63 protein-coding genes, 2 tRNA genes and 1 riboswitch are annotated in these 50,928 nt (G+C 68.6%); of the genes, 23 read left to right on the top strand and 42 right to left on the bottom strand.

The genetic code is table 11. The features are described 5' to 3' along the window. Positions 1-168: 168 nt before the first annotated feature. The 18 genes from J2Y69_RS17745 to J2Y69_RS17660 all read right to left on the bottom strand — a co-directional run bounded on the left by J2Y69_RS17745 (position 169) and on the right by J2Y69_RS17660 (position 9,532). Positions 169-507 (bottom strand): hypothetical protein, encoded by a 339-nt coding sequence (locus J2Y69_RS17745; RefSeq protein WP_310023256.1) that lies wholly within the window; start codon positions 505-507, stop codon positions 169-171. A gap of 145 nt (positions 508-652) precedes the next feature. Then, a complete protein-coding gene (locus tag J2Y69_RS17740; RefSeq protein WP_310023254.1) occupies positions 653-1,672 on the bottom strand; it encodes a hypothetical protein in 1,020 nt (339 codons plus the stop codon). Next, complete coding sequence (locus J2Y69_RS17735) at positions 1,669-2,211, bottom strand: hypothetical protein (RefSeq protein WP_310023251.1); 543 nt, start codon at positions 2,209-2,211, stop codon at positions 1,669-1,671. Before J2Y69_RS17735 ends, J2Y69_RS17740 begins: the two co-directional genes overlap by 4 nt. 62 nt (positions 2,212-2,273) lie before the next feature. Next, positions 2,274-2,621: a DUF4326 domain-containing protein gene (locus tag J2Y69_RS17730; RefSeq protein WP_396653133.1), complete on the bottom strand. Its 348-nt coding sequence runs from the start codon at positions 2,619-2,621 to the stop codon at positions 2,274-2,276. A gap of 40 nt (positions 2,622-2,661) precedes the next feature. Then, positions 2,662-3,153, bottom strand: coding sequence for a single-stranded DNA-binding protein (gene ssb / locus J2Y69_RS17725; protein WP_310023247.1), 492 nt, complete (start codon positions 3,151-3,153; stop codon positions 2,662-2,664). Positions 3,154-3,297: 144 nt separating this feature from the next. Then, positions 3,298-3,495, bottom strand: coding sequence for a hypothetical protein (locus J2Y69_RS17720; RefSeq protein ID WP_310023246.1), 198 nt, complete (start codon positions 3,493-3,495; stop codon positions 3,298-3,300). A 154-nt stretch (positions 3,496-3,649) separates the two neighbouring features. After that, positions 3,650-4,210, bottom strand: coding sequence for a hypothetical protein (locus tag J2Y69_RS17715; RefSeq protein WP_310023244.1), 561 nt, complete (start codon positions 4,208-4,210; stop codon positions 3,650-3,652). Positions 4,211-4,218: 8 nt separating this feature from the next. Continuing rightward, positions 4,219-4,605, bottom strand: coding sequence for a hypothetical protein (locus J2Y69_RS17710; protein ID WP_310023242.1), 387 nt, complete (start codon positions 4,603-4,605; stop codon positions 4,219-4,221). A 154-nt stretch (positions 4,606-4,759) separates the two neighbouring features. Continuing rightward, entirely contained in the window at positions 4,760-5,122 is a 363-nt protein-coding gene (locus J2Y69_RS17705; protein WP_310023240.1) for a hypothetical protein, read from the bottom strand. Continuing rightward, positions 5,122-5,667, bottom strand: coding sequence for a hypothetical protein (locus tag J2Y69_RS17700; RefSeq protein WP_310023238.1), 546 nt, complete (start codon positions 5,665-5,667; stop codon positions 5,122-5,124). Before J2Y69_RS17700 ends, J2Y69_RS17705 begins: the two co-directional genes overlap by 1 nt. Continuing rightward, positions 5,642-6,253, bottom strand: coding sequence for a YqaJ viral recombinase family protein (locus J2Y69_RS17695; protein WP_310023236.1), 612 nt, complete (start codon positions 6,251-6,253; stop codon positions 5,642-5,644). Before J2Y69_RS17695 ends, J2Y69_RS17700 begins: the two co-directional genes overlap by 26 nt. Beyond that, a complete protein-coding gene (locus J2Y69_RS17690; protein WP_310023234.1) occupies positions 6,250-6,696 on the bottom strand; it encodes a hypothetical protein in 447 nt (148 codons plus the stop codon). The genes J2Y69_RS17695 and J2Y69_RS17690 overlap by 4 nt, the downstream gene beginning before the upstream one ends. Positions 6,697-6,800: 104 nt before the next feature. After that, entirely contained in the window at positions 6,801-6,953 is a 153-nt protein-coding gene (locus J2Y69_RS17685; RefSeq protein WP_310023232.1) for a hypothetical protein, read from the bottom strand. Between the two features lie 160 nt (positions 6,954-7,113). Next, positions 7,114-7,239 carry a hypothetical protein gene (locus J2Y69_RS17680; RefSeq protein WP_310020640.1) on the bottom strand — a complete coding sequence of 42 codons (126 nt, stop codon included), beginning with the start codon at positions 7,237-7,239 and terminating at the stop codon, positions 7,114-7,116. A gap of 40 nt (positions 7,240-7,279) precedes the next feature. Further along, a complete protein-coding gene (locus J2Y69_RS17675) occupies positions 7,280-7,774 on the bottom strand; it encodes a hypothetical protein (RefSeq protein ID WP_310023230.1) in 495 nt (164 codons plus the stop codon). 453 nt (positions 7,775-8,227) lie between these two features. Then, complete coding sequence (locus tag J2Y69_RS17670; protein ID WP_310023228.1) at positions 8,228-8,608, bottom strand: hypothetical protein; 381 nt, start codon at positions 8,606-8,608, stop codon at positions 8,228-8,230. 56 nt (positions 8,609-8,664) lie between these two features. After that, on the bottom strand, positions 8,665-8,865 hold the full coding sequence (locus tag J2Y69_RS17665; RefSeq protein ID WP_310023226.1) for a helix-turn-helix transcriptional regulator: 201 nt from the start codon (positions 8,863-8,865) through the stop codon (positions 8,665-8,667). Positions 8,866-9,292: 427 nt separating this feature from the next. Further along, positions 9,293-9,532 (bottom strand): hypothetical protein, encoded by a 240-nt coding sequence (locus J2Y69_RS17660; RefSeq protein ID WP_310023224.1) that lies wholly within the window; start codon positions 9,530-9,532, stop codon positions 9,293-9,295. A 95-nt stretch (positions 9,533-9,627) separates the two neighbouring features. Between J2Y69_RS17660 and J2Y69_RS17655 the strand changes: the two genes are divergently transcribed. The 4 genes from J2Y69_RS17655 to J2Y69_RS17640 all read left to right on the top strand — a co-directional run bounded on the left by J2Y69_RS17655 (position 9,628) and on the right by J2Y69_RS17640 (position 12,235). Further along, positions 9,628-9,873 carry a helix-turn-helix domain-containing protein gene (locus J2Y69_RS17655; RefSeq protein WP_310023222.1) on the top strand — a complete coding sequence of 82 codons (246 nt, stop codon included), beginning with the start codon at positions 9,628-9,630 and terminating at the stop codon, positions 9,871-9,873. 195 nt (positions 9,874-10,068) lie between these two features. Next, positions 10,069-10,578, top strand: a complete 510-nt coding sequence (locus J2Y69_RS17650) for a hypothetical protein (RefSeq protein WP_310023220.1) — start codon at positions 10,069-10,071, stop codon at positions 10,576-10,578. 24 nt (positions 10,579-10,602) lie between these two features. Then, positions 10,603-11,778 (top strand): site-specific integrase, encoded by a 1,176-nt coding sequence (locus J2Y69_RS17645; protein ID WP_310023218.1) that lies wholly within the window; start codon positions 10,603-10,605, stop codon positions 11,776-11,778. A 205-nt stretch (positions 11,779-11,983) separates the two neighbouring features. Beyond that, positions 11,984-12,235, top strand: a complete 252-nt coding sequence (locus J2Y69_RS17640) for a hypothetical protein (protein WP_310023216.1) — start codon at positions 11,984-11,986, stop codon at positions 12,233-12,235. Between the two features lie 3 nt (positions 12,236-12,238). On the opposite strand, the gene J2Y69_RS17635 is transcribed toward J2Y69_RS17640, so the two are convergent. Next, positions 12,239-12,682: a hypothetical protein gene (locus tag J2Y69_RS17635; RefSeq protein ID WP_310023214.1), complete on the bottom strand. Its 444-nt coding sequence runs from the start codon at positions 12,680-12,682 to the stop codon at positions 12,239-12,241. A gap of 200 nt (positions 12,683-12,882) precedes the next feature. Here J2Y69_RS17635 and J2Y69_RS17630 point away from each other — a divergent pair, with 200 nt between their 5' ends. After that, positions 12,883-14,184 carry an MFS transporter gene (locus J2Y69_RS17630; protein ID WP_310023212.1) on the top strand — a complete coding sequence of 434 codons (1,302 nt, stop codon included), beginning with the start codon at positions 12,883-12,885 and terminating at the stop codon, positions 14,182-14,184. Continuing rightward, positions 14,162-14,596, top strand: coding sequence for a MarR family winged helix-turn-helix transcriptional regulator (locus J2Y69_RS17625; protein ID WP_310023210.1), 435 nt, complete (start codon positions 14,162-14,164; stop codon positions 14,594-14,596). The genes J2Y69_RS17630 and J2Y69_RS17625 overlap by 23 nt, the downstream gene beginning before the upstream one ends. Before the next feature lie 46 nt (positions 14,597-14,642). Here the strand turns inward: J2Y69_RS17625 and J2Y69_RS17620 are convergent, their stop codons facing one another. The 4 genes from J2Y69_RS17620 to J2Y69_RS17605 all read right to left on the bottom strand — a co-directional run bounded on the left by J2Y69_RS17620 (position 14,643) and on the right by J2Y69_RS17605 (position 17,362). Next, positions 14,643-15,149 (bottom strand): hypothetical protein, encoded by a 507-nt coding sequence (locus J2Y69_RS17620; protein ID WP_310023208.1) that lies wholly within the window; start codon positions 15,147-15,149, stop codon positions 14,643-14,645. Between the two features lie 75 nt (positions 15,150-15,224). Continuing rightward, positions 15,225-15,593, bottom strand: coding sequence for a hypothetical protein (locus tag J2Y69_RS17615; RefSeq protein WP_310023206.1), 369 nt, complete (start codon positions 15,591-15,593; stop codon positions 15,225-15,227). Positions 15,594-15,798: 205 nt separating this feature from the next. Beyond that, complete coding sequence (locus J2Y69_RS17610) at positions 15,799-16,257, bottom strand: hypothetical protein (RefSeq protein ID WP_310023204.1); 459 nt, start codon at positions 16,255-16,257, stop codon at positions 15,799-15,801. A 142-nt stretch (positions 16,258-16,399) separates the two neighbouring features. Further along, a complete protein-coding gene (locus J2Y69_RS17605) occupies positions 16,400-17,362 on the bottom strand; it encodes an alpha/beta fold hydrolase (protein ID WP_310023203.1) in 963 nt (320 codons plus the stop codon). 62 nt (positions 17,363-17,424) lie between these two features. Here J2Y69_RS17605 and J2Y69_RS17600 point away from each other — a divergent pair, with 62 nt between their 5' ends. Continuing rightward, entirely contained in the window at positions 17,425-18,387 is a 963-nt protein-coding gene (locus J2Y69_RS17600; protein ID WP_310023201.1) for a helix-turn-helix transcriptional regulator, read from the top strand. Here J2Y69_RS17600 and J2Y69_RS17595 read toward each other — a convergent pair. Then, positions 18,384-19,049: an SOS response-associated peptidase family protein gene (locus tag J2Y69_RS17595; protein WP_310023199.1), complete on the bottom strand. Its 666-nt coding sequence runs from the start codon at positions 19,047-19,049 to the stop codon at positions 18,384-18,386. The two genes, J2Y69_RS17600 and J2Y69_RS17595, sit on opposite strands and share 4 nt — an antisense overlap. Positions 19,050-19,144: 95 nt before the next feature. Here J2Y69_RS17595 and J2Y69_RS17590 point away from each other — a divergent pair, with 95 nt between their 5' ends. Next, positions 19,145-20,065: a DMT family transporter gene (locus J2Y69_RS17590; protein ID WP_396653134.1), complete on the top strand. Its 921-nt coding sequence runs from the start codon at positions 19,145-19,147 to the stop codon at positions 20,063-20,065. A gap of 7 nt (positions 20,066-20,072) precedes the next feature. Here J2Y69_RS17590 and J2Y69_RS17585 read toward each other — a convergent pair whose 3' ends face one another. After that, on the bottom strand, positions 20,073-20,816 hold the full coding sequence (locus J2Y69_RS17585) for a nitroreductase family protein (RefSeq protein ID WP_396653131.1): 744 nt from the start codon (positions 20,814-20,816) through the stop codon (positions 20,073-20,075). Then, complete coding sequence (gene msrB / locus J2Y69_RS17580) at positions 20,813-21,241, bottom strand: peptide-methionine (R)-S-oxide reductase MsrB (protein WP_310023197.1); 429 nt, start codon at positions 21,239-21,241, stop codon at positions 20,813-20,815. The genes J2Y69_RS17585 and msrB overlap by 4 nt, the downstream gene beginning before the upstream one ends. Positions 21,242-21,377: 136 nt before the next feature. On the opposite strand from msrB, the gene J2Y69_RS17575 reads away from it, so the two are divergent. The 3 genes from J2Y69_RS17575 to groL all read left to right on the top strand — a co-directional run bounded on the left by J2Y69_RS17575 (position 21,378) and on the right by groL (position 24,088). After that, positions 21,378-21,635, top strand: a complete 258-nt coding sequence (locus J2Y69_RS17575; protein ID WP_310023195.1) for a DUF3263 domain-containing protein — start codon at positions 21,378-21,380, stop codon at positions 21,633-21,635. Between the two features lie 89 nt (positions 21,636-21,724). After that, positions 21,725-22,342, top strand: a complete 618-nt coding sequence (locus J2Y69_RS17570; protein ID WP_310023193.1) for a LytR C-terminal domain-containing protein — start codon at positions 21,725-21,727, stop codon at positions 22,340-22,342. Positions 22,343-22,468: 126 nt separating this feature from the next. Further along, positions 22,469-24,088: a chaperonin GroEL gene (gene groL / locus J2Y69_RS17565; RefSeq protein WP_310023191.1), complete on the top strand. Its 1,620-nt coding sequence runs from the start codon at positions 22,469-22,471 to the stop codon at positions 24,086-24,088. 132 nt (positions 24,089-24,220) lie between these two features. Here groL and J2Y69_RS17560 read toward each other — a convergent pair whose 3' ends face one another. The 6 genes from J2Y69_RS17560 to J2Y69_RS17535 form a co-directional block, all read right to left on the bottom strand. Next, the gene (locus J2Y69_RS17560) at positions 24,221-24,508 is read right to left on the bottom strand and encodes a WXG100 family type VII secretion target (RefSeq protein ID WP_310023189.1); all 288 of its coding nucleotides are present in this window, start codon (positions 24,506-24,508) and stop codon (positions 24,221-24,223) included. A gap of 192 nt (positions 24,509-24,700) precedes the next feature. Next, positions 24,701-26,443 carry a sensor histidine kinase gene (locus tag J2Y69_RS17555; protein ID WP_310023187.1) on the bottom strand — a complete coding sequence of 581 codons (1,743 nt, stop codon included), beginning with the start codon at positions 26,441-26,443 and terminating at the stop codon, positions 24,701-24,703. 1 nt (position 26,444) lies between these two features. After that, a complete protein-coding gene (locus J2Y69_RS17550) occupies positions 26,445-27,137 on the bottom strand; it encodes a response regulator transcription factor (protein ID WP_310023185.1) in 693 nt (230 codons plus the stop codon). A gap of 94 nt (positions 27,138-27,231) precedes the next feature. Then, the gene (locus J2Y69_RS17545) at positions 27,232-28,875 is read right to left on the bottom strand and encodes a DNA repair helicase XPB (RefSeq protein ID WP_310023183.1); all 1,644 of its coding nucleotides are present in this window, start codon (positions 28,873-28,875) and stop codon (positions 27,232-27,234) included. Positions 28,876-28,919: 44 nt separating this feature from the next. Further along, on the bottom strand, positions 28,920-30,659 hold the full coding sequence (locus J2Y69_RS17540; RefSeq protein ID WP_310023181.1) for a helicase-associated domain-containing protein: 1,740 nt from the start codon (positions 30,657-30,659) through the stop codon (positions 28,920-28,922). A gap of 19 nt (positions 30,660-30,678) precedes the next feature. Further along, a complete protein-coding gene (locus tag J2Y69_RS17535) occupies positions 30,679-30,954 on the bottom strand; it encodes a multidrug ABC transporter ATPase (RefSeq protein ID WP_310023179.1) in 276 nt (91 codons plus the stop codon). A 115-nt stretch (positions 30,955-31,069) separates the two neighbouring features. Between J2Y69_RS17535 and J2Y69_RS17530 the strand changes: the two genes are divergently transcribed. Together J2Y69_RS17530 and J2Y69_RS17525 are read left to right on the top strand one after the other, a co-directional pair. After that, positions 31,070-31,450, top strand: a complete 381-nt coding sequence (locus J2Y69_RS17530; RefSeq protein ID WP_310023177.1) for a cold-shock protein — start codon at positions 31,070-31,072, stop codon at positions 31,448-31,450. Beyond that, on the top strand, positions 31,443-32,006 hold the full coding sequence (locus J2Y69_RS17525; RefSeq protein WP_310023175.1) for a DUF3027 domain-containing protein: 564 nt from the start codon (positions 31,443-31,445) through the stop codon (positions 32,004-32,006). Before J2Y69_RS17530 ends, J2Y69_RS17525 begins: the two co-directional genes overlap by 8 nt. A 165-nt stretch (positions 32,007-32,171) precedes the next feature. Here J2Y69_RS17525 and serC read toward each other — a convergent pair whose 3' ends face one another. Then, on the bottom strand, positions 32,172-33,284 hold the full coding sequence (serC, locus tag J2Y69_RS17520) for a phosphoserine transaminase (RefSeq protein WP_310023173.1): 1,113 nt from the start codon (positions 33,282-33,284) through the stop codon (positions 32,172-32,174). A gap of 122 nt (positions 33,285-33,406) precedes the next feature. On the opposite strand from serC, the gene J2Y69_RS17515 reads away from it, so the two are divergent. The 3 genes from J2Y69_RS17515 to J2Y69_RS17505 all read left to right on the top strand — a co-directional run bounded on the left by J2Y69_RS17515 (position 33,407) and on the right by J2Y69_RS17505 (position 36,034). Then, on the top strand, positions 33,407-34,099 hold the full coding sequence (locus J2Y69_RS17515) for a metal-dependent transcriptional regulator (protein ID WP_310023171.1): 693 nt from the start codon (positions 33,407-33,409) through the stop codon (positions 34,097-34,099). A gap of 370 nt (positions 34,100-34,469) precedes the next feature. Beyond that, a complete protein-coding gene (locus J2Y69_RS17510) occupies positions 34,470-35,243 on the top strand; it encodes a M23 family metallopeptidase (protein ID WP_310023169.1) in 774 nt (257 codons plus the stop codon). A 293-nt stretch (positions 35,244-35,536) separates the two neighbouring features. Then, on the top strand, positions 35,537-36,034 hold the full coding sequence (locus J2Y69_RS17505) for an HNH endonuclease (RefSeq protein ID WP_310023167.1): 498 nt from the start codon (positions 35,537-35,539) through the stop codon (positions 36,032-36,034). A gap of 278 nt (positions 36,035-36,312) precedes the next feature. Here J2Y69_RS17505 and J2Y69_RS17500 read toward each other — a convergent pair. From J2Y69_RS17500 to J2Y69_RS17485, 4 genes are all read right to left on the bottom strand, one after another. Next, positions 36,313-36,386: transfer RNA gene (locus J2Y69_RS17500), tRNA-Arg, on the bottom strand. A gap of 68 nt (positions 36,387-36,454) precedes the next feature. Next, complete coding sequence (locus J2Y69_RS17495; protein WP_310023165.1) at positions 36,455-36,808, bottom strand: histone-like nucleoid-structuring protein Lsr2; 354 nt, start codon at positions 36,806-36,808, stop codon at positions 36,455-36,457. A gap of 103 nt (positions 36,809-36,911) precedes the next feature. Further along, on the bottom strand, positions 36,912-37,235 hold the full coding sequence (locus J2Y69_RS17490; RefSeq protein WP_310023162.1) for a DMT family transporter: 324 nt from the start codon (positions 37,233-37,235) through the stop codon (positions 36,912-36,914). Between the two features lie 11 nt (positions 37,236-37,246). Next, positions 37,247-37,313: riboswitch (guanidine-III (ykkC-III) riboswitch) on the bottom strand. A 72-nt stretch (positions 37,314-37,385) separates the two neighbouring features. Beyond that, complete coding sequence (locus J2Y69_RS17485; protein ID WP_310023160.1) at positions 37,386-38,249, bottom strand: LuxR C-terminal-related transcriptional regulator; 864 nt, start codon at positions 38,247-38,249, stop codon at positions 37,386-37,388. 112 nt (positions 38,250-38,361) lie between these two features. Between J2Y69_RS17485 and J2Y69_RS17480 the strand changes: the two genes are divergently transcribed. Together J2Y69_RS17480 and J2Y69_RS17475 are read left to right on the top strand one after the other, a co-directional pair. Then, positions 38,362-38,709 carry a DUF485 domain-containing protein gene (locus tag J2Y69_RS17480; RefSeq protein ID WP_310023158.1) on the top strand — a complete coding sequence of 116 codons (348 nt, stop codon included), beginning with the start codon at positions 38,362-38,364 and terminating at the stop codon, positions 38,707-38,709. Continuing rightward, on the top strand, positions 38,706-40,334 hold the full coding sequence (locus tag J2Y69_RS17475; protein ID WP_310023156.1) for a solute symporter family protein: 1,629 nt from the start codon (positions 38,706-38,708) through the stop codon (positions 40,332-40,334). Before J2Y69_RS17480 ends, J2Y69_RS17475 begins: the two co-directional genes overlap by 4 nt. A 93-nt stretch (positions 40,335-40,427) precedes the next feature. Here J2Y69_RS17475 and J2Y69_RS17470 read toward each other — a convergent pair whose 3' ends face one another. Next, positions 40,428-40,958 (bottom strand): methylated-DNA--[protein]-cysteine S-methyltransferase, encoded by a 531-nt coding sequence (locus J2Y69_RS17470; RefSeq protein WP_310023154.1) that lies wholly within the window; start codon positions 40,956-40,958, stop codon positions 40,428-40,430. Positions 40,959-41,117: 159 nt separating this feature from the next. On the opposite strand from J2Y69_RS17470, the gene J2Y69_RS17465 reads away from it, so the two are divergent. Continuing rightward, complete coding sequence (locus tag J2Y69_RS17465; protein ID WP_310023151.1) at positions 41,118-44,828, top strand: AAA family ATPase; 3,711 nt, start codon at positions 41,118-41,120, stop codon at positions 44,826-44,828. Positions 44,829-45,274: 446 nt separating this feature from the next. Here J2Y69_RS17465 and mscL read toward each other — a convergent pair whose 3' ends face one another. From mscL to J2Y69_RS17450, 3 genes are read right to left on the bottom strand one after another with little or no spacing between them, the layout of a single operon-like run. Next, positions 45,275-45,670: a large conductance mechanosensitive channel protein MscL gene (gene mscL, locus J2Y69_RS17460; RefSeq protein ID WP_310023149.1), complete on the bottom strand. Its 396-nt coding sequence runs from the start codon at positions 45,668-45,670 to the stop codon at positions 45,275-45,277. A 22-nt stretch (positions 45,671-45,692) separates the two neighbouring features. Then, positions 45,693-45,968 carry an FmdB family zinc ribbon protein gene (locus tag J2Y69_RS17455; RefSeq protein WP_310023148.1) on the bottom strand — a complete coding sequence of 92 codons (276 nt, stop codon included), beginning with the start codon at positions 45,966-45,968 and terminating at the stop codon, positions 45,693-45,695. Between the two features lie 31 nt (positions 45,969-45,999). After that, a complete protein-coding gene (locus J2Y69_RS17450) occupies positions 46,000-46,596 on the bottom strand; it encodes a 5-formyltetrahydrofolate cyclo-ligase (protein ID WP_310023146.1) in 597 nt (198 codons plus the stop codon). Positions 46,597-46,636: 40 nt separating this feature from the next. Between J2Y69_RS17450 and galU the strand changes: the two genes are divergently transcribed. Both galU and J2Y69_RS17440 read left to right on the top strand, forming a co-directional pair. Further along, positions 46,637-47,524 (top strand): UTP--glucose-1-phosphate uridylyltransferase GalU, encoded by an 888-nt coding sequence (gene galU, locus J2Y69_RS17445; protein ID WP_310023144.1) that lies wholly within the window; start codon positions 46,637-46,639, stop codon positions 47,522-47,524. 16 nt (positions 47,525-47,540) lie between these two features. Beyond that, positions 47,541-48,182: a GNAT family N-acetyltransferase gene (locus J2Y69_RS17440; RefSeq protein ID WP_310023258.1), complete on the top strand. Its 642-nt coding sequence runs from the start codon at positions 47,541-47,543 to the stop codon at positions 48,180-48,182. Between the two features lies 1 nt (position 48,183). Here the strand turns inward: J2Y69_RS17440 and J2Y69_RS17435 are convergent, their stop codons facing one another. Then, complete coding sequence (locus J2Y69_RS17435; protein WP_310023142.1) at positions 48,184-49,575, bottom strand: MFS transporter; 1,392 nt, start codon at positions 49,573-49,575, stop codon at positions 48,184-48,186. Between the two features lie 126 nt (positions 49,576-49,701). On the opposite strand from J2Y69_RS17435, the gene J2Y69_RS17430 reads away from it, so the two are divergent. Together J2Y69_RS17430 and J2Y69_RS17425 are read left to right on the top strand one after the other, a co-directional pair. Next, the gene (locus tag J2Y69_RS17430; RefSeq protein ID WP_310023140.1) at positions 49,702-50,706 is read left to right on the top strand and encodes a hypothetical protein; all 1,005 of its coding nucleotides are present in this window, start codon (positions 49,702-49,704) and stop codon (positions 50,704-50,706) included. Positions 50,707-50,757: 51 nt separating this feature from the next. Then, positions 50,758-50,830 (top strand) — tRNA-Ala (locus J2Y69_RS17425). Positions 50,831-50,928: the final 98 nt, after the last annotated feature.

Genomic DNA, 50,928 nt, shown 5'->3' with positions numbered 1-50,928 from the left:
TTGCTCGGGGTGTGCGCCTCCTCGAACACGGCTAGAGCAGCACGAGCCTGCACGATCAGCTCCTCTCGGACCTCGTCGTACTGGGCCGACCACGCGTACTCCTCGTTCACGCCAACCTGCGTGACCATCAGCATCGCCTTCGCGGCCTTCTCGATCAATCGCTCACGATCAGTCATCGCTGTCCCCCTTCTGCTCGTATCGACGCCAGTTCTCCCTCGAGAAGTCAGAGGAGAACTCCGTCACCTCATCGCGCAGACGATAGAACCGGGCCAGCAGGTCCTCGTCGCTGCGGAACAGGCTGGGATTGATCGACCGCAACAGGCCGGAAACCTCACTTAGTGCCCCTTCGGCGATGAGGCGCGGCATCCCGACCCGGTTGCGCCACTTTGGCGCGTAAACCTTGAGCCAGTGCTCTTCGCTGGCCCGGATCGCACCATCGCTCGGCTTGTATTGCTCCCACGTCTCGTCGTGGATGCGGTCGTACGCTTTGCTTCGATTGATGGTCATCGTCCCCACTCCTCTCGGTTCTCTCCCGGGGTGGCGGGGAAGATGAGCTTGCACCAGTACGTTGTGCCGCCCAACGCCTCGTATGGCTGAGAGCACGTACCCCCGCTGCTGCACGCTTCGCACGCGCGGTTGTAGTCAGGGACGCTCATCGGTTCTCTCCCTGCTCGGTGACGGCGACAGCAGCACGCAGAGCGGCACGCATGCGGCGAATCGATGCCAACTGTGTCCGAATCGCGTGCGACTTTGCCTTCTCGACTCCGGACTGCCCTGCGACCGAGAGAAGATCCTCAACGTCCGCATTGAGCCCGTCGAGCGCTGCACGCAGGCGTTCGCATTCCGCGGCGCGCTCCTGGTATTTCGTATGCAGCGTCTTCCAACGCCGCTCCCACGTCTTCGCGCTCACCGCCGCGTCGGACGGTTCGCCCTGCGGCTCCGGGTCGATCCCGTGGTGGTCACGCTCACGAGTCAGCTCGTCATGCACCTCCGGATCGAACCGCTCCCCGCACCCGAGCTTGTGCCGCCCATCCGTACGGCGGCACTGAGGACACGCCCCCTGCGGCTCCGGGGCCTTCTCGTCCATCTTCCGGGCGTCACAGCCCTCGTCGTGCTGGACGAGGTGGAAGGGCACTCCGCACGCTGAACAGATCGCCGGCGCGGTGCTTGGCTCTGGTACCTCGGAGGACAGCTCGCTCTGCGCGTTCGCGATGCGACGCTGGAGGAACCGCGAAAGCTTGCCCACCGGGGCATGCCCGTTCGGCAGATCCGGCTCTTCTGGCTCGCCCTGCACGGTGCGGTGGAAGCCGTGATCGCGAAGCCAGCCCAGCAAGGCGTCCACGCTCTCATTCACCTTCCGGCGATCACCAGGACGCCAAGGCTGGTTCCACGCCCGGAAGTCGCAACCACCTTCTGTGACCCACGGGCCGTGAAGCTCATCCAGGAAATCCGCGAGCGCTTCCCGCTCGTCGTCGGTCGGGGTGTTCGCCTCCTCGAACACGGCCAGAGCAGCACGAGCCTCTTCCAGAGCGTCGAGCGCCTCCTGGCTCCAGTCGTCCGGGCTTGTGATTTCCGCCCAGGCCATCTCCCCCCAGCCGATCTCATCTCCGGCGTTGCGCTGGATCCAAATCGCCTTCGCGGTTTCCTTGATCAGTCGCTCATGGTCGGTCATGATGCGTTCTCCAGTTCTTCGAATTCGTTTTGGTCGAGCACGTGTCGGCACTCGTCGTTGGAGCACTTCACGGTCACGTCGCCCTCGAACCAGGCCGGCGGGTTCCAGATCAACTGCTGCTGACATTCCGGACACCGGATCCGGCGGATGCGGTGGGGGTGTTCCGCGATCTCGTGCGCCCGGTACGCCCGTTCCGCGGCGGCAGCGAACTGGATTGCATCCTTCGCGCCTTCCTCGGTCGAGATCCACATGTCGATCGACCCGAACGCGGTCAGTGACAGTAGGTGCCGGTGGCACTCGTCGACCGCGAGGAACGCCCCGGTCAGGTTCACGTGCCCGTCCGCAGTCGTACGGATGCCGGCGGTATCCCGCTGCACCGCCTTCGACAGACCAAGTGCGGACACGCGGCGTTCGAACTCGTCCCACCGGGTGTACGCGTGCTCGAACCGGTCGTGGTGCGACTGGCACAGAAAGCCCCGGTCAGCGTTCCGTGGGAAGCAGCCACGGCAGTCGTCATTCGTGCAGGTCTCCAGGTGCACACCCACCTGGCGGCAAGGGGCGACCGACGGAACACCAGGCCAAGAAGCCACACAGAAGATCGTCATCGCGTGCCCCCGTTCGCGAGCTCCAACAGCACATCGGCGTGACAGGGCACGCGGATGCCGTCAGCATCCGTAAGCGGGCACCAGCAGGCGAGGTTCTTCCCCCGCAGTTCGGCGATGTCGCCGGGCCCGGGGCGCGGGACGTCCGCGTCGCCGACATTCCAGTTCGTCAGCCACAGCAGCCGGTACATTGCCACGGCTGTCTCCGCGGTCATCGACTCGACCCGCTGGATGCGGTCGATGAAATAGGCCCCACCGTCTCCGGTGGACAGTAAGAGCGTCTTCCCGACGACATAGGGGTTTCCCCACTTCGTCGGCCGGGCGACGCTGACCGTGTTCGACGGCATCCGCCAGCCCTTCCGGCGCGACAGCTGTACACGGATCGGGTCAGAATGGGGTGTCGTCTCCAAAGTCCCCACCTCCCCACGCGTCCGTCTGGGCGCCCGCCAGGGGTGTGGTGGCCCATCCGGTGTCGGTTGCGGTTTCCGTGCGTCCACGGTCCGCCTGGCCGCCCTCTGCGCGCGCGGCGCGGGTGACCTGCGCCGTCGCGTAGCGGAGCGAGGGGCCGATCTCGTCAAGGATCACTTCGACGCTCGATCGCTTCTGCCCGTCGCGGTCCTCCCAGTCGCGCTGAACGATCCGCCCGAAGCCGATCACCCGCGTGCCCTTGTGGATCGACGCTGCCGCATGTTCGGCGAGCTCGTTCCACATCGTGCAGCGGGCGAACCAGACGTCCCCATCGACCCACTCGTTGCGCTGCTTGTCGAACTTCCGGTCAGAGACCGCGACAGTCACGTTCGCCACAGGCTTCCCGTTGCTCGTGTATCGCAGCTCGACGTCGGCCGTCGTGTTGCCGATCACCGTTGTCTGTGCGCTCATCTTCATCTCCTTGTCTTGCGCCAGTACCAGCGCAGCAAAAAGGCCCCGGATCGTTTGATCCAGGGCCGTACGATCTCCCACCCGATGAGAGTCAGGAACGTCCTCATGTCCGGGTCGATCCGAACAGGGAACCGATGCGTAGCGTCATCCCGCCGCGTTCCTTTCGACGGCGAGCATCCGACGCAACTGCTCGGTCTTCTCCTCGAACGCGCGGGCCAGGGTTTCGGCTGCCGGGATCGGTGTGCGTCCTTCGCGCCACAACCGCCGCCTGCGGACGGTCGACGATTCGAGCCCCTTGAGGTACTCCGCGAACCACTCGTCGGCTGCTGTCCAATCGGTCATCTGTCCTCCTGAGCAATGGAAAAGGCCACTACCCGTTCTGCTGGGTCAGTGGCCTGTGGATAACTCTTCGCTCTCCGCGAGTGAGAATCTTTAGATTCGTTGCGGGTTGCTTGTTGCTGTTGCACGTTGCTAGTTGTAGGCGGCTGGTAAACAGCTACCCTGCCGTGCTCGATTCGCTAGGTAACGCACTGGGTAAACCGCTGAGGAAATACGCCTGTCCGGCAAGCGGAAGATCGGTCTCCATGGTCTTCGCACTCACCGCGTTCTGTCTCAGGATCGTCTTCACCTGAGGCTTCTCCCAGGCGGGCCAATCGCCGTGCGCTTTCTGTAGGCGCTGGAGCTCGTAGACGAGCGCTGCCCGAATCTTCCGTGACCCGATGACCCCGTACTCTTTCGCCATGGTCACCGACAGTCGCGGGTTCTTGAGGATCGGATCGTGTCTCAGATATGACCGGATCATGGCTTCCTCGGTCGACTCGTCGATCACAATGAAGTGGGCGTCGGAGAGCTCAGAGGCGGCGAGCAGCGTATCTCGGGCGGTGTTCTCGGCGGCGCGTTGCGCCATCCTGCCGACATGCCAGTTGACGACCCCGCAGTAGTTCAACGTCGGGTCCGCCAACAACGTCATGTACAGGTGTTGTGCCGGGACGGTCAGGTTCAACCAGTCGTCATCCGACCAGATGTCATGCCGTAGCTGGCCGTACTCCTTAGCCATCTCGCACCTCACGCGCCATCTTCTGGCCTCCCTTCGCTGACGTGTCTTCGCATGGTGGCGGAGACGAGGTAGTACCACTCGCCGTCGATCGCCTGGACCAGTGTTGCCTTCGAACGGTGCAGGGTGGCGGCGTTCGTTGCGGCCTTCTCGACACGCAGGCCGCGCTCGATCAGGTCCGCCCGGACGATCGCCCCGGCATCCTCCGCCGCCCCGTTGCAGGGCACGCAGACGGCGCAGAGGTTCGCAGGGTGGTCGAGGATCGTGGACCCTCCGGACCCACGGTTCGCCCGATGGTGGGTGGTCTGCGCCTCACCGGAACAGCCAGGGAGCATCATCAGACAGAACCCGCCGTCACGTTCTATGACGCGCTTCTTCACCGTGACTGAGACCGTCATCGCTCTTCCTTTCCGTGACAGGCGCACGCGTACCTGCGGGCGCAGAAGTACGGGGTTTTGCAGCACGAGGGCCGACACCGGCCGGCCGGGTCTTCATGGGGACGGGTCGGTGGCACCGTCCCGGGGATCACGCGAGTCATCCGACGCCCCTTTCTCAGTCGGTGGTGTCGGCGTAGAGCTTGGCTTCTGCGCGCTCAGTGGAGACCTCGGAGCGGAGGGCATCAGCGACAGCAGCACACCATCGCAGCCGGGCCTTCTTCGCCTCGATGGACGACTCGGCGGCCCGGTACTCCCTATGGAGCCGGTACGCTTCCTGGTCGGCGTCAGCGACCCGTTCGGCAGCAGCCTGAGAGAGCTTCTCGTCGGAGTTCTTCGCGTTCTCCATGACGACCGCACGCCGATACTCGAGGTCGGCCTTCTTCTGCCCGTACTCGGAGATCACCGCATCGAACGCCTTGATCTCCGAGTCCCAGCGGACAAGATGCTGGTTGAGTCGCGCTTGCGTGGGGAGAGGCATCAGGAGGCCTCAAGCTGCTTGCGACGCGCGGTGAACGCCGTCTTGACGTCATCGGTGAACCATCGGTGCGCCTGACCGTCGTAGAGCGCCTGGAGCGCCTCCATGCTGTCGGCCGTCGCGAGGAGTCCCCGCCATCCTTCTGGTGGGGACTCCTGCTTCGGCTTCGACCCTGCGTCGGCCTGCCGGTTCCGGACCTCCTCAGAGGACGCGATACCCTGCTTCGTGTCGACGGCGAGGGCGGCGACCATCGCACGGCCCCAGGCCGCCGTCTCAGCGTTCTGCACCTCACTGTCACGGGTGAACTGGGTGGGCCCGGGAACAGGCTCCCAGGCGGTGCCGACTCCGGGGAGCCGGTCATCGACGGACCGGTAGGCGAACGCCGTGTACACGACCCACGTCTTGCCGCCGAACTCCCGGAACTCCACATCGACCAGATGCCCGTCGGGGGCGACCCTGGACAGGGACCCGTCGGGGAACTTGCCACGGAACTCGACGATGCGGCTGGCGACATCGATGTAGTCAAGCGGCCCTTTGTACTGCGCCATCGCGCGCCTCCAACATCTCGGTTGCGACCTCGATGAGGTCGGCGATCATCTCTTCGTCCCGGCTGATCCATACCGACCGCGGTTCGAACCAGGCCAGACGGAACCATGCCCCGTCCTCGACGCGGCGGTTCCAGAGGAACAAGCACCGCTCCGCGCCCGTGACATGCAGCTGCCACTGCACCTGGCGGCGGTACCGGATCGGGATGCCGGTCATCTTGACCAGTGCGGAGTCCCACGGGTCACCGGGGGCTTTGCACTCTGCGATCAGCCGGTGATCCAGGGACAGCCCGTCCGGAGACGCCAGGTGCCGGCCGTCCCTGTCCGACGCGATCACCCAATCGATGGGGAGTATCCCGTGCTCGGAGTGGGCGTACCGCATCATCTGTGGTTCTGCCTCGACCCCGAACTGCATGTAGACGTTCTGCTCCACCGGGTCGGGGTTCAGCCACGCCTCGATCGCGGCCTGGCGGTCTCGCTTCGCGGCGACCTCGGCCACAGCAGTCGCGGTCACCCCTAAGCTGCGTGCAGCGAACCATGCAGGTTCATCGCTGCCTCGTGAGACGAGGAACCGGGTTGCGTCAATCACTGCGCCGCATCCTCCGGCCAGATCCGACGGGCGCTCTCGATGGACACGGAAAGCACCCAGTAGATCGAGCCATCAGTCAGCGACTTGAAGAAGAGACGCAACGACGGCTCTTCGAAGACCTCGTAGGCGTCCTCGCCCGGGAACTGCTTGATGTGGAGCGCCCAGACCTCGCCCGGCTTCGCGTCTTCCCAGGGCTTCCGCTCCGGGTGATCCTCGAAGTAGCGGAACGCCGCACCATAAGCGCCCGTGTCCGTCGACTCCACGTTGCGGTTCAGCCACCGATGCGTTCCATCGCGTTCATCCACGATGCGGACGGTCTCGCCCCCATCCACCGGATAAGCGACGTAGTACGGCTCCAGGGCGTCACGCCACCGCCCCAGCTCCTCGTCGCGCTCATGCTGGAAGAACTCGCGGAGAGTCTGCCACCACTCCGAATGAGGCATGACCTGGAGAATCCCGCACGACTCATCCCGAGTTCCATGCTGGAACTGCACCGTTCCTCCATCCCGGACATAGATGGTGATCCCGTTGCTTGCGGTGAAATTGCTCATGCTGCACCTCCGAGGTCTTCCTCTTCGGCGCGGTACAGGTCTTCCTCCGCCTCGTCGCGGCGGCGGATCGCGGCGGCCAGCTCTCCCTCAGCGCGGATCACCGCGGAACGGGCAGCAGACAGGCGGTCACGTGCAGTGTCAACAGTCATCGGGTGTCCTTTCGGAAAGCGCCGCACGCCCAACAGACAGTCAGGAACGCACCGGCGAAGAGGATCGCGACGGCAAGAGAGCCGACGCTCGGAGGGATGAAGAACAGGACGGCGGCGCACTCCAACGCGAGAACGACCCCCATCCACAAGAACGCGGCCATCAGCCGACCCGCTCCGTGAAGTGGTGCGCGCACATCGGGCAACGCACCTCCACCCAGGGGTGATCGTCATCAAGGACGACCATCTGCCCGGTCCAATCACAGGACGGGCACTCGAGCTCGATCATGCCGTCTCCTCCGAAGCGAGCGGTGCGACAGTGGGGTCGATCATGTGGTCGAGGAGGTCAAGCGCAGAGGCCTGCAACAGCTCGACGGTGGGACGCAGCGCATCCCCAGCGGCAGCCCAAGCGGCATCCCGAGCGGCATCCCAAGCGGCAGCCCCAGCGGCAGCCCCAGCGGCATCCCGAGCGGCAGCCCAAGCGGCATCCCAAGCGGCAGCCCGAGCGGCAGCCCCAGCGGCATCCCGAGCGGCATCCCCAGCGGCAGCCCAAGCGGCATCCCAAGCGGCAGCCCCAGCGGCATCCCCAGCGGCATCCCGAGCGGCATCCCCAGCGGCAGCCCAAGCGGCATCCCAAGCGGCAGCCCCAGCGGCATCCCCAGCGGCATCCCCAGCGGCATCCCCAGCGGCATCCCCAGCGGCAGCCCCAGCGGCATCCCCAGCGGCAGCCCCAGCGGCAGCCCAAGCGGCAGCCCAAGCGGCATCCCAAGCGGCAGCCCCAGCGGCATCCCCAGCGGCAGCCCCAGCGGCAGCCCCAGCGGCATCCCCAGCGGCAGCCGCCTTCTCACGCGCCTTCCACACCACGGGGCCGGCGCTCTCCGCAGCGACCATGTCCACGATGCGACGGAGGCCACGCAGTTCCGTAGCCTCGACGGTGAGCCCAGCGAGATCGAGCCATGCCGGGGTGTAGGTCCGGATCAGCCAATCCAGCGCCAGGTACGACCGCGCCTCGTCCTGCCCGTCATCGGCGGTGCCGACCATGCGGGGCAGGAACGGGACCAGCTTCTGCCGCTGCTCCGCGTCCCACTGATCGTTGAGTTCGATGGTGAACGCCCTCAGCACGGGCGACGCACATTCCGGGGCGTCCGTGTGCCCCAGGCCGGCGAGCCAGGACACCACCTCCATCGCGCAGTGCCCTGACTCGAACGTGTGGTGAGAGCCGCTGTCGAGCCGTACCTTGCCGTTGGTGAGCGCATCCAAACGCTCCTGAATGATGGTCATGCTGCCTCCTTCAAGGCCCATAGGTGGGAGGGATTGCCGTATTCGGATTCCCCGCACTCGTCGAGGCGGACCCAGGGTCCGCCGTTCTCCTCGGACAGCACCGTCCGCACCCGCTGAGGGGTGCAGTAGAAGCCGAGACTGTTCCGGGCGATCCGGTACACCTCGTCAGCGGTGATCGGATGCCCCGCAGCAGACAGCGCCCGCTCAACCGCCAGGACGGTGGGGACCCGTTTCACGGCGACGTCCGCCGCACGGTGGGACGTGAGCGGGTCCGACGGTCGGACCCGCGGGGAATCGTTGTACACGGTCGGCCGGGCGATCCCGGTCCCACCGCACGCGAAGCAATCCACGTCGGTGTCGGGGTCGCGGGCGGTCATGAAAAAGCCCCAACCTGAGCAGTTGGGGCAAGGGTTCTTCACACCAGGGTTGGTTCTCATTTGGCCGCTCCAACCGTGCTGCGGGAGCGCTCGGCCTCCTGGCGAACCCATTCGAAGACGTCCTCCTCGTAGTACCTGACCCGCCCTCGGATCGTGAAGGACGGTGGGCCGTCGTCGTTCGACCGCATGTTGTAGAGCGTCTGCACGGCGAGGCCGGTGATCACATGGGTCTGCTTGATGTCGATGATCTTGGTCATCTCACTCACCTCCGTGCGCGGCCGGGATTCGAACCCGGACAACCCCTGACGGCCCCGCGCGGACCAGGCCGTTCCTGACAGGTCGTAGGCACGCCTCTACGTGCCTCACTGTCGTGTGCAGACTCACCCCGCGAATGCATGAGGAAGGATGAACGCATAGCTCCTGGCTACTTCTGTTGAACTCCCGCACACGACGTCGGGCACTCGCTCGTTCCTGAGGGGCCTAGGCTGCCTGCCGTCCGGTCCATTCGTCCTCGTCTACGTCACCCCCATTGGCGTGCCTGCGTTCGGTGCCGGGACCTACCGGGCCGTGACGCTGGGGTGACGCGTATCCGCGTGTCTCACATGTGGAGTTGTCGATGTTCGAGCGCTCAAGGGCGCAACGATTACCTCCCCATGTGGGGCGGAGGACTGCGACCTGCCAGCGTTATGCGGCGGCTTCCCGTGCGGGGTCTTCGACAAAGAAGTTCGTCACGGGGACGCCGAACGCTGCCGCGAGGGCGATCGCTTCGCGGACGGTGTATCCGCCGCCGACGCGAAACCGCCGATCGAGAGTCGCGTATGGGATCCCAGTGGACTCCGCGAGCTTCTTCTTGGAGACCCCCGACCGGGAGAAGGCGATTGCGATGCGGTTCGCCGTCTCTTCAGATGCTCGGTTGATATCCATACGGATACTCTGTCACCCCATGCGGGTACTGTCAACCCCGACGCGACCCCTGTTTGGGGTTGCCTAGTATCCAAATCGGGTCGTAGGATATCCATATGGTTACGGATGGAAAGAGAGAGTCGCAGGCGGTCGCGGCGCAGATTCGCGCCGAGCGGGCGGCGGGTCGGATGACGATCGACGAGCTCTCACAAGCGTCGGGAGTCCCGAGGCAGACACTCGTGCGCTACCTCAAGGGCTCAAGGGATATACCGATCCCGACGTTCTATGCGATCGCTGAGGGGCTCGGCGTGGCTGCTGATGTCCTACTTGACCGTGCGCAGCATCGGGATGCACAGAGCTGACCAGGGAACATCGAGGCAATCGGCGGCCACGATGAGGTCTCGAATCGTCAGCGGCTCGTCTCGGTGCAGAACCTCTCGGACCGACTCGACAACGTCCGTAGGCATCATCGCCACCACCTCTCTCGAATCTTTGTTCGAGACTATGGGTAGCATCCGACGTTCACAAGATCCACCTCGGCAACAGGAGTGCAATCCATGTCCACAGTCTTCTTCTTCATCTCGATCTTCGCGTTCATCGCGATCGTCGTCCTGGCGTTCGTTGGGATGGCTCGCTCGAAACCCAGCCCAGACACGCGCCCATGGCAAGCCAAGACGCGCTTCTGGGTCCTCGGCGCAGCATGTGTGTGGGCCGTCGCGCTGATCGCTGCTGCCGCGATCCCTCACTCGGTATCGACGGCCTCGGATGAAGCCGAAGGCGTCGCTCAGAGCAGCTCTGATCGATACGAACAGACCTGGAACAAGGGTTACTCGGACACCAACTGTGGAGACTGGAGCGTACGGATGACGGAACAGCAGCGCTTCGCCGCGGCGGCCGACATGCTGGCCGCCACGTGGGGGAAGGTTGAGAAGAGCTCCCGATTCCCGTCGGATGCGTTGATACGAGAGTTCCAAGACGGTATCGACACATCATGCGTTGCGGACAGTCTTGACATCGCGGGCGTTGCGGTCATGCTCTATCAGAGCGAGCCGAGGTTCAGGCCGTGAGCGGCGGCGGGGGTTGGGGCCTCAATGGCTAGGCCACCGCTCGTAATTGGCACGTGGGGGAAGATCGCGCGCGTGCAGCATGCCGGCTCATGGGTGGCCTTCGCCCGGTTTCGTGACTACGACGGGGTGACCCGACAAGTCGAGCGTGGCGGCAAGACGGGTGCAGCAGCCGAGCGGGAACTCCTCGCCGCGCTCCGTGACCGCGCGAGGCTTCCGAACGAAGACATCACGCCCGAGACCCGGATGAACCGCGTCATCGACGACTGGGACAAGCAACTAGACGACCGCGACCTGTCCGACGGTAGCCGAACCACCTACCGTCGGCAGCTGAAGCACATCCGGAAGGCAATGGGGGCGCTGCAACTTCGCGAGGTGACCGTTCAAGCCGTTGATCGATTCCTCGTCGCCCTCCAAGCATCTTCTGGCCCCGAGACTGCACGCATCTCGCGAGTCGTACTGTCGGGCGTATGTCAGCGCGCCGTGCGGAAGGGAGCGATGTCCGCGAACCCCGTCCGTGACGCCGACACCATCCCGCGGAAGAAACCCGTCGTCGAAACGCTGGATGTCGCTGCGGTCGGCATTGTCCGATCGCAGTTGCGGGCGTGGGACGCAGGCCGGGACAAGCGAAATCGTCCCAGGGTGACCGATCTGGCCGATCCGGTCGACATGATTCTCGGAACCGGCATCCGGACGGGCGAGGTGTTCGCGCTGAGGTGGGAAGATCTTGACCTCGACGCGAAGGTGCCGCTCGTGCACATCACTGGCACTGCGATTCACAAGCCGAAGGTTGGCCTAGATCGTCAGGAGCACCCGAAGACCGAGGAGTCGAACAGGACTCTCAAGCTTCCGAAGTTTGTGGTCGACATGCTTCGCCGTCGTCGAGAGTCCAGGAACGGTCTGTACGTCTTCGGATCGACGGCCGGAACGATGCGCAGCCCGAACAACTTCCGCACCCAGTGGCGGGCGTTCAGAGAGAACAACGGTTACGCCGACTGGGTGGTCCCGAAAACGTTCCGTAAGGCTGTCGCGACGCTCGTCGCGACAATCTCCGACGACGCCACGGCGGGGGACCAGCTGGGTCATGTGAAGGGTTCGACCATCACGAGGAAGAACTACATCAAGCGACTGCATGTCGGCCCAGATGTGCGGGCGATCCTCGAGCAGTTCGCTGCTGACCCAGCGCTTACCCAGCGGAAATGACAGTATTCAGCGGGAACTGGTCGTAATCGTCGGTAAGGATGAGGGAGGAAAAGACCAGATCAGGGGAGAAAGTAGTAAACCCACGGAGAGATCATCTGAGATACGGGGGTTACGGGTTCGAGTCCCGTAGTCGGCTCTGAAAAAACCCTGTTCAGGGTATGAAAGCGAACTCCCTATCGGCTGGAGTGCGCGGGGTGGGGGGCGTATGGCTGAGCGGCGGAAGTCTCTGGTCTGGATCATCGGACTGCTCATGGCAGGTCCCGTGATCGCGCTGCTCTGCCTGTTGCCGCTCCTGTTCGTGCGGTTCGACTCCCTGGACGGCACCCAGTACCTCCTGGCGTTCGCGACGTTGCTCGCCATCCCGGTCTGCTGGCTCGCGGCGCTCGTGCTTGCGGCCGTGGTGCTCCTGAGAAGGCTCATTGCCCGGCGTCGCGTCCCGTTCAGCTCGCGGGCATGATCGTCACCTCGTGGTCGTGCGGGCGTTGACGATGACGATGAGCCAGAGGAGCGCGATGCCTGCCAGGGGGATGAAGACGACGATCCGACTCCGCCTGCGATAGGCGGCGATGGTGAGGGCCGTCGCGATGATCGTGGCGGCAGCGCCGATCAGGGTCGGGGTCCATCCGGTCTGCACGGAGACGGTCCCTCCGCCCTCGGCCTTGTAGACGCAGAGCCGTCCGGCGGGGAACGCCGTGACCGCGGAGGAGACGAGGTTGTCTTCGCCGATGGCCGCCCCTTCGGGGAGGTCTGCATCGACGGTGCACCGGTAGGAGACGTTCTCCCGCCCGTCCAGGTACTGGACTCCTGCCGTGACGAGGATGGGCAGGATGCACAGCGCCGCGAGCACGATGAACGGCCATACCCGGCGACGACTCTCTTCCGGCCGCGGCGACGCGTCAGTCATCAGTCCCTCCAGCGCGGTCTCTCAGCACGGATTCGCTGTCCGGTCCGTCTCTTTGGAATACAGGGTAGTCCGTATCTCATCTCCTCCCCGAGGGTGGCGCGGAGCCTCTTGTGGCGCCCAGATTCTCAGCAACTCATTCTCTGAATATATACAGGATTCCTGTATAGTTTCGAGGAGCTGATCCGAGAAGAGGAGCCGGGATGACGTCGGTGGAGAGCACGCGAACGCGGTACGGATTCTGGGTGTCGTTAGTGGCGTCGGTCGTCTTTGTCGCACAGACGGCAGCGCCCTCGCCGCTGTACCCGACGTATAGGGAGGAGTGGGGCCTGTCGGCGGTGACGTTGGCGGTCGTGTTCGCCGTGTACGTCGTCGGGCTGCTGCTCGTCCTGCTGACGGGAGGGGCGCTGTCCGACTTCGTCGGGCGCAAGCCGGTGGTCGCGGTCGCGGGGGTGCTCGCGATCGCGGGGCTCATCGTGCTCGCCGTGGCCGACAACGTGTGGATGCTCGTCGTCGCTCGGATTCTGCAGGGCGCGTGTGTCGGGCTGATCGGGGGTGCGCTGGGGGCGGCGCTCATGGACTTCCATCTGCCGGGTCGAGTTCAGCTCTCCGTGGTGCTGAACGGCGCGGTGCCGCCTCTGGCGCTGGGAGTGGGGGCGATGGCCGCGGCGATTCTGGCCAACGTGCTGCCGGCCCCCACGCAGAGCGTGTACTTCGTGTTCGCCGGGGCTGTGCTCGTGTGCACCGTGCTGTGGTTGTTCGTCGAAGAACGAGGGCCGAAGCGGCCCGGCGCACTGCGATCCCTCGTCCCGTCGTTGTCGATTCCCGAGCGCACGCGGCCCGTGTTCATGGCCGTTGTCGGCTCGCTGTGCGCGGCGTGGGCGCTGGCCGGTCTGTACGTGGGCTCCGCCGGGCAGATCACGGGCGGGATACTCGGAATCCCGGGCCCCCTCAGCGCCGGCTTCGCGATCCTCGCGCTGCAGATCCCCGGCACGCTGACCGGCGTGCTGACAGCGAGAGCGCATGCACGTCCGGTGATCCTGTCCGGCCTCGGCGCGCTCATCCTCGGCGCGGCGCTGACGGCGTGGGCGCTGGCGGCGGGCTCTGTGTGGGGGTTCTTCGTCAGCACCGTGATCGCCGGGGCGGGGTTCGGCGCAGGATTCCAGGGCGGGCTGCGGTTGATCCTGGCGCAGACCGATGCGCTCAGCACGTCAGGGGTGCTCTCGGCCGTCTACGCCACCAGCTACCTGGCGTTCGGGATCCCGAGCGTGATCGCCGGTTTCCTCATCCCGCAGCTCGGGCTCTCCGTCACGACATACTGGTATCTCGGGCTGGTCGCCGCTGTCGCCGCTGTCGCGTTCGTGTTCCAACTGCGCACGATTCCTGCGACCCAGGCGGAAGAGGCGGCTGAAGTGCAAGAGGCCATCGAGATGCTCGACGACAGAGACGCGGTCGCGGGGATGAGGGAGGACGATGTCGAGGGTGGACGACAACCAGCTCGCTAGTCGAGTGCGCCAGGTCGTGCACGACCTGAAGCGCAGGTTCCGGGAGGCGGGCCGCGGTCCGCAGTTCGACGCCTACGGGCCTCAGCAGCAGGACGTCCTCTACCGGATCTCGTACTCGGGCCCCTCCTCGATCACCGAGCTGGCCACCGCCGAGCGCGTCCGGCACCAGAGCATGGCCGAGACCGTTGCCTCGCTGCGGGACAAGGGGCTCATCACCGTCGCCCGGCCTCCGCACGACCGTCGACAGGTTCACGCGAGCATTACTCCCGAAGGGCAAGCGTTGATCGACGCGAACTTCACTCAGCGCGATCAGTGGTTCCAATCGGCTGTCGCTGCAAACCTCACGGACGAAGAGCAGGCATTGCTCGAACGTGCCGTGCCGTTGCTCGAACGCATCGCGCGCTCGCAATAGTCAGCCCACCGGGCGCCCGGCGAGCTGACCGCCCGTGAGGTCCGAATCAGGTCCTGGGCCCGGACATCCAGGCGTCGATCTGTTCTTTGGCCTCGGCCGGGCCGAGGCCGGTGTGACGGCGGAGCACCGAGATCGCGATGGGCTTCGCGCCGCCGGCGAGCAGCTTGTCGATGTCGGATGCGACGGTGGCCGGGAGCGCGGAACGGACGGATCCGGCGGAGTACGCGACCGGCACGGCGGAGCGGGTCGGCGTCGTGTAGGAGATCGCGGCGGCGTGCGGGCCCACGGTGCTGGCGGACCAGTGCTCGATCCGATCCTTCGCGTCGCTGGGTCCGAGGCCCGTGTGCCTACGAAGGAGCCTGGTCGCCGCCGCGCGGTGTCCTCCGGCGACGAGTCGATCGACCTCCGCGGTCACCTGTGGCGGGACGGAGACGGAGGTCTCCAGCCGCATAGGCATCGGTGCTCTCGGACGGACGGACCTGACCACCGCGCCGAGGAAGAGGCCGAGTACGACGACTCCCGCGACGATGCCGATGATCCAGAGGATCTCCATCGGGTCAGTCTACGGCCGGAACGGGTTCCGCCCCAGGGTGGTGCCGTGATCCGAGGCGGTCGGGCTCCCGACGGGTCAGTGGTGGACGATGTCCGAGACCGCTGCGAGCGGGCGGACGGCACCGATGCCGGCGATCGTGGGGCGGATGTACTCGCCCTCGCGCTGCACGAAGCGCATGGCGATGAGGCGGTTGATGCGGTTGCGGTTGCGGACGCGTCGGAAGGGGTCGAGGGTGTGGCCGGCGTCGATGATGCTCTCTTCGCGGACGAGCTCGGGGACGACGAGGGAGTCCAGGAGGTCGCGCATGGGCTGGGTGAGGGTGCGCCCGAAGGTCGACCCGCGCCGCAGCTCGGAGAGGACGGCGGAGTCGATGTCGACGGCGTCGGTCTCTCGGATGAGCCGACTCGCGTCGGCGGACCCCAGGATCTGGTTCTCAAGTGTCATTTGTTCCCTCCCCAGAGAAACGCGACGAAGCCCTGTGCGCACCCCCATAGGGATGGGCACTCAAATCTCTTCCGCTGTCGAAGTCCCCGCAACGGATCCGGTGTCGTGACGTCGGGCGCGTCTGACCCTACAAAAGGATAAGCGCTGGTCGTCTAGCCTGTCGAGAAGCGACGAGAATCTCTCGTTGGATGTCGGATTCGGCGCGTTATGCCGCGTGGAGCAGGGGCTCGACCGTCCGCGGACGAAGGACCTGCTCACGACGTCGACGGATGGCCACCGGGTGGACGCTCGGCACCGTCTGCGGCTGAGCGGAGGCGACGACGAGCGGGCGGATCGCGCCGATGCCGGCGATGGTCGGACGCAGGAAGCCGCCGTCGCGGCGGACGAAGCGCATGGCGATGAGGCGGTTGATGCGGTTGCGGTTGCGGACGCGTCGGAAGGGGTCGAGGGTGTGGCCGGCGTCGATGATGCTCTCTTCGCGGACGAGCTCGGGGACGACGAGGGAGTCCAGGAGGTCGCGCATGGGCTGGGTGAGGGTGCGCCCGAAGGTCGACCCGCGCCGCAGCTCGGAGACGAGTCGCGTGTCGAAGCCGAGTCCGTTCGGATGGCGGTCGACGGCGGTGCTCTGCGCGGTCGCGGCCGCGTTCTCCATGTTGATGCTCACGAAGGAAGAGACGGAGGAGGTCGCATTTCGTTACGCGAACTTCGCCGGTGATTCGAACAATCCGCCCATGACGAACCGCCCGCCGGTGCGACGGGGTGAGGCGGGAAGGGAGCTCTGGCTGCACTGGTTCTCGAAGCGGGGATCAGAGTGCCGCCGGGGCAGTTCCGGCCCTCAGCCACTCCAGGATCGCTCGGGTGGTCTCCTCGGGTCGCTCCTGGTGGATCCAGTGCCCGCTGTCGAGGCTGACTTCTTCGACATTGGGCACGAACGTCGCGAGGTGCTCGGCCCGGGCGACGGCGTCACGTTCGCCGTAGATCATGAGCGCAGGCTGGTGGATGATCGGGTCCGCATCGGCGAGCTGATGCCAGGCGCGGTTGAGGTTTCGGTACCAGTTGATGCCGCCGGTGAATCCCGATCTCGCGAACGCGGCGGTGTAGACCGACAGCTCGCTCTCACTGAGCAGCGGGTCGCCGAGGGGCCTCTCGGTGCGGGCCGTCTCGATCAACACCATGCCGGGCTGAGGCGGCATGAGCGGCTCGTTCCTGCGATACAGATTGTTGAGGAAGCGTGCCGGGTCGGCATCGAACACGGCGTCGGCGACCCCGGGCTGCCGGTTGAAGTGGACGAAGTAGTAGTCGCTGCCGAGCACCGCCTCCATGAAGTCCAGCCAGGGCACGTCGCCCCGCACCAGGTACGGCAGGCTCAGCGCGATCACCCCGTTCACGCGCTCCGGATGGAGCAGCGTGAGGCTCCACACCACGAACGCGCCCCAGTCGTGGCCGATGAAGGTCGCGTCGGCGTAGCCGAAGTGGTCGAGGAGGGCGACAAGATCGCCGGTCAGGTGCTCGATGTCGTAGGCGACCACCTCCGCAGGGCGCGAGGAGTTGCCATAGCCGCGCTGGTTGGGGGCGATCACGTGGTACCCGGCCGCGACCAGGGCCGGCACCTGGTTGCGCCAGGTGTAAGCGATATCAGGGAAGCCGTGGCAGAGCACGATGGGCCTTCCGGCATTGTGCCGGCCGGCCTCGAACACCTCCAGCTCGACGCCGTTGACGGCGATGATCGTCGGTTCGGGAAAGGAGGTCGGATGCGTTGCTGAGCTCATGATTCCACGCTAGGGAGGTAAACCGGTCACCCTGCGACCGGTTTACCTGAGAATGTTGTGGAATGCGATCTGATCGGCTCGTGGCCATCCTCCTCATGCTGCAGCGGCGCGAGCAGGTCACAGCCGCGGAAGTCGCCGAAGAACTCGAGGTTTCCGAGCGCACCGCACGGCGGGACCTCGATGCCCTGGGCATGGCGGGAATCCCGGTGTACTCGATGCAGGGTCGAGGTGGCGGATGGCGCCTTCTCGGCGGCGCTCGAACCGACCTTTCCGGTCTCACCGCCAGTGAAGCCCGAGCCCTGTTCCTGGTCGCGGGGCCGGCTGCGGCGGCGACCCCCGAGGTCAAGGCCGCGCTCCGCAAGCTCGTCCGCGCGCTGCCGGAGACCTTCCGCGCGCAGGCCGAGGCGGCGGCGGCATCGCTGATCGTGGACTCGCGGGACTGGAACTCGGCCGGCACCGCCGACGCTCGCCCGCCTCGCTTCCTCGATGTGCTGCAGGACGCCGTGATCCGGGGAATCCAGGTCCGGTTCGCCTACATCGACGCGGCGGGGAACGAGACCGAGAGGGTCGTTCATCCGTTGGGGGTCGTGGCGAAAGGCCCCGCCTGGTACCTGGTCGCCCACACCGAAGCCGGCCAGCGGACGTTCCGGATCGACAGGGTCCTGGCTGTTGCGGCCACCGACGAGCCTGTCGCGCGCCCGGACGGATTCGACCTCGCCCGGAGCTGGCGTCAGATCACCGACGGCGCCGAGCGTCGACGCACGCCGGTGGAGGTCCACGCGACCTGCGCACCCGAGGGGCTCGAATACCTGCGCGCCGCGTTGGGCGACAACCTCGACATCGGCGCAGCCGGCACAGACGGCCGCATCGCAGTGGTGCTCCGCGGGCCCAGCGAGTACGGGCTCCCCGGCCACCTCGCCGGGCTCGTCGAATGGCTCGAGATCTCCAGCCCACAGGGAGTCATCGATCACCTCGCGACCATTGGCGCTGCGCTCACCGACCGGTACGGCCCGCCACAACGCTAGAAGAGCCGGGCGGGATCCTCCGGCGATTCCTCGACTCTGGCAGGAGCCACCCTGACCATCTCGTTGATCGGCGCCGCCGCCGCGACCGCCGCATCGATCAGATCGCCGCCGGCTCCTGGCGCCCTGAGCCATTCCTCGGCGAATCCGGGGTTGATCAGCAGGGGCATCCGATCGTGGATGTGCGCCACTTGCGGCGCCGCGGGCCGCATCACGATGCTGTAGCAGGTGTAGGCGGTCCCGTCGGCGGTGCGCCCGGGGCGCGTCACTGCGGCGAGCCCGAGCAGTCCGTCCTCCGGCGCGGTGAAGTGGTGCCAGACGCGTGAGGGCTTCGTCATCTCACGCCAGTACGAGACCGGGACGATCGCGCGAGCCGGAAGCGGGCCCCTGCTGCGGGCGAGTCGCTCGGACCGTGTGTTGATCGTCGCGAAGCCGGCAGGCGCACCGTTCTCGAGGAAGCCCCACCAGCCGAGCTCCAGCGCCGTGGTGCCCTCATGGTCGACGATGAGCGGATTGAGGTTGCGTCGATTCCTACCGGTCGGGCGGAGGATCTCGCCCGCGTTCCGCTCGGCCCACGTCCGCAGTGCGGCCACGAGCTCCTCGTCGGGTTCTTCTTGGAAAGTCACGGCGTCGAATCGCGGGTCGATGCCGTAGCTCGCGCACATGGGGGCCAGCGTACCGGGACGGTCCGACACGGCACGTCTGCTCGGGTAGGGTCGCTCGGGTGATGGACCAGTCGCGGCGACCGCTTCCCGCGGGGATGGCCGTCGGCGGCGCCGTCGCGATCGGCGCCATGACCGCGATCCAGGCGCGCGTCAACGGCGTGCTCGGCGTGCGCCTCTCGGACGGCATCGTCGCCGGGTTCGTCTCGTTCGCCGTCGGCCTGCTGATCCTGATCGTGCTCGTGCCCTTCGTGCCGGCCGGACGCCGCGGCGCCGCTCGCCTGTGGCAGGGGGTGCGCGATCGCAGCATCCCGCCGTGGATGCTGTTCGGCGGGGCGTGCGGCGCGCTCACCGTGTCCACGCAGGGGCTGGTGGCCGGGGTGCTGGGCGTCGCCCTGTTCACGGTCGGCGTGGTCGCGGGGCAGACGCTGCACGGCCTGGTCCTGGACAGGATCGGGTTCGGGCCGGCGGGAGTCGTCGCCGTGACCCCGGGGCGCGTGGCCGGCGGAGCGCTCGCGCTCGTCGCGGTCGGGATCTCGCTCGGCGGCGGCGTGCTGGACCGCGCGCCGCTGTGGATGCTCGTGCTGCCGTTCGCCACCGGAGTCGGGATCGCCTGGCAGGCCGCGACGAACGGTCGTCTGGGGCGACAGGTCGCATCGCCTCTTGCGGCGACGCTGATGAGCTTCATCGCCGGGACCGCGGTGCTGGCGGTCGCGGCAGCCCTGAGCATCCTGCTCACCGGCGCCCCGGAGCCGCTGCCCGTCGAGCCGTGGCTGTACCTGGGCGGCCTCCTCGGCTTCGCCTACATCCTGTTGGGCGTGGTGGTCGTCGCTCGCATCGGCGTGCTCCTGATGGGCCTCGGATCGGTTCTCGGCCAGCTCACCACGTCCGTGCTGATCGACCTGTTCTGGCCGCCGCAGGCGGGGCCCGCGCTCTGGCAGGTCCTCGCGATGGTCGCCGCCGCGGCCTGCTCGGTGGTGGTGGCGGTGCCCTGGCGCAGACGCAGACGTCGGGGCTGATCCGCGGTCAGGCCCTCGCCGAGCCCTTCCCCTTCTTCCCGTCCTTCGCGGACTTTTTCTTCCCCGGCTTCTTCTTGTCGGACGTCTTCCTGGCCGAGTCCGTCGAGGTCTTGCCCGCGGCCTTCTTCTTCTTCTTCTTCGCGTTCTTCTTCGCGTTCTTCGCGGATGCGCCCGGGTCGTCGCCTGCCCCGGCCCCTGTCTCAGCACCGGTCTCGTCAGCCGATGGCATCCGCGTCAGCAGCGACCGTGCGGGGACCGCCTTGCGCCGACCGGGCGTGCGCCCTGGCTTGCCGCCGACGTAGAGCCATCCGAGCAGCGTCTCGTCATCGCCCAGACCGTGCGCGGCGGCGACCTCGGGCGTGCGGGTGAGCTCGCCGGTGCGCCAGATCACGCCCCAGCCCGCCTCGTCCAGCAGCAGGCTCAGCACGTGCGCGACGCCGGAGGCAACCGCCTCCTGCTCCCAACGCGGCACCTTGCCGCTGGGGCGGAAGCTGGCGACGACCGCGATGAGGAGCGGGGCGCGGAGCGGCTTGGTCGACGGCGACGACGCCCCCTGCGCCGCCGCGAGCGCCGTGCCGAGGGTCAGTCGGTCATCGCCCCGCAGCTCGATGAGCCGCCAGGGGCGGAGCGAGGAATGGTCGGCGACCCGGCCGGCGGCCGCGACCAGGGGGACGAGCTCGGTCCGCGTCGGCGCCTCGTCGGTGACCTTCGACCACGACTGCCGCGCCTGGACGGCCTCGAGCGCCGTCATCGGGCGTCCGCCGTGCTCTCGTCCCCGCCGTCGGCCTGGAAGGACAGGGCGATGGAGTTCATGCAGTAACGGTCGCCGGTCGGCGTGCCGAAGCCGTCGGGGAAGACGTGGCCGAGGTGCGAGCCGCAGTTCGCGCAGCGGACCTCCGTGCGCACCATCCCGAGGGTCGTGTCCTCGATCAGCTCCACGGCGTCGGGGCGGATCGACTCGTAGAAGCTGGGCCATCCGCATCCGGAGTCGAACTTCGTGCCGCTGCGGAAAAGCTCGGCACCGCACGCGCCGCAGGTGTAGAGGCCTGCGCGCTCCTCGTCCAGGAGCTCCCCGGTCCAGGGGCGCTCTGTCGCCGCCTGCCGAAGCACGGCGTACCCCTGGTCGCCGAGCTCGGATCGCCACTGCTCGTCGGTCTTGCTCACGCGGTAGTCCATCGGTCCTCCTCGGGATCAGGAAACTCCTCCTATTCTCGCCGCTCCGGGACCCCCGAGGGCGCGACCGGACGCGGATCGGGGGGAACGCGGACCGTGATCCCGGGGAGGCCTGGCGGCGGGACGTAGTCTGAAGCCGATGACCGAGCAGCTGACCGACCGGGAGCGGAGCATCCTCGCCCTGGAGGCGCGGTGGCCGCGACACGGCGGCGCCAAGGAGGAGGCGATCCGCGTCGAGCTGTCGCTGACGCCCGTGCGCTACTACCTCCTGCTCGACCGCCTGATCGACACGGAGGCGGCCCTCGGACACGATCCGCTGCTGGTCCGTCGCCTCCGTCGCCTCCGCGAGGAGGGGGAGCGTCGCCGCGCGGCCCGTACGGGGGGCGCGGTCGGCTGATCCCGGACGCGGGCGGGCGGGGAGGAGCCCGCGATCCCGCCGGATGCGTGCGCCCAGGTTCCATGGAGGCGTGCCGCTAACATCGAGTGGTGCCTACACCCGTCCGCGATCGCTTCGACGACGTCCCCCGCACCGAGGGCCGTGTCGGCGCCCACAGGGCGGAGAGCCCCGGGATGAACGGATGGGTCGTGCTCCTGTGGTCGGTCGTCGCCGCGCTGATCCTCGCCGCCGGCGGCATCTTCGGGGCGATGGTGTCGATGGGCCAGATCTCCTTCGGGCCGGAGCCGTCGATGTCGGCGCCCACGCCGACGCCGACCGTGACGGGCGTCCTGGATCCGTCCTACGGCGTGCTGGTGCTCAACGCGACCTCCGGTGAAGGACTTGCCACCGGGATGCGCGAGACCCTCATCGGTGCAGGGTGGCCCGCCAGCTCGGTCCTCGCCGGCGACGCGGATGCGCAGGACTTCCCCGAGACGACGGTGTTCTACCTGACGGAGGCCGACAAGCCCGCGGCGCTGGGTCTCGCCGACCGCATCGGCGGCGCGAAGGTCCAGTTGAGCGACGTCTACCACGACGACTTCGGCGAGGGGGCGAAGCAGCTCACGATCGTGATCGGCCTCGACCGCCTGCCGCAGCAGCCCGCCCCCGTGGAGTCTCCGGCGGGAGAGACCCCGGGCACCGGGTCCGACGGCTCCTCCACGCAATAGCCGCCGGCGTTCCCTCCCGCCCGGCGCGGCTTGCACTCGATGGGGTCGAGTGCCAGAATGGCATTAGCACTCGCTCTCGCTGAGTGCTAAATCCAACGCCTACGTCCAGGAGGGACGAGAGAACTCATGGCAAAGATCATCGCTTTCGATGAGGAGGCCCGTCGCGGCCTCGAGCGCGGCCTGAACATCCTGGCCGACGCCGTCAAGGTGACGCTCGGCCCGCGTGGTCGCAACGTCGTGCTCGAGAAGAAGTGGGGCGCCCCCACGATCACGAACGACGGCGTCTCGATCGCCAAGGAGATCGAGCTCGACGACCCGTACGAGAAGATCGGCGCCGAGCTGGTCAAGGAGGTCGCCAAGAAGACCGACGACGTCGCGGGTGACGGTACCACCACCGCGACCGTGCTCGCCCAGGCGCTCGTCCGCGAGGGCCTGCGCAACGTCGCCGCCGGCGCCGACCCGATCTCGCTCAAGCGCGGCATCGAGAAGGCCGTCGCCGCCATCACCGCGGAGCTGCTCAACAGCGCCAAGGAGATCGAGTCCAAGGAGGAGATCGCCGCCACTGCATCGATCTCGGCCGCGGACCCGGCGATCGGTGCGCTCATCGCCGAGGCGATCGACAAGGTCGGCAAGGAGGGTGTCGTCACCGTCGAGGAGTCGCAGACCTTCGGCACCGAGCTCGAGCTCACCGAGGGCATGCGCTTCGACAAGGGCTACCTCAACCCGTACTTCGTCACGGACCCCGACCGCCAGGAGGCGGTCTTCGAGGACGCCTACATCCTCATCGCGAACCAGAAGATCTCGAACATCAAGGATCTCCTGCCCGTCGTCGACAAGGTGATCCAGGACGGCAAGGAGCTCGTCATCATCGCCGAGGACGTCGAGGGCGAAGCCCTTGCGACCCTGGTGCTGAACAAGATCCGCGGCATCTTCAAGTCGGTCGCCGTCAAGGCCCCCGGCTTCGGCGACCGCCGTAAGGCTCAGCTGCAGGACATCGCGATCCTCACGGGCGGCACGGTCATCACCGAGGAGGTCGGTCTCAAGCTCGAGAACGCCACCCTCGACCTGCTCGGCCGCGCACGCAAGGTCATCGTCACCAAGGACGAGACGACCATCGTCGAGGGTGCGGGCGACGCCGAGCAGATCGCCGGCCGCGTGACCCAGATCCGTCGCGAGATCGAGAACACCGACAGCGACTACGACCGCGAGAAGCTGCAGGAGCGCCTCGCCAAGCTCGCCGGCGGCGTGGCCGTCATCAAGGCGGGCGCGGCCACCGAGGTCGAGCTCAAGGAGCGCAAGCACCGCATCGAGGACGCCGTCCGCAACGCGAAGGCGGCCGTCGAGGAGGGCATCGTCCCCGGTGGTGGCGTCGCGCTCATCCAGGCGGGCACCAAGGCTCTCGCGACGCTCGACGTCACGGGCGACGAGGCGACCGGGGCGAACATCGTCCGCGTCGCCATCGAGGCTCCGCTCAAGCAGATCGCGCTCAACGCCGGTCTCGAGCCCGGCGTCGTGGCGAACAAGGTCTCCGAGCTCCCCACGGGCCAGGGCCTGAACGCCGCCACGGGCGAGTACGGCGACATGTTCGCACAGGGCATCATCGACCCGGCCAAGGTCACCCGCTCGGCGCTGCAGAACGCCGCGTCGATCGCGGGCCTGTTCCTCACCACCGAGGTCGTCGTGGCCGACAAGCCGGAGAAGGCTGCCGGCGCGCCGGCCGACCCGACCGGCGGGATGGACTTCTGATCCTCCGCTGATCCCGCATCACCAGGAAGGCCCTCGACTTCGGTCGGGGGCCTTCCTCGTTTCTCGGTTCCGAGACCGGCAGACCGGCCAGCAAGAGCAGCATCGGACGGCGCGTCAGAGAGGCACCCCGGTCTATCGGAAGAGCGAGGCGGAGTAGTCCTCCGCCTGGGCGTACTGCTGTCCTGCGTGGTCGAGGGCTGCGCCGATGGCCCCCAGCACCTGCTCGACGTGCGTCTGCGCGCCTCGCCACTGCTCCGCCGTGCCCTGGAACGCGGCGGCGGCCTGCCCCGTCCAGGACGACTGGAGCGCGGTCAGCTGGGACATCATCGTGGCGGACTCGGCTTGCAGACGCTCCGCGGTGCCGCGGAGGGCGGTGGTGGCGGCGAAGACGGCATCGGTGTCGACGGTGAAGACGGTCATGCGGGGCTCCCTTCGAGAGCAACGTGGTGATGCCTCGACGGTAGGCGCGCGGACACCGCGTCCGAGCAGGGCTTCCACGATCGGTGGACAGATCAGGGGAATCGGGCGGCGTGCAGGACGAGTGCGACGGTGCCAGCCAGCCAGCCAGCCAGCCAGCCAGCCAGAGAATCCCCGTGGTGCGGGGAGCGCCGCTCAGAGGTCGAGCGGCTCGATGGGCTGCGTGTCCTGGAGCAGGTGCTCCGGGGTGGCGCGGGAGGGGGCGAGGGGCAGGGCGATCGTGAACGTCGCGCCCCCTCCCGGCGTCTCCCGCACGTCCACGGATCCGTTGAGCGCCTGCACGATCGAGGCGACGATCGCCAGGCCGAGACCGGATCCGCCGGTCTCCCGGGTGCGGGACGAGTCGGCGCGCCAGAAGCGCTGGAAGATCTGCTCGCGGATCTGCTCGGGCACGCCCTCGCCGTGGTCGACGATCGAGAACCAGCCGATGCCCTTCTTGCGATTCGCGCCCACGACGATCTCGATCGGGGAGTCCTCGGGGGAGAACCGCTGCGCGTTGCCGAGCAGGTTCGCGATCACCTGGCGCACCTTGTTCTCCTCGCCCAGCACGATCGGCGGGGTGGAGACCGGGACCACCACGGCCTCGGAGAAGTCGATCTCCGGGACGCTCGGCGTCTCCCGCGAACGCCAGCGCAGGCGGGAGAGCGAGATCGCGCCCCGTGCCCGCGCGGGTGACGGGCGAGTGATCGCCGACTTCTCCGACGCCGACGCCGACGCCGACGCCGACGTCGTGGGTGCGGGGGCGGCCTGGACGTGACGCGTCTCCTCGGCCGTCTTGTCGATGACGGTGATCGTGCGCAGCGGTGCGGCGGCGCGGACGTCGAGGGCGGCGTCCTGGGCGAGCGGACGGAGGTCGAGGGGGCCGATCGTCAGCTCGCGTCGCTCGTCGAGGCGAGCGAGCGCGAGGAGGTCCTCCACGAGCACCCCCATCCGGAGCGCCTCCTTCTCGATGCGCTCCATCGCGCGAGCCGTGTCCTCCTCGCCGCTGATCGCGCCCATCCGGTAGAGCTCCGCATAGCCGCGGACGCTCACCAGAGGTGTGCGCAGCTCATGGCTGGCATCTCCGATGAAGCGGCGCATGTGCTGGACGGTGCGGTCCCGCTGGGCGAGCGAGGCGTCCACCCTGTCGAGCATCGTGTTGATGGCGGAGTTCAGCCGCCCGACCTCGGTAGTCGGCTCCAGGTCCGTGAGGCGCTGGCTGAAGTCACCGGCGGCGATCGACATCGCCGTGGACTCGACCTGCCCGAGCCGACGGAAGGTCAGGGTCACCAGCCCACGGGTGAGGAGGGCCGCGACGAGGATCGTGATGAGCGCGATCGTCGTGAAGACGCCGAAGTACGTCGCGATGATCCGATCCGTCTCGGCGAGCGACAAGGCGACGATCTGGACCAGCAGCACGCCGCCGGAGGTCTGCTGCACCGACACCCCGGCGCGGAACTCCGTGCCGTCGGGGGCGGTGAGGGTGAGCGGGGTCGCCGCCTCGGAGTCCGCGATGGCGTCCGTCAGCAGATACGTGGACGGGAACTGCGGCGGCGAGTCGTCGGGGGAGCCTCCCGCCGTCGCCTTCAGGGTGCCGTTCGCGTCGTAGACCGCCACGAAGTACTCCACGAGCCGCGGCGCGTCCGCACGTGGCTCGACGGTCAGCCCGCCCGCGCCGTCCCCGCTGGTCGTGAAGAACCGCGAGGCGACGTCGCCGGAGACCAGCGTCGGCAGCTGGGCCTCCAGGTTGGTGACCAGGGAGTTGCGGAGGATCGGGGTCGTGCCGATCCCGGTGACCAGCAACCCCAGCGCGAGCACCGCGACGGTGACGCCGGTGACCTTGGCGCGGAGGCTGATCCGCCGCCACCACCGGGTGACCGCATCGGTCTTGTGCGCCATGTCAGGCCGTCTTGCCCACCTTGAGCATGTAGCCGAAGCCGCGCTTGGTCTGGATCACCGGCTCCTCGGTGTGCGGGTCGATCTTGCGACGGAGGTAGGAGATGTAGCTCTCCACGATGCCGGCGTCGCCGTTGAAGTCGTACTCCCAGACGTGATCGAGGATCTGCGCCTTCGACAGGACGCGGTTGGGGTTGAGCATGAGATAGCGGAGGAGCTTGAACTCCGTCGGGCTCAGCTCGATCGAAGAGGGGCCGACGAACACGTCGTGCGTGTCCTGGTCCATCGACAGCTCCCCGGCGCGGATGATCGACTCCTCGTCGGCCTGCATCGTCCTGCGGAGGATCGCCTGCGCACGGGCGACGATCTCGTCGAGGCTGAACGGCTTCGTGACGTAGTCGTCGCCGCCGGCGTTCAGACCCTCGATCTTGTCCTCGGTGTCGTCCTTCGCAGTGAGGAAGAGGATCGGCGCCGTGAACCCGGCGCCACGCAGGCGCTTGGTCACGCTGAACCCGTTCATGTCCGGCAGCATGACGTCGAGGATGATCAGGTCGGGCTCCTCCTCGAGGACCGCCGAGATCGTGGCGGCGCCGTTGGCGACGGTCTTCACCGAGAATCCGGCGAAGCTCAGGCCCGTGGACAGCAGGTCGCGGATGTTCGGCTCGTCGTCGACGACCAGGATGCGCGCTTCAGTCATGCCCCCATTATGGTGACCTCTCCGATGCAGATGCTGGATTCGGCTCGAAGCGTACGCCGTGGTCGCTCCGGGCGACGCCGTCCCGAGCGCCCGTTCAGGCGGCTTCGAGGTCCGTGGCGTCCATGATCGTGTAGCTGTATCCCTGCTCCGCGAGGAAGCGCTGCCGGTTCTGCGCGTAGTCCTGATCGACCGTGTCCCGGGCGATCAGCGTGTAGAAGCTGGCCGTGTGCCCGGACTGCTTCGGACGGAGCAGCCGGCCGAGACGCTGCGCCTCCTCCTGGCGGGAGCCGAAGGATCCGGAGACCTGGATCGCCACCGACGCCTCGGGGAGGTCGATCGAGAAGTTCGCGACCTTCGACACGACGAGCAGCGAGATCTCGCCCTCGCGGAACTGGTGGTACAGCTCCTCGCGCTCGTCGACGGGCGTCGCGCCGGTGATCCGCGGGGCGTTCAGCGCCTCGGACAGGGTCTCGAGCTGATCGAGGTACTGGCCGATGACGAGGATGCGCTCGCCGGGGTGCTTCGCGATGAGCTCGCGCACGGCATCGATCTTCGCCGGCGCGGAGGCCGCGAGCCGATAGCGCTCGTCGTCGGTGGCGGCGGCGTACTCGAGACGGTCGTCCGGCGGCAGGTCCACCCGCACCTCGTAGCAGGCGGCGGGGGAGATGAACCCCTGCGCCTCGATCTGCTTCCACGGCGCGTCGAACCGCTTCGGGCCGATGAGGCTGAACACGTCGCCCTCCCTGCCGTCCTCGCGCACGAGCGTCGCGGTGAGCCCGATGCGGCGGCGTGCCTGCAGATCCGCGGTCAGCTTGAAGACCGGAGCGGGGAGCAGGTGCACCTCGTCGTACACGATCAGGCCCCAGTCCATCTCGTCTAGGAGGGAGAGGTGCGCGTACTGGCCCTTCCGCTTCGCGGTGAGGATCTGGTAGGTCGCGATCGTGACCGGCTTGACCTCCTTCACCTGCCCCGAGTACTCGCCGATCTCCTCGGCGGTGAGGGTCGTGCGCTTCAGCAGCTCGTCGCGCCACTGACGGGCGGAGACGGCGTTGGTGACGAGGATGAGGGTCGTGGTCTGGGTCGCAGCCATGGCCCCCGCGCCGACGATCGTCTTGCCCGCGCCGCAGGGGAGCACGACCACGCCCGACCCGTCCTTCGCGTAGGCCTCGACGGCCTCCCGCTGGTACGGGCGCATCTCCCAGCCGTCCTCGGCGAGAGCGATCTCGTGGGGGGTCCCCGGGGTGTAGCCGGCGAGGTCCTCCGCGGGCCAGCCGATCTTCAGCAGCTCCTGCTTGATCTGCCCGCGCGCCCAGGCGTCCACGACGTACACGTCGGGTGCGGGGTGGCCGATCAGCAGCGGCTGGATGCGCTTGTTGTGGGCGACCTGTGTGAGGACGGCGGGATCCGTGGAGCGGATGACGAGCGCGCCCTCGTCATCGCGCTCGATCACGAGACGGCCGTAGCGCTCCACGGTCTCGCGGACGTCGACGGACACCGACGGCGGAACGGGGAAGCGAGACCAGCGCTCCAGGGTGCCCAGCATGTCGTCGGCGGTGTGCCCCGCCGCGCGGGCGTTCCAGAGTCCCAGCCGCGTGATCCGGTAGGTGTGGATGTGCTCGGGCGCGCGCTCCAGCTCGGCGAAGATCGCGAGCTCGTGGCGCGCGCTCTCCGCGTCGGCGTGCGCGACCTCGAGCAGGACGGTGCGGTCGCTCTGGACGATCAAAGGGCCATCGGACATAGCCGTCCAGTCTACCGGCCGGCGATGTACCCGGGCGTGCGCGCTCAGGCGCCGGCGTTCTCGGGACCGACGAGTCTGGTCGACCGGATGCTCCGGATCGGCAGGGTGCGCTCGACGTCGGCCGCCCGGTCGCGCCCGCGGAGACGCCCGCCGCCGAGTCCGGTCACCTCCAGCAGCAGCTCCTTCGAGGAGCCGTCGGGCATCGCCACCTCGACGATGAGCACCGCGCGCTGGCGGACAGCGTGCTCCAGCTCGCGATCGAGCCAGGCGGCGTCCGCGTCCGGGCCCTGAGCCGCACGGAGGCGACGGATGAGCTCGTCGTAGCGTGCGACCGGATCCTGCGCGGGGTCCGCCGCGAGGGGCGGGACGCGGGAGGCGCGCTCATCGCGGCCGTCGGCGCCGATCAGCGCGGCGGGGTAGTGCTCGTCCGTGAGAGCCCAGAACACCGTCTCCCGGCTCACGCGGGTCGAGAGCGAGGCGCCGTCGCGCACCAGTCCGAGCGGACGAAGGGACTGATCCACCCCGAGGGCGTCGATCAGATGGGCGTCGGTGGATTCCACACGGGTGCGGCCCGTCATCGGATCCGAGACGATCCGCACCAGCCCGTGCCGCTGAGCGCCCTGCGCGATGAGGTAGCGCAGCGGCTGGGGGACCTCGGTCAGCGAGATCTCGTCGAGGAAGGAGAGGATCCCGTCCTCGGTCTCCCCGATCGCGAGGGCGGCGGCGATCGAGTCCGCCGTGAACCGATACGACGACGCCTGATTGGCGGACTCGCGCTCGGACATCGTGCGCAGACGCAGGTCGAGCGCGGGAAGGAGCGGGCCGGGGGCGATCGCGCTGAGGTCGTTCTGCAGGAAGACGCGGTCGACCTCGGCGGGAAGCAGTGCGCGGAGGCTGCCGAGGTCCGGTGCGCTGCCGTCGATCAACGGCGCCGCCCAGGGTGTCGGCTCTCCGTCGACGATCAGTCCGAGCAGCTCGGCCCGGCGCAGCCGCGCGCTCGCCGCATCCGGCCACGCAGGGTCCCAGGGATAGGCGCCCGCCCAGGTCGAGGGATCGGGCCAGCCGCCCCCGGGCCGTCGGAGCGCCGGTGGCAGCGCATCCTCGAAGCCGCGGGCGAGGCCCGCCCAGCGTTCGGCGCCGGGAAGGCGCAGCCATTCCTCACCGGCGACGGTGAGGCGCAGCGAGCGCTCGGCGGCACGGAGAAGACCGCCCTCGATGCCGATGGCGAGCAGATCGTCGATCAGCGCGGGATCCCCTGGCAGCCCGCGCTCGACCGCCCTGCGCTTCTCCGACGCTCCGACCGAGCCGCCGGCGAGCAGGCCGAGCGGCGTCTCCTGGGTGAGGAGGAGGAGATCGGCGAGGACCGCGACCGCGGTGAATGCGCGCTCCGCCGCGCGGGCGGTGCTCTGCTCGTCCGTCGCGCGGGATCCCTCGGCGGCAGCAGGCGGGGGATCCCCCGGGTCGGCCAGCCCGCCGACGACGGCGGCGACGCCGGGGTAGGGGAGTCCTGAGGGGGAGAGGAGGGCGAGGGCGATCAGGCCGGGGTCGGCCGAGTCGGTCGCTCCTCCGCCCCGCACCGCGAGGAACAGCGCGCGTGCCTCGTCGCGGGTGAGCCGGGGGATGAGGCGTCCGATCGATGCGGGTTCGAGCAGCGCCTCGGCGGCATCGAAGAAGTCCTCCCACCCGATGCCGGCGCGGACCTCGCGGCGGGAGAAGAGCGCGACGAGCTCGGCGTCCGCGCGTGCTGCCAGCGCCTCTGCGAGCGGGCGGGCGTGCGTGCTCATCAATTCGGCAGCGACGGCGTCAGGGACGCCGCGCGGCTCGACCTCTCCGCACGAAGCTCATCACGAGCAGCACGATGATCATGGCCAGCGCGAGCGGGAGTCCCCAGAGAGGGATCGCCGCGATCGCGGGCCAGACTCCGCCGCCGAAGTCGGACTGCTTCATCCCCACGGCTGTGCCGATGATGATCGAGAAGAAGCACAGCACGGACGCCGCAGCCAGGCCCAGGGCCGTGAAGGCCAGGAACCGGTCGATTGCGCGGACCGGGAGGTCGTCGGCGCGCGGCGGGGTGCTCATCCGTCTCAGCCTACTCGCTCGCCGACCGGTAGGCTGGAGGGGTGGATGCCGGTCATCCGCGCTCCGCTCGACCGGATCCGCCGATCCGGTCCCATCGATCAGTGAGGTTTCTCCCATGCCCACCGGCAAGGTCAGGTTCTACGACGACGAGAAGGGTTTCGGCTTCATCTCCGCGGATGACGGCCAGGACGTCTTCCTGCACGCCTCGGCCCTCCCCGCCGGCGCGACGGTCAAGGCCGGTGCCCGGGTGGAGTTCGGTGTGGCCGACGGCAAGCGCGGCCTGCAGGCCCTCTCGGTGCGCGTGCTGGAGGCGCCGCCGAGCCTGGCGAAGACCAAGCGCAAGTCGGCCGACGACATGGCCGTCATCGTCGAGGACCTGGTCAAGCTCCTCGACGGCATCGGGGGCGACCTCCGTCGCGGCCGATACCCCTCTTCCAGCCACGGACGCAAGATCGCGGCCGTCCTCCGCAAGGTCGCGGAGGACCTCGATGCCTGACGCCGACGAACGCCTCCTCGGAGCCAGGGATCTGGCGCTCGCCGCGCTCCACGAGATCACTCCGGCGGCGACCGTCGGCCCTGCTGCGGGCCACCAGGTTGAGGAGGACGGCTCCGTCTCCCTGCGCTTCGAGAACCGGCAGCCCGGATACCCGGGCTGGTACTGGACGGTGACCGTCGCCCGGGTCGATGACGACGAGCCGACCGTGCTGGAGGTCGAGCTGCTCCCCGGTGACGGAGCCCTGATCGCCCCGGACTGGGTGCCGTGGGCCGAGCGGCTCGCCGACTACCGCGCGCACCAGGCGGAGCTCGCCGCCGCGGCGGAGCCCGTCGACGCGGAGGATGAGGGCGACGTCGAATCGGACGAGGACCTCGACGCCCTGGACGACGACGACGCCGAATCCGACGCGGATGACGACGACGATCTCGACGACGACGACGACGACGATGACGATGACGATGACGATGACATCCTGCATGCCGGGGATCTGGACGGCGTCGACATCGACGAGCTCGACGAGTCCGCCGACGACGACTCGCACGCCGACAAGGCGTAGCGCCCCGCGCTGAGCGCCTCGTGGCCGGGGCGCTTCTCCGTTCGCGCTGTCATTCTCCGCACACGCTGCGCAGTTTCACGCAACGCGTCCGACAAACAGCAGCGCGAGCCGGGGCGACCCCAAAGGACGGGCAGCCCCGGAGAGGCAGCCCGCGGTGCGCGGGGCTCAGGCCCCGGAGTTCTCGAGAACGTAGTCGAGCGAGCGGATGAGCTGCCGGACGTCGTCGGGCTCGATCGACACGAAGGTCGCGATGCGCAGCTGGTTGCGGCCGAGCTTGCGGTACGGCTCCGTGTCCACGATCCCGTTCGCCCGCAGGATCCCCGCGACGGCGGCGGCATCGACCGACTCGTCGAAGTCGATCGTGACGACGACGGGGGAGCGGTCATCGGGGCTGGACACGAAGGGTGTCGCCACCGGCGACGCCTCGGCCCAGCGGTAGAGCTCCTGCGAGGACTCCGCGGTACGGGACGCGGCCCAGCCGAGTCCGCCGTTGCCGTTGATCCACTGCAGCTGGCTGTCCAGCAGATGCAGCGTCGCGAGGGCAGGTGTGTTCAGCGTCTGCTCCAGGCGGGAGTTGTCGACGGCGTTCTTCAGGCTGAGGAACTCGGGGATGTAGCGGCCGCTCGCCGCGATCCGCTCGATCCGCTCGATCGCCGCGGGCGAGACCGCCGCGAACCACAGGCCGCCGTCGGAGCCAAGGTTCTTCTGCGGCGCGAAGTAGTAGACGTCCGCCTCCGAGAGGTCGACGTCGATCCCGCCCGCGGCGCTGGTCGCGTCGATCACGGTCAGCGCCCCGTCGGCGGTGACCCGGCGGACGGGTGCGGCGACCCCCGTGGAGGTCTCGTTGTGCGGCCATGCGTACACGTCGACGCCCTCGACGGGCACGGCCGTGATGCGGGTCCCCGGCTCGGTGGTGCGCACGTCCGGCGCGCTCAGCCACGGCGCGGCGGCGGCCGCGGCGAACTTGCCGCCGAACTCGCCGAACACGAGGTTCTGGCTCCGCTGCTCGATGAGCCCGAAGGCCGCGGCGTCCCAGAAGGCCGTGGAGCCGCCGTTGCCGAGGATGATCTCGTAGCCTGCGGGGAGGCGGAAGAGGGAGGCGAGCTGCTCACGGACGCTCCGCACGAGGCCCTTCACCGGCGCCTGCCGGTGGGAGGTGCCGAGCAGATCGGTGGCCGCCGCCGCGAGCGCCGCGGCCTGGGCCGGGCGCACCTTGGAGGGACCGCAGCCGAAACGGCCGTCGACGGGCAGGAGCTCGCGGGGGATCTCGATCGCCATGACGTCGATTCTAGGGCGACGGCGCGGTCCGCCCCGACCGCGTGACGCGTGACGTCGAACGGGGAATCCCCGGCTCCCCCCGGAAGGTAGGCTTGCCTAAGAAGCCGCGACAAGGGGGATCGATGACCGATCTGATCGACACGACCGAGATGTATCTCCGCACCATCCTCGAACTCGAGGAGGAGAACATCGTCCCGCTGCGCGCGCGCATCTCCGAGCGCCTCGGCCACTCCGGCCCCACCGTGTCGCAGACCGTCGGGCGGATGGAGCGCGACGGACTCGTCGTCGTCTCGGAGGACCGGCGGCTCGAGCTCACGGACGGCGGACGACGCAAGGCCGTGGACGTCATGCGCAAGCACCGTCTCGCCGAGCGCCTGCTCTCGGACGTCATCGGACTCGACTGGGCCTATGTCCACGAGGAGGCCTGCCGGTGGGAGCACGTGATGAGCGAGCAGGTCGAGCGTCGTCTCGTCGAGCTCCTCGGGCACCCCACTGAGTCGCCGTACGGCAACCCCATCCCCGGACTCGACCACCTCGGTGGCGTGCCGGCGCGTACCTTCGATGAGGGGGTCGTCGGGCTGGTGGAGCAGCTGAACACGGTCGGCGGACCGATCGAGGGCACCGTGCGCCGTCTCGCCGAGCCCGCACAGGTCGATCCGGAGCTCCTCGAGCAGCTCCGCGGCGCCGGCGTCATGCCCGGCGCCCCTGGCCGGTTCCGTTTCAACGAGGGCTACGTCCTCATCGAGATGGACGATCAGACCGACGGGCTCGAGCTTCCCGTGGAGCTGGCCTCGCACATCTTCTTGGTCGCTTGACGTTCTTGGTCGCTTGACGCAGGTTTTCGGTCGGCTTGCGCGCATGCGCGCGGGTGTCCGGAGGATTGCCAGGTTGCCAGGGTGACAGAATCGTTATCTTCCGGTAACGTCGGTGAAGTCGTCGGCGAGAAGCCAGCTGACGATCGCCGTGACGGTTGCCTCACTGGTTCGTCGTCGTCGCGGAGAAAGACGCATGTGCACCCGAGTTCGCATGCCCGAAACGACTGTCGACGAGCTGGCGCCTGTGCGTCGAGGCGCTGGAGGACCAGCTTTGGCTGCAGAGATCGAAACGTCCGAGAACACACCTGAAGAGCGTCCCCTCGCCCGCTCCACCCGAAGCGGCGAGAAGGCGGCGAAGCGTCCCCGAAGCGTGGTCAAGCCGATCCGATCGATCGCGATCTTCGGTGCCGTGGGCGCTCTCGTGACCGCGATCGCGCTTCCGGCCTTCGCCGCGACCAACGGCGGCGGACAGCAGAGCGCGGCTCCCGCCACCATGCAGCAGATCGCCGCGGACAACTCCCAGTCCCTCGTCGTGGCCTCCGAGGCCACGACCGCGCCCGTCGCCCGTGACTCGTTCACCGCGACGACGCCGGAGGAGATCGAGAAGAAGAAGGCCGAGGAGGCCGCGGCCGCTCGCGCCGCAGCCCTCGCCGCCACGGCGGCCGCAGCCGCTGCGAACAGCAACAACAGCAGCGGCGGGAGCAGCGGATCGCTCTCCAACGTCGACCTCACCATGACGGCCCCGGGATCCGGCGAGGTCCGCTACCCGCTCGCCAACTTCACCAGCGGTGAGGGCCCCGGCTCCGGCCGCGGGCACCAGGGCTGGGACATGATCGCCCCCCAGGGCACCCCGATCTTCGCCGCCGCAGCCGGTGTCGTGACCGTCTCGCAGGAGAGCTACGGCGGGTACGGCGTCGCGGTCGAGATCGAGCACGTCGTCGGCGGCCAGTCCGTCATGACCCGCTACGGCCACATGGTCTACGGCAGCCGGGTCGTCGAGGCGGGGCAGACCGTCGCCGCGGGCCAGCTGATCGGTCAGGTCGGCAACACCGGCAACTCGTTCGGCGCCCACCTGCACTTCGAGGTGCACATCGGCGGCGGAATCGTCGACCCGGAGAGCTGGCTGGCGGCCAACGCCGGCTGAGCCGACATACCCCTGTTCATCTTCCGTTCGCCCCTGTGACAACGGGTATGGGTTAGCCTGAACCCGTTGTCGCAAGGGCGGAGGAAGCCGATGGACCGAATACCGGGGATCCGAACCACGGATGCGCTCGGTCGTCTGGTCCTTCTGCATCGCTCGCAGGACGTGCGCGGTCCATCCGCGCTCATAAGGCGCTGTCTCTGAGAGACAGCGCCTTTCGCGTTCCTGCGAACCCTTCACCTGCGCGTGGTCGAGAGGCCGGGAAGCCGTCCCGGCGTGATCGAAGGGAAAGCAGGATGCGCACTCTTGTGCTCAACGCCGGCTACGAGCCGCTCGCTATCGTGTCGTTCCGGCGCGCGCTCGTGCTGGTCATGAACGAGAAGGCCTCGATCGTGGAACGCGTCGAGGAGAGCCCCGTGTGGGCGGCGAACGGCAGATACGACCGGCCGGCCGTGATCATTCTGAGCCGCTACGTGCGAATGCCGCACACCCGACGGGTACCGGTCACCCGAAGAGGCGTCCTGCGTCGGGACGGGCACCGCTGCGGCTACTGCGGCAAGTCGGCCTCCACCATCGACCATGTCCTGCCGCGCTCCCGCGGGGGCGCCGCGTCCTGGGAGAACCTCGTCGCCTGCTGCCTGCGCTGCAACAACGTCAAGAGCGACCGGACGCCGCAGGAGATGGGCTGGGAGCTGCGCACGACGCCCCGGCCTCCGCACGGGTCCGCCTGGACGGTGCGGGGCACCGAGCGGAGCGATCCGCAGTGGGAACCGTATCTGGGACTGGCGGCGTAGCCGGAGGCGGGGCGGGGGAGCGGCTCGCCGGCCATTCGGGCGGCATCGCCGTGAGGAAGAGGGTTCGCCGGCCCTTCGGGCGGCATCGCCGTGAGGAGGATCTCGGGTTCGGGATTCGCTCCTCGAGCGAATCCCTTCGAGGCTCCGTGCGAGCCCCCGAATCCCCATCGCTTCTCGCCGTGTCGCTGCGCGCCACGCCGAGCCTCGGCGATGGGGCCCGCTGACGGAGGGGGCACGAGAGCGAAGAAGCCGCCCTTTGGGCGGCTTCTTCGCTCTCGTGCCCCCGACAGGATTCGAACCTGCGACCTGCCCTTTAGGAGAGGGCCGCTCTATCCGACTGAGCTACGAAGGCGTGCGGGACAAGTCTATGGGAGCGAATGAGCGGCATCCGCTCATTCGCTCCCAGGGTGATGATGGTGCTCAGTTGGCGGCGCGGTACGCCTCGACGACCGTTGCGGGAACGCGTCCGCGGTCGGAGACCGTGTAGCCGTTCTCCGCCGCCCACGCCCGGATGAGCGTGGTCTCGGGGTTGCGGGACGGACGCTTCGCGGCCGACGAGCCGCGGGTCGCCACGCGCCCGGGGGCGCGCTGTGCGCGGCGACCGGCGTCGGTGTAGGGGGCGAACGCCGCACGGAGATCGGCCGCGTGCTCCGCGGTCACGTCGATCTCATAGGCGACGCCGTCGAGGGAGAAGTGAACGGTCTCTCCTTCGCCGACTTCGAGAAGACTTCCGTCGATATCGTCGACGAGCTGATGAACAATTTTACGGGCCATTCCCCAAGAATAGGGCCAAGGAATCTCCGACGCAATGCGATGGTCATGATGCCCTGCCGATTCAAAGGACCTGGGTGCTGCGAGATCAATGAGATCAATGGGATCAATGGGCGGGCTCGATGAGCTTGAGGCCGACAATGCACCCGACCAGGCCGAGGATGAGAAGAATGCGCAGCCACGAGACCTCCGAATCGCCGGTGATCATCGCCCATGTGACGGTGAGTGAAGCGCCGATCCCGACCCAGATCGCATAGGCGGTTCCGGTCGGGATCTCCCGCATCGCCCAGCCGAGGCCGATCATCGATATGACGAGTCCCACGCCGAAGATGATGCTCGGCCAGAGTTTCGTGAACCCTTCGGACTTGCCGAGCGCGGTGGCCCATACGGCCTCGCAGATCCCGGACGCAATGAGAATGACCCATGCCATGACAGCTCCTGATGAGCCAGTCTTGTCGCTGTCCGGGTACTGGTCCGCCTCGTCCGGGGGGCGCATTCGCGTCGCCGGTCCCAAGGATAGCAAAGCGCGAAGGAACGGCTCCGCCGATCTGCTCAGGGGGTGCTCAGGGAAAGGAGATGATCAGGGAAGGAGTCCCGCACGTCGGGCTCTCGCGACGGCGGCGTGCCGGGTGGAGGCGTCCAGTTTCGCCATCGCCGTCCCCAGGTAGGCCTTGACCGTGGCCTCGCGCAGGCCGAGGGCCGCGGCGATCTCGGCGTTCGTCGAGCCGAGGGCAGCGCACGCGAGGACGTCCGTCTCCCGCGGCGAGAGGCGGATCGTCGGGACCGGGCCGGTGGCGGGCTGCGGCCCTTCCCCCGCGAGCGCGAGAAGTCGATGCTGGACGCCGTCGATCCGTTCGCGGATCGTGGTGTCCGTGACGGCCGCCGCGATGCTCCGGAGCTCGGCGAAGCTCTCGCGGAGCTCCTCGCGCTCGATTGCTCCGAGCGACGACGGCGGGCCGGCGGGGGCCGTGCCGCGCAGGCGCCGGCCGACCTCCTCCCGGATCCGCAGCTCGGAGGCCAGCGTCTCGGCCACCTGCACCGCAGGCGCGGTGGTGATCCCGCCGACCGGCGTCTCCTCCCAGGCGCCCGCGTAGAGGATGCCGCGTGAGCGCCCTCCGACGATCACGGGAACGGCAAGGAGGGTGCGAAGCCCCTCGCCCAGCACGAAGCCGTCGTAGTCGTGGGTGATGACCTGGGAGGCGCGGTAGTCGTGCGTCATCCGCGGACGGAGCTCGGTCATGGCCCTGCCGCCGAGCCCGCGGAGGGGCTGGACGCGCAGACCCTCCAGGCTCCTCGTCCGCGAGCCGATGATCGTGCTGACGTTGACGACGCCGTCCTCGAAGAGCCCGCCGAAGGCGACGGGGAAGCGGGTCCGCCTGGCGAGCTCCCGCACGGCATGCGCGAAGAGGTCTGACTCGCTTTCGGTGATCTCCGTGGCGCTCATCGACTACCAACTTCCGGGGGTGACCGAGGTGTCCCCGCCATACGTAGCGTCGAGGCTACACCACGGCGCGACGGAGCGCCGGGGCGAATCGACAATGTGGCAAGGAGGCCCCATGTCCGATACGACCGATGGCCGTCCCGTCGGGACAGTCGACTACATCGCCGTCCAGGAGTCCTCGGCATTCCGAAGGCTCCGCAAGGATCAACGCTCCTTCGTCTTCCCGCTCGCCGTCCTGTTCCTCGTCTGGTATTTCGGATACGTGCTGCTGGCCGCCTTCGCGCCGCAGTTCATGGCACAGCGCGTCTGGGGAGACATCACGATCGGACTGCTGCTCGGGCTCGGGCAGTTCGTGACGACGTTCGCGATCACGATGGGCTACGTCGCCTATGCGAACCGCCGGCTGGACCCTCAGGCCGAGGCCATCCGCGCGGAGCTCGAGCGGACGGAGGCCGGCGCATGAGCGTTCCCCTCGCCACCGGTCCCGCACTCGTGGAGAGCAACCCGGTCCTGAACATCTCGGTGTTCCTGGGCTTCGTCGCAGTGACGCTGTTCATCGTGATCAGGGCCAGCCGGAACAACAAGACCGCGGCCGACTACTACGCCGCGGGACGCTCGTTCACGGGTCCGCAGAACGGCTTCGCGATCGCGGGGGACTATCTGTCCGCCGCGTCCTTCCTCGGGATCTGCGGAGCGATCGCCGTGAACGGCTACGACGGCTTCCTCTACTCCATCGGCTTCCTCGTCGCGTGGCTGGTCGCCCTGCTGCTCGTCGCCGAGCTCATGCGCAACACCGGCAAGTTCACGATGGCGGATGTGCTCTCCTTCCGTCTCGCACAGCGTCCGGTGCGGATGGCGGCGGCGATCACGACGCTCGCGGTCTGCTTCTTCTATCTGCTCGCCCAGATGGCGGGAGCCGGGGGCCTCGTCTCCCTGCTGCTCGGCATCAGCGACAGGCTGGGCCAGTCGCTGATCATCGGCGTCGTGGGGGTCCTGATGATCGTCTATGTGCTGATCGGCGGGATGAAGGGGACCACCTGGGTGCAGATCGTCAAGGCGTTCCTCCTCATCGGCGGCGCGGTGGCGATGACCATCTGGGTCCTCGCGATCAACGGGTTCAACATCAACACCCTGCTGGAGAGCGCGGTCGCCGCCTCGATCTCGAACCCGCCGGACGGGATCCTCGGCCCCGGTCTCCAGTACGGCAAGAACCCCTGGGACTTCATCTCGCTCGGGCTCGCGCTGGTGCTCGGCACGGCGGGCCTGCCGCATGTGCTGATGCGGTTCTACACGGTGCCGACGGCCAAGGAGGCGCGGAGGTCGGTGGTCTGGGCGATCTGGCTCATCGGCATCTTCTACCTGCTCACGCTCGTGCTCGGGTACGGTGCGGGCGCCCTGGTCGGTCCGGAGACGATCAAGAACGCGCCGGGCGGGGTGAACTCGGCAGCGCCCCTGCTCGCCCTCTACCTCGGCGGGCCCGTGCTCATGGGATTCATCTCGGCGGTGGCCTTCGCGACGATTCTCGCCGTGGTCGCCGGCCTCACGATCACCGCCGCGGCGTCCTTCGCCCACGACATCTACGCGAATGTGATCAAGCGCGGCAAGAACGGCGACGTCGAGGTCGACTCTCAAGGGGAGGTGCGGGTGGCGCGGCGGACCGTGGTGGTCATCGGCGTGCTGGCGATCCTCGGCGGCATCGGCGCCCAGGGGCAGAACATCGCCTTCCTCGTCGCGCTGGCGTTCGCGGTCGCGGCGTCGGCGAATCTGCCGACGATCCTCTATTCGCTCTTCTGGAAGCGCTTCACCACCAGGGGAGCGGTCTGGAGCATGTACGGAGGGCTCACGGCGGCGATCGTCCTCATCATCCTGTCCCCGGTGTTCTCGGGAACGCCGACCTCGACCTTCCCGAACGTGGACTTCGCGATCTGGCCCCTGAACAACCCGGGCATCGTGTCGATCCCGCTGGGCTTCCTGCTCGGGTGGCTCGGCTCCCTCACCGATCGGAGACAGGAGGACCGCCGCCTCGCCGCGGAGATGGAGGTGCGCTCGCTCACGGGCTTCGGCGCCGAGAAGGCCGTCGACCACTAGCGTCGTGGTCGGCTGTGCGGGCTCCGGCGGCCTACTCGCCGGAGCCCGCACTCCTGGTGGGCCCGATGTCGCGGCCTCCGCGACCGGCCGGGCTCAGGCTCTTCCTGCGGCCGACTCCGCTTCCAGGTCGATCAGGAACCTCTTGTGCTCGGGGTGTGCGCCGTACTGACCGATGCTGCCGTCCGCGCGGACGACCCGGTGCACCGGGACGACGATCGAGAGCGGCGTGACGCGGCATGCGGTCCCCACGGCTCTAGCCGCGCCGGGCGAGCCTGCATGCACTGCGATCTCGCCATAGCTGGCCGTCTCTCCCCACGGGATCTCGCAGATGGCCTGGAGCGCGTCGCGCGTGAAGCCCTCGGCGAGCCGCCAGTCGAACCGGATCTCGTCGTCGAAGCGTACGGGCTCGCCCTCGAAGTAGGCGTCGAGCAGGCTGTGCAGCTCGTCGGCCGCTCCGGGCGCGAACTCCGGGATCGCCTGCAGCCGACGGGATACGTCCTCGAGCAGCCACGGCGTGGTCAGCTCGGCGGCGTCCGGGAGGTCGAAGGCCACGAGCCCCTCCTCGGAGAAGACGGCGAGCGTCTCGCCGAGGGGTGTGGGGATGAAGTCGTAGCGGAAGGTCATGGCCCTATCCTGTCGTCCTTCGGAGGTCGGGATCGTGAGGGGTGCCGGGGCGGGGGAGAAGAGGCGGAATCCCCGGTCTGTGGAGGAAAAGGGGCATGAATCCGGTGAAACTCGCACGACATGCAGGAATCGCACCGACGACACGCCTATCTTTGAGCTGTGTGGCGACGTGATGGCAAGACCGCGGAGGCGGCGAAGGCTGCGTCGGCGGCGCCCGACGACGTCAACGTCACCGAGCCCGGCACGCCGGTCCTCCACGCGGCCGCGGCGGAGCGGGCGAGGCTGCGCGCCGAGGCCGCGCAGCTGGGCGGTCCGTCCCCGCTGACGGCGTTCCATGATGTGCCCGAGGCCGGGATCGATATCTCCCGAGCCCATCCCGGCAGCCTTCCCCAGTTCATCACCGGGCGATCCACGCTCCTCTCCAACCTCTTCCGGGACGAGGTGGGCCTCCGATCCGCGCGGCTCGCCGCCGAGCGGATCACCGCCAAGAACATCGAGCTCCGCACCGTTCGCGGCATCGACGCCGTCCATCTCGCCGTCGGTCTCGCCAGCTGGCGGATCGGCGGGGTCTCCTATACGGCGCCCATGCTGCTGCGGCCGCTCGCGATCCGACGGCATCACACGGACTTCGAGCTCAAGCTGCACGGCGGCTTCTCGGTCAACCCTGAGCTGGTCCGCATCGCGCGCGACCATTTCGGGATATCGATCGACGCCACGGCGCTGGCGGCGCTCGCCTATGAGGGAGGGGTGTTCAAGCCGCAGCCCGCGATCGATCAGCTGCGCGCCGCCACCTCCTCCATCGACACCTTCTCCGTGCAGCCGCGCCTGGTCGTCTCGACCTTCGCCGACATCGGCGCGGCGATGGCGCGGGACGCGCATGATCTGGATCACGTGGTGCTGAACGCTCTCGCCGGTCACGTCGGCGACCGCGAGCAGGTCACGGCCCCGGGACCTGCGCCCGTGATCATCGGACCGGACGAGCGCGCACCCGCCTCGGACAACCTCCTCCTGGACGCCGACTCCGAGCAGGAGGCGGTGCTGGCCAGGATCGCCACCGGCCACTCGCTCGCCGTCGCCACCCTGCCGGGCACCGGCGGCACGCAGACCGTCATCAACGCGATCGGCGAGCTCGTCCGCGCGGGCAAGCGCGTCCTCGTGGTCTCCGCCCGTCGTTCGACTCTCGACGGCGTGCGCCATCGGCTGAGCGGCATCGGGCTCGACGGCTTCGCGGTGTCTCCGGCGACGGTGCGCAAGGATCTCGTCCGCGCGATCGGGCGGAACGAGAAGGCGAAGGCCCCCAAGCTCGCCGAGGTGGACGACGCCCTCGTGCGTCTGCGCACCGTGCTGCGCGACTACCGGGCCGCTCTCACCGCCGAGGACCCGGTGCTGAAGGCCTCGGTCCTGGACGCGACCCGCGTGCTCACCCGCCTCGCCTCTCTCCCGACGCCGCCGTCCACGACCGCGCGTCTCGACCGCGGAGGGCTGCAGCGCCTCGCAGGCGACCGCAGGAGGGCCGCGGAGGCGCTGTCGCTCGCGGCGAGGCTCGGGGAGTTCCGCTTCGGACCGGACGACTCGCCGTGGTACGGGGTGACGTTCTCCTCCTCCGAGGCCGCGCACGCCGCCCATGCGCTCGCCGATCGACTGCACCGCTCCACCGTGCCCCAGCTCCTCGAACGCGGCTATGAGCTGGTCGCCCAGACGCGGATGCGACCCTTCGCGACCATCGACGAGATGGGGGACTACCTGCGGCTGCTGCAGGGCATCCGCGACTCGCTCGACCGCTTCAGCCCCACCGTCTTCGAGCGTCCCCTGGGCGAGCTCATCAAGGCGCACGGGACCCGGCGCGATTCGGCCGCGATGACCAGTGCGAACCGACGCCGTCTGCGTCGCCTGGCGAAGGAGTACGTCCGCCCCGGTGCGCACCCCGGCGACATGCACGAGGCGCTCGTGCGGATCCAGGGGCAGCGCGATCAGTGGCAGCACTACGTCGACGCCGGAGTCGCCCCCGAGGTGCCGATCGGGCTCGCCGACGTCGCCGTCGCCTGGCAGCGGGTGAACGCGGAGCTCGCCGACCTCGACGCCGCCCTCGGACGGCGAGAGCCGCTGGCCACGCTCCCGGTGAACCGTCTCGTGCGCACGCTCGCCGGCCTCGCGGCGAAGTCCGACGTGTTCGACAACCTCGTCGAGCGGGCGCAGATCCGCGACGAGCTCGCCGAGCTGGGGCTTGAACCGCTGTTGGTCGACCTCTCCGTCCGGCACGTCTCCGAGGAGAGCGTCGGCGACGAGCTGGAGTTCGCCTGGTGGCAGTCGCTGCTGGAGCAGGCTCTGCAGCAGAACCGCTCGCTCCTGGGCGCCAACACGTCGGTCGTCGACCGTCTGGAACGCGACTTCCGTCTGGTCGACGAGGCGCATGCGGCCGCGTCAGGGCCGCTCCTGGCCTGGCAGATGGCCGGGCAGTGGCGGATCGGCATCGTGGACGAGGCGGAGGAGGTGCGCAACCTCCGGCACGGGCTCACCCAGGGCAGGGCGACGGCGGCGGAGCTCGCGACGGCCGCCCCCACGCTCGTCGGCACCCTTGCCCCGGTCTGGATCGCCTCGCCCTACCAGGTGCCAGACATCCCCGAGAGCGTCGCCTTCGACGCGGTCCTGCTGGTCGACGCCGCGGCGATCGACCTCGCCGAGGCTGCCCCGGCGATCCGCCGTGCGCGGCAGATCGTGGCCTTCGGCGATCCGGTGACGCAGAAGCCCACGCCGTTCACAGTCGCGATCGCCCCGGCGCCCGACCACGAGACCGAGACCGAGTTCGACCCCGTGTCGGTGTTCGAGCGCCTTGCGGAGCTCCTTCCGGTCGTGACCCTCACCCGCAGCTATCGGGCGGGCGGCGAGGACCTCGCCGAGCTCATCAACGACGCCTTCTACGGCGGAGAGATCGTCTCGCTGCCCTGGGCGGGCTCGTACCTCGGGCGGGGGAGCCTCGCCGTCGACTACGTGGAGGGCGGCATCGGCGCCCCCGACCCGGTCTCCGGCGCGGTGGAGAGCCCGGACGCCGAGGTGGCGCGCGTCGTGACCCTCGTCGTCGAGCACGCCGTGCACCGGCCCGCCGAGACGCTCATGGTCGTGACGGCGAGCCGCCGTCACGCCGAGCGGGTGGTCGCCGCGGTGACCACCGCCTTCGCCGGGCGGAGCGACGTCGCGGACTTCGTGGGACGCGACACCGCGGAGCCGTTCGCCGTGCTCACGCTCGAGGAGTCGGTCGCCGAGAGCCGGGATCGGGTGATCTTCTCGCTCGGCTTCGGTCTCACCAGGCACGGACGCGTCCTCAGCGACTTCGGCGACCTCTCGACTCCCGACGGCGAGCGACTGCTGACCGTCGGGATGACGCGTGCCCGCCGGTCCATGGTGATCGTGTCCTCGATCCGGCCCTCGTCCTTCGACGACGGACGCCTGGAGCACGGGGCGGCGACCCTGATGTCCATCCTCGGCGGGCTCGCCGCGCATCGCCGGGACGAGCGCCTGGAGGATCTTGCCGATCCTCTCACGCTGGCGCTGGCCCGTGAGCTGCGGCGGATGGGCGCATCGGTCGACGTGGACTATCGCGGTCTGCTGCCGCTGGTCGCACAGCACGCCGGCAAGGCCGTGGTCATCGAGTCCGATCCGGAGTCCCGCGGGGAGTCGCTGCGGGAGTCGCTGCGACTCCGCCCCCAGGTGCTGCGTCGCCTGGGCTGGCACTACATCCGGGTGCACGCCTTCGATCTGTACAGCGATCCGGCGACCGTGGCGCGACGGATCGGTGAGGTCCTCGGGATCACCGGCGATGCTCCGCGCGTGGACGGCGACACGCAGCCGCTGGACCTCGACGGCGGTGTCTGAGGCGTCGGGGCCCGTGCCCGAGGAGCCGCGCCAGCGGATCGTCCGGGTCGGAGGGGCACGGCGCGCCCGCCTGACGCCCGCGCCAGGAACGCACGCCGAGCCGGACGAGCGCGACCGCACGTCGGCGATGCCCGCGGTGCCCGACCCGTCCGCCGGGTTCGGCGGGTCCGAGGCATCCGACGCGTCTGGATCTGACGGGTCTGACGGGCCTACCGGGTCTGGCAGGTCTGCCGGATCCGAGTCCGGTGCCGCACGTCGCGTGGGCCCGAACGACGAGCGGCTGCGCCGCGAGGTCCCGCCGCACTACTGATCGTGCCTCGCCCTGCTCCCTGCCTTCCACCGCGAAACTGCAACTGCGCCTCGAGACTGCGTCATTTTCGCGCAGTCTCGAGACGCAGATGCAGTCTCGGCGATCCGGTGGGGGATCCCGTGGGAGCCGGGGCGGGCTACCTGGCCTGGTTCTTCTCGAGGAGGTCGCGGATCTGCAGCAGCAGCTCCTGCTCGCTGGGCAGCGTCTCGGCCGGGGCGGTGCCGGCCTTGGCCTCCTGGCGGGCCTTGAACGTGTTCATCGGCAGGACGAAGGCGAAGTAGACGACCGCGGCGACCGCGAGGAAGTTGATGACGGCGGCGATGATCGCCCCGAAGCCGAACTGCGCCGAGCCCACCGTGACGATGAGGGCCTTGTCGAGGTTCTGGCCCTGGAGGAGCATGCCGACGAGGGGATTGATGAGGTTCTGCACGACCACGGTGACGATCGCGGTGAAGGCCGCGCCGATGACGACCGCGACGGCCAGGTCGATGACGTTGCCGCGGAGGATGAACTCTTTGAAGCCCTTGAGCATGGCGTCTCCTATCGATCGGACCTCAGGACGAGGAGGCCGGAGTCGACGCGGGTGCCGGGGCGGTTCCTGTCGTCGAATCCGACTTCGATGATGCCGAATCCGACGTCGATCCGCCAGTACCGCCTCGCGAGTCGGTGCGATAGAAGCCCGATCCGTTGAAGGTCACCCCGATCGAGCCGTACTCCTTGCGGAGACGCCCCTGGCATTCGGGGCAGTCGGTGAGGGCGGCGTCGGAGAACGCCTGGACGGCGTCGAAACGGTGACCGCAGGTCGTGCAGACATAGGAATAGGTGGGCATGTGTCCTCGGGTCTTCGGTGAGGGGCGCGGATCAGCGTCGCGCGGGTGAGAGGTCGAGCGTGCGGGTGGGCGTGACGACCCCGGTCACGGGCTGGTCGTGCAGCTCCCGCGGCACGTCGTCGAGGACCTCGGAGTCGTACACCACCGCGTACACCGGCGGGCACTTCTCCATCGATCCGATCGTCTTGTCGAAGTACCCGCGTCCCCAGCCCAGCCGCATTCCGGTGAGGTCCACGGCGGCGGCGGGGATGATCATGAGGTCGACGTCGTTCACGGCGATCGGTCCGAGCACCTCGCCGGTCGGCTCGGGGAGGCCGTAGAGACCGACGCCGACGTCATCGGAGTCATCGGCCACCGCCCAGTCGAGCAGCCCGTCGGAGCGGGTGATCGGCAGGAGCACACGGATGCCTCGGGCGACGGCGGCGCGCACGAACGCCCAGGTTCCCGGCTCCGTGGTCGTGGACAGGAAGCAGGAGACCGAACGGGCGCCGAGGGAGGCGACGAGATCGTCGAGCTGGGCGGTGATCCCGGAGGCGGCTGCCTCGCGCTGGGCGTCGGAGAGCAGCTGCCGACGTTCGCGCAGCTCGGCGCGCAGCGCGCGCTTGGCATGGTCGACGTCGCGGGACATGGAACCGATTGTACGTCGGGGGCGCGGCTAAGCTGGTGCGATGGGGAAACCACGTATCAAGGCCGTCATTCCCGCCGCAGGGTTGGGGACACGGTTCCTGCCGGCGACGAAGGCGATGCCGAAGGAAATGCTTCCGGTCGTCGACAAGCCGGCCATCCAGTATGTCGTCGAGGAAGCCGTCGGCGCCGGGATCGATGACGTCCTGGTCATCATCGGCCGGAACAAGAACGCGATCTCGAACCACTTCGACTCCGTCCCGGAGCTTGAAGTGAAGCTGATGGAGAAGGGCGACGCGGACCGGCTCCAGCGCGTCATGAAGTCCAGCGAGCTGGGCGACATCCACTTCGTGCGTCAGGGCGAGCCCAAGGGGCTGGGGCATGCGGTGCTGCGGGCGCGCTCCCATGTCGGCGACAGCTCGTTCGCCGTCCTCCTAGGCGATGACCTCATCGATGAGCGCGATCCGCTGCTGACGACGATGATCGACAAGCACGTGGAGACCGGCGCGACCGTGATCGCCCTGATGGAGGTCGACCCCGACCACATCCACATGTACGGCGCGGCCGCGGTCGAGGCCACCGACACTCCGGACATCGTCCGCGTGACGGGGCTCGTGGAGAAGCCGGCCAAGGAGGACGCGCCCTCCAACCTCGCCGTGATCGGGCGCTACGTGCTCTCGCCCTCGGTGTTCGAGATCCTCGAGCGGACCGAGCCGGGCAAGGGCGGCGAGATCCAGCTCACGGACGCGCTTCAGGAGCAGGCGGCCGACGTCTCCGGGCCCGGCGTGTACGGCGTGGTCTTCCGTGGCCGTCGCTATGACACCGGAGATCGTCTGGACTACATCAAGGCGATCGTCCAGATCGCGACCGATCGTGAAGACCTCGGCCCCGATCTCCGCCCCTGGCTGAAGGACTTCGCGGACCGCCTCTGAGGTGGCATTGATGCCGATGGATCCGATCCTTGCGCGACGTCATGGGCCGGTGGAGATCCGGCTCGTGCGTCCGCGCGACGCGAGGGTGCTCCAGCACGAGCTCGTCACGAACCGTGGTTGGCTGGAGCGCTGGGAGGCGACCCTCCCCGGCGCCACGGTGGGTTTCGACATGCGCGCCGGCATCCGCCGGCTGCTTCAGCAGTATCGGGACGGCAGCGGCTATCCGTTCGTGATGGAGTACGGCGGCGAGGTCGCCGGTCAGCTCAACGTCTGGGGCGTGATGCGCGGGTCGCTGTGCTCGGCGACCATCGGGTACTGGGTGAGCGAGAGGTTCGCGGGGCACGGGATCACGCCGGCCTCGGTCGCGATGGTGACCGACCTGTGCTTCGCCGAGCTGGGGCTGCATCGGATCGAGATCTGCATCCGCCCGGAGAACCAGGCGAGCATCCGCGTCGTGCAGAAGCTGGGCTTCCGCTACGAGGGGCTGCGTCGCCGGTTCATCCACATCGACGGCGCATGGCGTGACCATCTGGCCTTCGCACTGGTCCAGGATGACGTGCCGGAGGGGGTCCTCGCCCGCTGGGTCGCCGGCCGGGTGCCCGTCGAGGTCTCCGCGATCCCGCCGGCGGATCTGCCGCCCGCGGGGAGCCGGGCGTAGCTCAGCCCCGGTCTTCGGCGACGGCGGCGACCTCCGCCACGGGCTCTCCGGGAGGGCGCCGGATCCCGATCCAGGACACGACTCCGCCGACCACGAGGAGCACGGCGGTCACGCGTGCCGCATCGTGGAAGCCGTTCAGGTCGAGCGAGCCGCCCACAATCGTGGACAGCATCGCCACCACCAGGAGCCCGGCGACACGCGACACGGCATTGTTCACCGCGGAGGCGATGCCCGATCGGCGTTCGTCGATCGAGCCGAGGATCGCGGAGGTGAGGGGCGCGACGGTGAGGGACAGGCCGAGACCCATCACGATCATCGCCGGCAGCACCTGCCACCAGTAGTCGAACTCCGTCGAGACGGCCAGCAGCATCAGCGCGCCTGCGGCCATGATCAGCGGTCCCACCGTCATGAAGATCCGGGGGCCGAGACGCCCTGCCCATGCACCGGCGCGCGAGCTGATCAGGATCATCAGGATCGTCATCGGAAGGCTGGCCAGGCCCGCGGCGGTCGCCGCCAGTCCCGCGCCCTGCTGCAGGTACACGCCGACCACGAAGCCGTTGAGGGAGAGGGCGGCGTACACGAACAGGGTTGCCAGGTTCCCCCAGCCGAAGTTGCGGACCCGGAACAGGGAGAGCGGCATGAGCGGCGCCTCGGAGCGCTGCCGGACCAGGAACAGCGCGAGCAGCGCCGCCCCCACGATCCCTGGGATCCAGATGCCGGGCGAGGCCCACCCGAGGTTCGGCTGCTCGATGAGGGCGAAGACCACGCCGCCGAGGCCGAGCGCGCACAGGATCCCGCTCCACCAGTCCACGCGGATGCCGCTCGGATGCTCGGGAAGCCGGAGGCGCGACAGGAGGACGAGGGTGACGCCGATCGGGATGACGTTGATGAGGAAGACGTAGCGCCAGGACAGGTAGTCGACGAAGAGCCCGCCGAGAAGGGGACCGGCCAACTGCGCGGCGGTGGTGAACGCCGTCCACACCCCGATCGCCCTGGACTGCACCTCGCCGCGTATCGCGGTGGTGATGAGGGCCAGCGAGCTGGGCACCAGCAGGGCCCCCGCCGCGCCCTGGGCGGCGCGGGCGATGATCAGGACGAGCGGGTCGGGGGCGGCGGCGACCGCGACCGAGGCGACGCCGAACGCGATCAGGCCGATCCGCATGACCAGCACGCGGCCGTAGGCGTCCGACACGGACCCGGCGAGCAGGATGAGCGCGCTGAGGGTGATGAGATATGCGTCCACGACCCACTGCTGGGTGGTGATCCCTCCGCCCAGCTCCCGGCTGATCGCGGGCAGCGCGACGGTGACCACCGTGCCGTCGAGGAACGTCACGAAGGAGGCCAGGACGGCGATGGCGATGGCGAGCCGTTGCAATGGGGTGAACGCGGTCACGAGCCGACACTACCGCCGCCCGCCGACACCGGGGCGGGAGCGGATGAAGTGCGGTTGGGGCCCCGGGGTGGGGTGGATGCCTCGGGGGTGGGGCTTCAGGTGGTCGGCCCGATGCAGCCTCGTCGGATGGTTTGGGCTGATCGGGCCGACACCGGTGCATCGGGCCGACGTGAATGGTCGGCGCGCGCGGGTTGCGCGCGTGTCGGCGGGGGAGAGGCGGAGCCGTCGCCTACCGTGGAGGACATGGACGGGCCGGTGCTGAGTGGGGGCGTGATCGCGCTCGTCGCCGCGCTCCTCTGGCTCCTGTATTTCCTGCCTTCCTGGCGCGGTCGTCATCAGTACGAGGCCGCTGAGCGCAACGCCGTTCGGCTGAATCGCGCGCTTCGCGTGCTCGCCGAGACGAGCGAGACGCCCGAGGAGGTGCGGCTGGAGCTCACCGCCCGCACGGCCCACGCGCAGCAGCGCCTCGCCAGGCGCGTCCAGTCGGAGCGCGAGTCGGCGGAGCTCGAGCGTCTGCGCGATGAGCTGGCGGCCACGCGTGCCGATCCGGCCTATCGGCGGGCCCGTGCGCGCCGCCGGACCAGGCTCGTGGCCACGGTGTTCCTGATCGCAGGGCTCGCGGCCCTCGGCCTCGGCGCATGGCAGCTCATCGCGACGCAGGCCTCCGTGCTGCTGTGGGCGGGTGCTGCCGTCTCTCTCGTCTCTCTCGTGGTCCTACAGCGGATGGCGTCGGTCGCTCATCGCGCCGCCCGACGCGCCGTCGTCGCGGACTCTGCGGCCACCCCGGTCCGCGCCCAGACCGCCGCACCGGAGCTGCATGACCAGGGTCCGCGCGAGTGGACGCCGCGGAGCCTCCCGCAGCCGATGGTGTCCGTCGCCGGCAGCCGTGCGCACGCCGCGCAGGCGACGATCGATGCGCAGGAGCGTGCCAGGGAGGCCGCCCGCCTCGCGGAGCTCCAGCGCCGCGCCGAGCTCCTCGCGCCCCCGGCCACCGCCCCCGCGGAGATCTCGGAGGCCGCCTCCGCGAAGGCAGCGACCGTCGAGTCGCCGTACGCGCGGATGGGCTACGTCGACGACGCGGAGATCGAGGCCCACGTGCGACGGCTGCTCACGCAGCGCGCCGCCGGATGACTCCGATGGCGAAGAGCGCCCGTCCGAACGTGGTAACGTAGTTGAGTCCACGGGCCCATGGCGCAGTTGGTAGCGCGCTTCGTTCGCAATGAAGAGGTCGGGGGTTCGAATCCCCCTGGGTCCACCGTGTGTGTTGAGTCGCGGCATAGATGACATCTGAGTCGCGGCATAGATGACAAGTTATGAGAAAGAGCCCGGCCATCGGCCGGGCTCTTTCTCGTT

This window comes from Microbacterium resistens, assembly GCF_031456305.1.
In the GTDB taxonomy this organism is placed as follows: Bacteria; Actinomycetota; Actinomycetes; order Actinomycetales; family Microbacteriaceae; genus Microbacterium; species Microbacterium resistens_A.
This window is presented reverse-complemented; position numbering and strand designations above follow the sequence as displayed.

Coding starts and splice junctions, on each gene's coding strand:
- J2Y69_RS17745 (WP_310023256.1), bottom strand. CDS start 507: ATGACCATCAATCGAAGCAAAGCGTACGACCGCATCCACGACGAGACG.
- J2Y69_RS17740 (WP_310023254.1), bottom strand. CDS start 1,672: ATGACCGACCATGAGCGACTGATCAAGGAAACCGCGAAGGCGATTTGG.
- J2Y69_RS17730 (WP_396653133.1), bottom strand. CDS start 2,621: ATGCCGTCGAACACGGTCAGCGTCGCCCGGCCGACGAAGTGGGGAAAC.
- ssb (WP_310023247.1), bottom strand. CDS start 3,153: ATGAGCGCACAGACAACGGTGATCGGCAACACGACGGCCGACGTCGAG.
- J2Y69_RS17720 (WP_310023246.1), bottom strand. CDS start 3,495: ATGACCGATTGGACAGCAGCCGACGAGTGGTTCGCGGAGTACCTCAAG.
- J2Y69_RS17715 (WP_310023244.1), bottom strand. CDS start 4,210: ATGGCTAAGGAGTACGGCCAGCTACGGCATGACATCTGGTCGGATGAC.
- J2Y69_RS17710 (WP_310023242.1), bottom strand. CDS start 4,605: ATGACGGTCTCAGTCACGGTGAAGAAGCGCGTCATAGAACGTGACGGC.
- J2Y69_RS17705 (WP_310023240.1), bottom strand. CDS start 5,122: ATGCCTCTCCCCACGCAAGCGCGACTCAACCAGCATCTTGTCCGCTGG.
- J2Y69_RS17700 (WP_310023238.1), bottom strand. CDS start 5,667: ATGGCGCAGTACAAAGGGCCGCTTGACTACATCGATGTCGCCAGCCGC.
- J2Y69_RS17690 (WP_310023234.1), bottom strand. CDS start 6,696: ATGCCTCATTCGGAGTGGTGGCAGACTCTCCGCGAGTTCTTCCAGCAT.
- J2Y69_RS17685 (WP_310023232.1), bottom strand. CDS start 6,953: ATGACTGTTGACACTGCACGTGACCGCCTGTCTGCTGCCCGTTCCGCG.
- J2Y69_RS17680 (WP_310020640.1), bottom strand. CDS start 7,239: ATGATCGAGCTCGAGTGCCCGTCCTGTGATTGGACCGGGCAGATGGTC.
- J2Y69_RS17675 (WP_310023230.1), bottom strand. CDS start 7,774: ATGCCGCTGGGGCTGCCGCTGGGGCTGCCGCTGGGGATGCCGCTGGGG.
- J2Y69_RS17670 (WP_310023228.1), bottom strand. CDS start 8,608: ATGACCGCCCGCGACCCCGACACCGACGTGGATTGCTTCGCGTGCGGT.
- J2Y69_RS17665 (WP_310023226.1), bottom strand. CDS start 8,865: ATGACCAAGATCATCGACATCAAGCAGACCCATGTGATCACCGGCCTC.
- J2Y69_RS17660 (WP_310023224.1), bottom strand. CDS start 9,532: ATGGATATCAACCGAGCATCTGAAGAGACGGCGAACCGCATCGCAATC.
- J2Y69_RS17655 (WP_310023222.1), top strand. CDS start 9,628: ATGGTTACGGATGGAAAGAGAGAGTCGCAGGCGGTCGCGGCGCAGATT.
- J2Y69_RS17650 (WP_310023220.1), top strand. CDS start 10,069: ATGTCCACAGTCTTCTTCTTCATCTCGATCTTCGCGTTCATCGCGATC.
- J2Y69_RS17645 (WP_310023218.1), top strand. CDS start 10,603: ATGGCTAGGCCACCGCTCGTAATTGGCACGTGGGGGAAGATCGCGCGC.
- J2Y69_RS17640 (WP_310023216.1), top strand. CDS start 11,984: ATGGCTGAGCGGCGGAAGTCTCTGGTCTGGATCATCGGACTGCTCATG.
- J2Y69_RS17635 (WP_310023214.1), bottom strand. CDS start 12,682: ATGACTGACGCGTCGCCGCGGCCGGAAGAGAGTCGTCGCCGGGTATGG.
- J2Y69_RS17630 (WP_310023212.1), top strand. CDS start 12,883: ATGACGTCGGTGGAGAGCACGCGAACGCGGTACGGATTCTGGGTGTCG.
- J2Y69_RS17620 (WP_310023208.1), bottom strand. CDS start 15,149: ATGGAGATCCTCTGGATCATCGGCATCGTCGCGGGAGTCGTCGTACTC.
- J2Y69_RS17615 (WP_310023206.1), bottom strand. CDS start 15,593: ATGACACTTGAGAACCAGATCCTGGGGTCCGCCGACGCGAGTCGGCTC.
- J2Y69_RS17605 (WP_310023203.1), bottom strand. CDS start 17,362: ATGAGCTCAGCAACGCATCCGACCTCCTTTCCCGAACCGACGATCATC.
- J2Y69_RS17600 (WP_310023201.1), top strand. CDS start 17,425: ATGCGATCTGATCGGCTCGTGGCCATCCTCCTCATGCTGCAGCGGCGC.
- J2Y69_RS17595 (WP_310023199.1), bottom strand. CDS start 19,049: ATGTGCGCGAGCTACGGCATCGACCCGCGATTCGACGCCGTGACTTTC.
- J2Y69_RS17590 (WP_396653134.1), top strand. CDS start 19,145: ATGGCCGTCGGCGGCGCCGTCGCGATCGGCGCCATGACCGCGATCCAG.
- J2Y69_RS17585 (WP_396653131.1), bottom strand. CDS start 20,816: ATGACGGCGCTCGAGGCCGTCCAGGCGCGGCAGTCGTGGTCGAAGGTC.
- msrB (WP_310023197.1), bottom strand. CDS start 21,241: ATGGACTACCGCGTGAGCAAGACCGACGAGCAGTGGCGATCCGAGCTC.
- J2Y69_RS17575 (WP_310023195.1), top strand. CDS start 21,378: ATGACCGAGCAGCTGACCGACCGGGAGCGGAGCATCCTCGCCCTGGAG.
- groL (WP_310023191.1), top strand. CDS start 22,469: ATGGCAAAGATCATCGCTTTCGATGAGGAGGCCCGTCGCGGCCTCGAG.
- J2Y69_RS17560 (WP_310023189.1), bottom strand. CDS start 24,508: ATGACCGTCTTCACCGTCGACACCGATGCCGTCTTCGCCGCCACCACC.
- J2Y69_RS17555 (WP_310023187.1), bottom strand. CDS start 26,443: ATGGCGCACAAGACCGATGCGGTCACCCGGTGGTGGCGGCGGATCAGC.
- J2Y69_RS17550 (WP_310023185.1), bottom strand. CDS start 27,137: ATGACTGAAGCGCGCATCCTGGTCGTCGACGACGAGCCGAACATCCGC.
- J2Y69_RS17545 (WP_310023183.1), bottom strand. CDS start 28,875: ATGTCCGATGGCCCTTTGATCGTCCAGAGCGACCGCACCGTCCTGCTC.
- J2Y69_RS17540 (WP_310023181.1), bottom strand. CDS start 30,659: ATGAGCACGCACGCCCGCCCGCTCGCAGAGGCGCTGGCAGCACGCGCG.
- J2Y69_RS17535 (WP_310023179.1), bottom strand. CDS start 30,954: ATGAGCACCCCGCCGCGCGCCGACGACCTCCCGGTCCGCGCAATCGAC.
- J2Y69_RS17530 (WP_310023177.1), top strand. CDS start 31,070: ATGCCCACCGGCAAGGTCAGGTTCTACGACGACGAGAAGGGTTTCGGC.
- J2Y69_RS17525 (WP_310023175.1), top strand. CDS start 31,443: ATGCCTGACGCCGACGAACGCCTCCTCGGAGCCAGGGATCTGGCGCTC.
- serC (WP_310023173.1), bottom strand. CDS start 33,284: ATGGCGATCGAGATCCCCCGCGAGCTCCTGCCCGTCGACGGCCGTTTC.
- J2Y69_RS17515 (WP_310023171.1), top strand. CDS start 33,407: ATGACCGATCTGATCGACACGACCGAGATGTATCTCCGCACCATCCTC.
- J2Y69_RS17505 (WP_310023167.1), top strand. CDS start 35,537: ATGCGCACTCTTGTGCTCAACGCCGGCTACGAGCCGCTCGCTATCGTG.
- J2Y69_RS17495 (WP_310023165.1), bottom strand. CDS start 36,808: ATGGCCCGTAAAATTGTTCATCAGCTCGTCGACGATATCGACGGAAGT.
- J2Y69_RS17490 (WP_310023162.1), bottom strand. CDS start 37,235: ATGGCATGGGTCATTCTCATTGCGTCCGGGATCTGCGAGGCCGTATGG.
- J2Y69_RS17485 (WP_310023160.1), bottom strand. CDS start 38,249: ATGAGCGCCACGGAGATCACCGAAAGCGAGTCAGACCTCTTCGCGCAT.
- J2Y69_RS17480 (WP_310023158.1), top strand. CDS start 38,362: ATGTCCGATACGACCGATGGCCGTCCCGTCGGGACAGTCGACTACATC.
- J2Y69_RS17475 (WP_310023156.1), top strand. CDS start 38,706: ATGAGCGTTCCCCTCGCCACCGGTCCCGCACTCGTGGAGAGCAACCCG.
- J2Y69_RS17470 (WP_310023154.1), bottom strand. CDS start 40,958: ATGACCTTCCGCTACGACTTCATCCCCACACCCCTCGGCGAGACGCTC.
- mscL (WP_310023149.1), bottom strand. CDS start 45,670: ATGCTCAAGGGCTTCAAAGAGTTCATCCTCCGCGGCAACGTCATCGAC.
- J2Y69_RS17455 (WP_310023148.1), bottom strand. CDS start 45,968: ATGCCCACCTATTCCTATGTCTGCACGACCTGCGGTCACCGTTTCGAC.
- J2Y69_RS17450 (WP_310023146.1), bottom strand. CDS start 46,596: ATGTCCCGCGACGTCGACCATGCCAAGCGCGCGCTGCGCGCCGAGCTG.
- galU (WP_310023144.1), top strand. CDS start 46,637: ATGGGGAAACCACGTATCAAGGCCGTCATTCCCGCCGCAGGGTTGGGG.
- J2Y69_RS17440 (WP_310023258.1), top strand. CDS start 47,541: ATGGATCCGATCCTTGCGCGACGTCATGGGCCGGTGGAGATCCGGCTC.
- J2Y69_RS17430 (WP_310023140.1), top strand. CDS start 49,702: ATGGTTTGGGCTGATCGGGCCGACACCGGTGCATCGGGCCGACGTGAA.